This window comes from Agrobacterium genomosp. 13 str. CFBP 6927, from assembly GCA_900012615.1.
GTDB lineage: Bacteria > Pseudomonadota > Alphaproteobacteria > Rhizobiales > Rhizobiaceae > Agrobacterium.
Genome location: LT009756.1, coordinates 1,576,567 through 1,633,397, shown reverse-complemented (window position 1 = coordinate 1,633,397; position 56,831 = coordinate 1,576,567). Strand labels below are relative to the sequence as shown.

51 protein-coding genes, 1 tRNA gene and 1 riboswitch (1 of these 53 running past the window's edge) are annotated in these 56,831 nt (G+C 60.4%); of the genes, 22 read left to right on the top strand and 30 right to left on the bottom strand.

All coding sequences use genetic code 11. From position 1 onward, the window contains the following. Both AGR13A_RS08130 and AGR13A_RS08125 read left to right on the top strand, forming a co-directional pair. Positions 1-343: the 3' portion of a protein-L-isoaspartate(D-aspartate) O-methyltransferase gene (locus AGR13A_RS08130; protein WP_035223105.1), read on the top strand. Its footprint begins 311 nt before the window's first position; 343 of the gene's 654 nt are visible here — the last part of the coding sequence; the start codon falls outside the window, past its left edge; its stop codon occupies positions 341-343. Between the two features lie 346 nt (positions 344-689). Further along, positions 690-2,255 carry a LysM peptidoglycan-binding domain-containing M23 family metallopeptidase gene (locus AGR13A_RS08125; protein WP_167377443.1) on the top strand — a complete coding sequence of 522 codons (1,566 nt, stop codon included), beginning with the start codon at positions 690-692 and terminating at the stop codon, positions 2,253-2,255. Positions 2,256-2,504: 249 nt separating this feature from the next. Here AGR13A_RS08125 and mobB read toward each other — a convergent pair whose 3' ends face one another. The 5 genes from mobB to moaA all read right to left on the bottom strand — a co-directional run bounded on the left by mobB (position 2,505) and on the right by moaA (position 7,021). Beyond that, positions 2,505-3,029: a molybdopterin-guanine dinucleotide biosynthesis protein B gene (gene mobB / locus AGR13A_RS08120; RefSeq protein WP_080834643.1), complete on the bottom strand. Its 525-nt coding sequence runs from the start codon at positions 3,027-3,029 to the stop codon at positions 2,505-2,507. Continuing rightward, a complete protein-coding gene (gene mobA / locus AGR13A_RS08115; RefSeq protein ID WP_080834641.1) occupies positions 3,026-3,652 on the bottom strand; it encodes a molybdenum cofactor guanylyltransferase MobA in 627 nt (208 codons plus the stop codon). Before mobA ends, mobB begins: the two co-directional genes overlap by 4 nt. Then, entirely contained in the window at positions 3,649-4,848 is a 1,200-nt protein-coding gene (locus AGR13A_RS08110) for a multidrug effflux MFS transporter (RefSeq protein ID WP_080834639.1), read from the bottom strand. Before AGR13A_RS08110 ends, mobA begins: the two co-directional genes overlap by 4 nt. A 1-nt stretch (position 4,849) precedes the next feature. Continuing rightward, the gene (locus AGR13A_RS08105) at positions 4,850-5,818 is read right to left on the bottom strand and encodes a DMT family transporter (protein WP_080834638.1); all 969 of its coding nucleotides are present in this window, start codon (positions 5,816-5,818) and stop codon (positions 4,850-4,852) included. A gap of 153 nt (positions 5,819-5,971) precedes the next feature. Next, positions 5,972-7,021: a GTP 3',8-cyclase MoaA gene (gene moaA, locus AGR13A_RS08100; RefSeq protein WP_080834636.1), complete on the bottom strand. Its 1,050-nt coding sequence runs from the start codon at positions 7,019-7,021 to the stop codon at positions 5,972-5,974. 112 nt (positions 7,022-7,133) lie between these two features. On the opposite strand from moaA, the gene AGR13A_RS08095 reads away from it, so the two are divergent. The 3 genes from AGR13A_RS08095 to AGR13A_RS08085 all read left to right on the top strand — a co-directional run bounded on the left by AGR13A_RS08095 (position 7,134) and on the right by AGR13A_RS08085 (position 10,241). Continuing rightward, positions 7,134-7,502, top strand: a complete 369-nt coding sequence (locus tag AGR13A_RS08095) for a gamma-butyrobetaine hydroxylase-like domain-containing protein (protein ID WP_035223114.1) — start codon at positions 7,134-7,136, stop codon at positions 7,500-7,502. A gap of 272 nt (positions 7,503-7,774) precedes the next feature. Further along, on the top strand, positions 7,775-9,586 hold the full coding sequence (locus AGR13A_RS08090) for a monovalent cation:proton antiporter-2 (CPA2) family protein (RefSeq protein ID WP_035223115.1): 1,812 nt from the start codon (positions 7,775-7,777) through the stop codon (positions 9,584-9,586). A gap of 46 nt (positions 9,587-9,632) precedes the next feature. Further along, the gene (locus AGR13A_RS08085) at positions 9,633-10,241 is read left to right on the top strand and encodes a pyridoxamine 5'-phosphate oxidase family protein (RefSeq protein WP_035223116.1); all 609 of its coding nucleotides are present in this window, start codon (positions 9,633-9,635) and stop codon (positions 10,239-10,241) included. Between the two features lie 233 nt (positions 10,242-10,474). On the opposite strand, the gene AGR13A_RS08080 is transcribed toward AGR13A_RS08085, so the two are convergent. The 8 genes from AGR13A_RS08080 to AGR13A_RS08045 all read right to left on the bottom strand — a co-directional run bounded on the left by AGR13A_RS08080 (position 10,475) and on the right by AGR13A_RS08045 (position 18,185). Next, complete coding sequence (locus tag AGR13A_RS08080; protein ID WP_035223117.1) at positions 10,475-11,545, bottom strand: GGDEF domain-containing protein; 1,071 nt, start codon at positions 11,543-11,545, stop codon at positions 10,475-10,477. A gap of 505 nt (positions 11,546-12,050) precedes the next feature. Next, positions 12,051-13,268 (bottom strand): molybdopterin molybdotransferase MoeA, encoded by a 1,218-nt coding sequence (locus tag AGR13A_RS08075; protein WP_080834634.1) that lies wholly within the window; start codon positions 13,266-13,268, stop codon positions 12,051-12,053. Then, positions 13,269-13,775: a cyclic pyranopterin monophosphate synthase MoaC gene (gene moaC / locus AGR13A_RS08070; protein ID WP_080834631.1), complete on the bottom strand. Its 507-nt coding sequence runs from the start codon at positions 13,773-13,775 to the stop codon at positions 13,269-13,271. A 7-nt stretch (positions 13,776-13,782) separates the two neighbouring features. Next, positions 13,783-14,598 (bottom strand): indole-3-glycerol phosphate synthase TrpC, encoded by an 816-nt coding sequence (trpC, locus tag AGR13A_RS08065; protein WP_080834629.1) that lies wholly within the window; start codon positions 14,596-14,598, stop codon positions 13,783-13,785. Between the two features lie 19 nt (positions 14,599-14,617). Then, entirely contained in the window at positions 14,618-15,652 is a 1,035-nt protein-coding gene (gene trpD, locus AGR13A_RS08060; RefSeq protein WP_080834627.1) for an anthranilate phosphoribosyltransferase, read from the bottom strand. Between the two features lie 15 nt (positions 15,653-15,667). Beyond that, on the bottom strand, positions 15,668-17,560 hold the full coding sequence (locus tag AGR13A_RS08055) for a peptidyl-prolyl cis-trans isomerase (RefSeq protein WP_080834625.1): 1,893 nt from the start codon (positions 17,558-17,560) through the stop codon (positions 15,668-15,670). A gap of 270 nt (positions 17,561-17,830) precedes the next feature. Further along, positions 17,831-17,965, bottom strand: coding sequence for a hypothetical protein (locus AGR13A_RS25120; RefSeq protein ID WP_003495703.1), 135 nt, complete (start codon positions 17,963-17,965; stop codon positions 17,831-17,833). Positions 17,966-18,005: 40 nt separating this feature from the next. Beyond that, on the bottom strand, positions 18,006-18,185 hold the full coding sequence (locus AGR13A_RS08045; RefSeq protein WP_003495704.1) for a hypothetical protein: 180 nt from the start codon (positions 18,183-18,185) through the stop codon (positions 18,006-18,008). Positions 18,186-18,602: 417 nt separating this feature from the next. Here AGR13A_RS08045 and coaD point away from each other — a divergent pair, with 417 nt between their 5' ends. The 6 genes from coaD to AGR13A_RS08015 all read left to right on the top strand — a co-directional run bounded on the left by coaD (position 18,603) and on the right by AGR13A_RS08015 (position 23,967). Beyond that, a complete protein-coding gene (gene coaD / locus AGR13A_RS08040; RefSeq protein ID WP_003495706.1) occupies positions 18,603-19,097 on the top strand; it encodes a pantetheine-phosphate adenylyltransferase in 495 nt (164 codons plus the stop codon). Positions 19,098-19,126: 29 nt separating this feature from the next. Further along, entirely contained in the window at positions 19,127-19,696 is a 570-nt protein-coding gene (locus AGR13A_RS08035; RefSeq protein ID WP_035223126.1) for a peptidylprolyl isomerase, read from the top strand. Positions 19,697-19,733: 37 nt separating this feature from the next. Then, entirely contained in the window at positions 19,734-20,243 is a 510-nt protein-coding gene (locus AGR13A_RS08030; protein ID WP_020810245.1) for a peptidylprolyl isomerase, read from the top strand. A 316-nt stretch (positions 20,244-20,559) separates the two neighbouring features. Next, positions 20,560-21,642, top strand: coding sequence for a tRNA preQ1(34) S-adenosylmethionine ribosyltransferase-isomerase QueA (gene queA, locus AGR13A_RS08025; protein ID WP_020810246.1), 1,083 nt, complete (start codon positions 20,560-20,562; stop codon positions 21,640-21,642). Beyond that, positions 21,642-22,772, top strand: a complete 1,131-nt coding sequence (gene tgt / locus AGR13A_RS08020) for a tRNA guanosine(34) transglycosylase Tgt (protein WP_080834623.1) — start codon at positions 21,642-21,644, stop codon at positions 22,770-22,772. Before queA ends, tgt begins: the two co-directional genes overlap by 1 nt. 37 nt (positions 22,773-22,809) lie before the next feature. Continuing rightward, positions 22,810-23,967, top strand: a complete 1,158-nt coding sequence (locus tag AGR13A_RS08015; protein WP_080834621.1) for an aminodeoxychorismate synthase component I — start codon at positions 22,810-22,812, stop codon at positions 23,965-23,967. A gap of 205 nt (positions 23,968-24,172) precedes the next feature. On the opposite strand, the gene AGR13A_RS08005 is transcribed toward AGR13A_RS08015, so the two are convergent. The 5 genes from AGR13A_RS08005 to AGR13A_RS07985 all read right to left on the bottom strand — a co-directional run bounded on the left by AGR13A_RS08005 (position 24,173) and on the right by AGR13A_RS07985 (position 29,482). Next, positions 24,173-25,450 carry a type III PLP-dependent enzyme gene (locus AGR13A_RS08005; protein ID WP_167377442.1) on the bottom strand — a complete coding sequence of 426 codons (1,278 nt, stop codon included), beginning with the start codon at positions 25,448-25,450 and terminating at the stop codon, positions 24,173-24,175. Beyond that, the gene (locus AGR13A_RS08000) at positions 25,434-26,966 is read right to left on the bottom strand and encodes an AMP-binding protein (protein WP_080834620.1); all 1,533 of its coding nucleotides are present in this window, start codon (positions 26,964-26,966) and stop codon (positions 25,434-25,436) included. Before AGR13A_RS08000 ends, AGR13A_RS08005 begins: the two co-directional genes overlap by 17 nt. Beyond that, positions 26,963-27,226: an acyl carrier protein gene (locus tag AGR13A_RS07995; protein ID WP_080834615.1), complete on the bottom strand. Its 264-nt coding sequence runs from the start codon at positions 27,224-27,226 to the stop codon at positions 26,963-26,965. Before AGR13A_RS07995 ends, AGR13A_RS08000 begins: the two co-directional genes overlap by 4 nt. A gap of 85 nt (positions 27,227-27,311) precedes the next feature. Continuing rightward, a complete protein-coding gene (locus tag AGR13A_RS07990) occupies positions 27,312-28,070 on the bottom strand; it encodes a hypothetical protein (protein ID WP_167377530.1) in 759 nt (252 codons plus the stop codon). 284 nt (positions 28,071-28,354) lie between these two features. After that, entirely contained in the window at positions 28,355-29,482 is a 1,128-nt protein-coding gene (locus AGR13A_RS07985) for an S-(hydroxymethyl)glutathione dehydrogenase/class III alcohol dehydrogenase (RefSeq protein WP_003495724.1), read from the bottom strand. A gap of 428 nt (positions 29,483-29,910) precedes the next feature. On the opposite strand from AGR13A_RS07985, the gene AGR13A_RS07980 reads away from it, so the two are divergent. Genes AGR13A_RS07980 through AGR13A_RS07970 form a run of 4 tightly spaced genes read left to right on the top strand, consistent with a single transcriptional unit; the run spans position 29,911 to position 32,291 of the window. Then, positions 29,911-30,930, top strand: a complete 1,020-nt coding sequence (locus tag AGR13A_RS07980) for a TadE/TadG family type IV pilus assembly protein (protein WP_308400184.1) — start codon at positions 29,911-29,913, stop codon at positions 30,928-30,930. A gap of 23 nt (positions 30,931-30,953) precedes the next feature. Next, the gene (locus tag AGR13A_RS25115) at positions 30,954-31,124 is read left to right on the top strand and encodes a hypothetical protein (protein ID WP_308400183.1); all 171 of its coding nucleotides are present in this window, start codon (positions 30,954-30,956) and stop codon (positions 31,122-31,124) included. 1 nt (position 31,125) lies between these two features. After that, entirely contained in the window at positions 31,126-31,692 is a 567-nt protein-coding gene (locus tag AGR13A_RS07975; protein ID WP_080834613.1) for a TadE/TadG family type IV pilus assembly protein, read from the top strand. Continuing rightward, complete coding sequence (locus tag AGR13A_RS07970) at positions 31,689-32,291, top strand: TadE/TadG family type IV pilus assembly protein (RefSeq protein WP_080834611.1); 603 nt, start codon at positions 31,689-31,691, stop codon at positions 32,289-32,291. Before AGR13A_RS07975 ends, AGR13A_RS07970 begins: the two co-directional genes overlap by 4 nt. A 6-nt stretch (positions 32,292-32,297) precedes the next feature. Here the strand turns inward: AGR13A_RS07970 and trmFO are convergent, their stop codons facing one another. From trmFO to AGR13A_RS07955, 3 genes are all read right to left on the bottom strand, one after another. Continuing rightward, the gene (gene trmFO / locus AGR13A_RS07965; RefSeq protein WP_167377441.1) at positions 32,298-33,740 is read right to left on the bottom strand and encodes a methylenetetrahydrofolate--tRNA-(uracil(54)-C(5))-methyltransferase (FADH(2)-oxidizing) TrmFO; all 1,443 of its coding nucleotides are present in this window, start codon (positions 33,738-33,740) and stop codon (positions 32,298-32,300) included. A gap of 554 nt (positions 33,741-34,294) precedes the next feature. Beyond that, the gene (locus AGR13A_RS07960) at positions 34,295-34,438 is read right to left on the bottom strand and encodes a DUF1127 domain-containing protein (protein WP_003495735.1); all 144 of its coding nucleotides are present in this window, start codon (positions 34,436-34,438) and stop codon (positions 34,295-34,297) included. Between the two features lie 474 nt (positions 34,439-34,912). Beyond that, positions 34,913-35,059 carry a DUF1127 domain-containing protein gene (locus AGR13A_RS07955; RefSeq protein WP_013636249.1) on the bottom strand — a complete coding sequence of 49 codons (147 nt, stop codon included), beginning with the start codon at positions 35,057-35,059 and terminating at the stop codon, positions 34,913-34,915. Between the two features lie 635 nt (positions 35,060-35,694). Here AGR13A_RS07955 and AGR13A_RS07950 point away from each other — a divergent pair. Both AGR13A_RS07950 and tig read left to right on the top strand, forming a co-directional pair. Next, a tRNA-Leu gene (locus AGR13A_RS07950) sits at positions 35,695-35,777 on the top strand. 238 nt (positions 35,778-36,015) lie between these two features. Next, positions 36,016-37,494 carry a trigger factor gene (gene tig, locus AGR13A_RS07945; protein WP_080834609.1) on the top strand — a complete coding sequence of 493 codons (1,479 nt, stop codon included), beginning with the start codon at positions 36,016-36,018 and terminating at the stop codon, positions 37,492-37,494. A 138-nt stretch (positions 37,495-37,632) separates the two neighbouring features. Here tig and AGR13A_RS07940 read toward each other — a convergent pair whose 3' ends face one another. Then, positions 37,633-38,622: a carbon-nitrogen hydrolase family protein gene (locus AGR13A_RS07940; protein WP_080834607.1), complete on the bottom strand. Its 990-nt coding sequence runs from the start codon at positions 38,620-38,622 to the stop codon at positions 37,633-37,635. Between the two features lie 438 nt (positions 38,623-39,060). On the opposite strand from AGR13A_RS07940, the gene AGR13A_RS07935 reads away from it, so the two are divergent. Beyond that, positions 39,061-39,711, top strand: coding sequence for a hypothetical protein (locus AGR13A_RS07935; protein WP_080834605.1), 651 nt, complete (start codon positions 39,061-39,063; stop codon positions 39,709-39,711). Positions 39,712-40,094: 383 nt separating this feature from the next. On the opposite strand, the gene sthA is transcribed toward AGR13A_RS07935, so the two are convergent. The 3 genes from sthA to AGR13A_RS07920 form a co-directional block, all read right to left on the bottom strand. Next, positions 40,095-41,498, bottom strand: coding sequence for a Si-specific NAD(P)(+) transhydrogenase (gene sthA, locus AGR13A_RS07930; protein WP_035223441.1), 1,404 nt, complete (start codon positions 41,496-41,498; stop codon positions 40,095-40,097). A gap of 753 nt (positions 41,499-42,251) precedes the next feature. After that, on the bottom strand, positions 42,252-42,785 hold the full coding sequence (locus tag AGR13A_RS07925; protein ID WP_167377440.1) for a DUF1003 domain-containing protein: 534 nt from the start codon (positions 42,783-42,785) through the stop codon (positions 42,252-42,254). A gap of 115 nt (positions 42,786-42,900) precedes the next feature. Then, the gene (locus AGR13A_RS07920; protein ID WP_167377439.1) at positions 42,901-44,841 is read right to left on the bottom strand and encodes an LTA synthase family protein; all 1,941 of its coding nucleotides are present in this window, start codon (positions 44,839-44,841) and stop codon (positions 42,901-42,903) included. A 222-nt stretch (positions 44,842-45,063) separates the two neighbouring features. Here AGR13A_RS07920 and AGR13A_RS07915 point away from each other — a divergent pair, with 222 nt between their 5' ends. After that, positions 45,064-46,743: an NAD+ synthase gene (locus AGR13A_RS07915; protein ID WP_080834604.1), complete on the top strand. Its 1,680-nt coding sequence runs from the start codon at positions 45,064-45,066 to the stop codon at positions 46,741-46,743. Between the two features lie 253 nt (positions 46,744-46,996). On the opposite strand, the gene AGR13A_RS07910 is transcribed toward AGR13A_RS07915, so the two are convergent. After that, entirely contained in the window at positions 46,997-47,374 is a 378-nt protein-coding gene (locus AGR13A_RS07910) for a glyoxalase superfamily protein (protein WP_080816916.1), read from the bottom strand. A 192-nt stretch (positions 47,375-47,566) separates the two neighbouring features. On the opposite strand from AGR13A_RS07910, the gene AGR13A_RS07905 reads away from it, so the two are divergent. Together AGR13A_RS07905 and bluB are read left to right on the top strand one after the other, a co-directional pair. Then, positions 47,567-48,397 carry a TolB family protein gene (locus AGR13A_RS07905; protein ID WP_080834602.1) on the top strand — a complete coding sequence of 277 codons (831 nt, stop codon included), beginning with the start codon at positions 47,567-47,569 and terminating at the stop codon, positions 48,395-48,397. Between the two features lie 187 nt (positions 48,398-48,584). After that, positions 48,585-48,767: riboswitch (cobalamin riboswitch) on the top strand. Positions 48,768-48,864: 97 nt separating this feature from the next. Beyond that, positions 48,865-49,578: a 5,6-dimethylbenzimidazole synthase gene (gene bluB, locus AGR13A_RS07900; RefSeq protein ID WP_167377438.1), complete on the top strand. Its 714-nt coding sequence runs from the start codon at positions 48,865-48,867 to the stop codon at positions 49,576-49,578. An 83-nt stretch (positions 49,579-49,661) separates the two neighbouring features. Here bluB and AGR13A_RS07895 read toward each other — a convergent pair whose 3' ends face one another. From AGR13A_RS07895 to AGR13A_RS07880, 4 genes are all read right to left on the bottom strand, one after another. Further along, complete coding sequence (locus tag AGR13A_RS07895) at positions 49,662-50,621, bottom strand: hypothetical protein (RefSeq protein ID WP_080834599.1); 960 nt, start codon at positions 50,619-50,621, stop codon at positions 49,662-49,664. A gap of 93 nt (positions 50,622-50,714) precedes the next feature. Next, positions 50,715-51,374: a hypothetical protein gene (locus AGR13A_RS07890; RefSeq protein WP_051796248.1), complete on the bottom strand. Its 660-nt coding sequence runs from the start codon at positions 51,372-51,374 to the stop codon at positions 50,715-50,717. A 374-nt stretch (positions 51,375-51,748) separates the two neighbouring features. Beyond that, a complete protein-coding gene (locus AGR13A_RS07885; RefSeq protein WP_167377437.1) occupies positions 51,749-52,855 on the bottom strand; it encodes a DUF2865 domain-containing protein in 1,107 nt (368 codons plus the stop codon). Between the two features lie 136 nt (positions 52,856-52,991). After that, positions 52,992-55,307 carry an NADP-dependent malic enzyme gene (locus AGR13A_RS07880; protein ID WP_080834596.1) on the bottom strand — a complete coding sequence of 772 codons (2,316 nt, stop codon included), beginning with the start codon at positions 55,305-55,307 and terminating at the stop codon, positions 52,992-52,994. A gap of 227 nt (positions 55,308-55,534) precedes the next feature. On the opposite strand from AGR13A_RS07880, the gene AGR13A_RS07875 reads away from it, so the two are divergent. Next, positions 55,535-56,374, top strand: coding sequence for a UDP-2,3-diacylglucosamine diphosphatase (locus AGR13A_RS07875; RefSeq protein WP_167377436.1), 840 nt, complete (start codon positions 55,535-55,537; stop codon positions 56,372-56,374). The last annotated feature ends 457 nt before the right edge of the window (positions 56,375-56,831 follow it).

Below are 56,831 nucleotides of genomic sequence, written 5' to 3'. Positions count from 1 at the left end.
CGTCTTTTCGCTGGAGCGTTACAGGACGCTGGTGCAGCAGGCACAGAACTGTCTGGATGATCTTTCCATCCGCAATGTCGTGATCCGCCAGGCGGATGGCAGCAACGGGCTTGTGGGCGAGGGCACCTTCGACCGCATCGTCTCCACGGCGGCCTTTACCACCATGCCCCGCTTTTTTGCCGAACAGATCGTCTCCGGCGGCATGATGATCGCGCCGATCATCCTTGACGATGATCGCTGTGTGATGACGCGCTTTTCCAAGACCGGCAGCCGCTTCGAAAAGGAAGAGCTGTTCGATGCGCCCTATCTGCCGCTCAGCACCCATATTGCGCGTCATTTGTAACAAAATGAAAATTTTGAAGACGTTCCATTTTTGTCTTCGAAAGTTCTAAATTACCACAACTGTTTGATTTTCATTATTATTATTGTCCAGGCATGGCGCGCATCGTTTTCGTCATGGTTATCGAAGTGTCAAAAAAGCGCCAAGCGGCTTAACGTTTTAACGGCGTGGTAACACTAACGCGCTTTAATCATAAACATCGACGCATGGTTTTCCCCACCTCGGGAAATGGGCCTTGCAAGAAGTGAAGTTTGTGCCGGATCGCATGTCGATGCGGCGGGTTGGCGTCAGTGTAGATCGAGTCATGCGTATGAGACATTCGTCTAAAATCGGAAAATCAGTCGCAAAAATGTTCGCAGCGGCATTGCTGGCAAGCGTCGCAACGGGCTGTAGCTCGGATGCAACGCGGTTCAGCGGCCTCTTTTCCAGTGGACCGGATCAGATGACGACGGCGTCAATTCCAACCCGGCAGGGTGGTGGTGCTTACGGGCAGGCCCCTGTTCCGCAGGGCGACATGAATGGCGGTTACGCCTCTGCCGCGCCGCAGGGCGGTTACGCCAACCAGAACATGGCTGGCAACTCCTATCCGCAGTCCGGCGGTTATGGCGGCAACGTGCAGCCTTCGACGGCCCGCTCGGCTTCCGCCTCTCCGGTTCAGCGCTCCGAACTGTCGGCGCCGACAGCGGTGGCGAGCCGAGATCCGGCGACGCGCAACGAAGCCATGGCCCAGCCTTTCCCATCCGCACAGCGACAGGCTGCGCCGTCTCCCGCAGCGCCAGCGCAGCAGGCCGCCGCTCCCGTCGCCGACAATCTCACCACCGCAACCGTCCGCTCCGACAAGAATGGCTGGCATACGGATGGCGCTTCCTCGGTGACGCTGCGTCCCGGTGAAAGCATCACGACCCTGTCCAACCGCTACGGCGTTCCTGAAAAGGAACTGCTGCGGGTCAATGGTCTGAAGACAGCCTCTTCGGCGCAGGCCGGCCAGTCGATCCTCATTCCGAAATTCGGTCAGGTCCGCAACGCCGCCAAGGATGCGGCCGGCAACATCGCGCTCAACCGCAATGGCGACCAGCCGACACCGCTGCGCAGCCCCGAGGGGAATGTTGCCGTGCTGCCGTCGCAGGCGGTGGCCCGTGACAAGGTTTCCTCCGAGGCCGGCAAGCTCACGCCTCCCGGTGGCAAGCCCTTGCCGCCAAGCGGTGGCTACAAGGTTCAGCCGGGTGACAGCCTGGCGAAAATCGCCCGTGAAAACGGCGTATCGGTCGCCGCACTGAAAGCCGCCAACGGCATTTCCAACGAGAGCATCCGTGTCGGCCAGACGCTGGCCATGCCGGGTGCAGGCACCGACGGTATCAAGACGGCCTCCGTTCCCGCCAAGGAAGCGGCAAAGGCAGTCGAAACCGCATCCGCCAAGCCGGAGCCCTACAAGGCGCCTGCTGCTGCCGCGACCGCACCGTCGGCGCCCGCCGCCACGGCAAGCGTCAGCGATATCGAGAAGAAATCCGACATGGCTTCCGTCGCACCGGAATCCACGGGCATCGGCAAATATCGCTGGCCGGTCCGCGGCGCTGTCATCAACAATTTCGGCGACAATGTCGAAGGCAGCCGCAACGATGGCATCAACATCTCGGTTCCCGAGGGCACGCCGATCAAGGCCGCTGAAAACGGCGTGGTCATCTATGCGGGCAACGGCCTGAAGCAGCTCGGCAACACGGTTCTCGTCCGCCACGACGACGGCAAGGTCACGGTTTACGGCAACGCAGCCAATCTCGACGTGCAACGTGGCCAGAAAGTACAGCGCGGCCAGACGATTGCTACATCCGGCATGACGGGCAGCGCCAAGCGTCCGCAGGTTCACTTCGAAGTTCGCAAGGATGCGACGCCGGTGAACCCCTCCAGTTTCCTTGAATAGGTATTGCGTCTCAAGGATTGATGAAGCCGGGTCTAGAGCCCGGCTTTTTCATTTTTGGGGTGAGGGATCATGGGAGCTTGCGTCGGCTTCATGCCACTTCTCCTCCGTCATGCCGGACTTGATCCGGCATCCAGCCGACGCGCGTCTGCGCGGCGAGAGGAGTCCTTTCAGCTCAAGGACTTGGGCTGGCTGGATACCGGCTCAAGGCCGGTGTGACGGATGTGGGGATGCAGCCGAAGCGCCTAAACGCTATCCTTGGTTTACCCTCACCAACCCCACCGTCCTCTCGATGAAGTCGGCAATCGCGCCGGTATCGTCGAGATCGAAGACGGGAAGGGCAGCGTCCGTCACCTCATGGTCCGCTGCAATGGCGATGATATAAGGATCGCTTCCGGCAAGCGGTTCGCTTTTCGCCGCCTCCAGCCGGCGCGCCTCGATCTTTGGCACCGGCTCGTATTTGTAACCCTCTATCAGCACGAGATCGCAGGGGGCGAGGCGGGAGAGGATTTCCTCGAAGGAGGGTTCCGGTTCGCCGCGCAACTCATGCATGATGGCGAAGCGGGTGCCGGAGACGATGGTGACCTCATGGGCGCCCGCCTGCCGGTGACGCCAGCTATCGGCGCCGACCTTGTCGATATCGAAATCATGATGGGCGTGCTTGATGGTGGAGACGCGGTAGCCCCGGGCCGTCAGCTCGGTGACGATGCGCACCGCAAGGCCGGTCTTGCCCGAGTTTTTCCAGCCGGCAATGCCGAAGACCTTTTGTGCCGTCATTTCGCGAGGCTCTCCAGATGGCTTCGCGCCAGGGCCAGTTCATCCGGCGTGTTGATGTTGAAGAAAGGGTCGAGGCTGCCCTTTGCGGTTTCCAGCGGCGGAAAGGCAATGCCAATGGTGACGTGCCGTGCCAGATAGGCGCGGATCCGCCGGTTCGCATCGTTTTTCAGCCAATCTTCCAGATCATCGGCAAGCGCCACGGGCCAGAGCGCGAAAACCGGATGAAGCTGGCCGCTGGAGGCGGCGATGACGATCGCATTGTCCGATATGTGTTCGCTAAGGCGGGCCACGAGATCATCGGGGAAAAAAGGGCTGTCGGCGGGCACCGTCAGGAAATGGCTTCCTCCGGCTTCGTGCTTTTGGAAATGGCGCATGCCGGCGAGAACGCCGGCCAGCGGTCCGGCATGGCCGCTTACGGTGTCTGGCAGCACGGGCAGGCCGAAGCTTTCGGCCCAGCCATTTGCCGCATTGATGGTGATATCGCAGACCTGTGAGGTGATGCGGCGGATGACATGGGAAAGCAGCGGTGTTTCGCCCAGCATCACCATCGCCTTGTTGGTGCCCATGCGCCGCGACAGGCCGCCGGCGAGCACGAGACCGGGTATTCTGGAAGGGGCCGTCATTGCCGCTGCTCCTGCAGCCTTACGATATAGGTGGTGAGGAGGGCGACAAGGCCGGTCGCCAGCATCACGATAAGGAGCGGCCAGGTTCCGTCCTCCCTGGACAGGACCGAGGAGGCGAGTACCGAAAGCACTGCGCCGCCGCCAATGGTCATGGCGCCGCCGAGACCAGAGGCGGAGCCAGCCAGATGTGGCTGGACGCTGACCATGCCGGCATTGGCACTCGGCAGGGTAACACCGTTTCCGACACCGATGAGGGCGAGCGGCACGAAAAACGCATAGGGGCTTTCCGCCCCCGTGGAGATCAGCACAATCGCCGTGACGATGCCGGCAATGGCGATGACATTGCCCGAAAGCATCATGCGGGTGATGCCGATCTGACTGGCATAACGGCCGGAGACGAAATTGCCGAGCATGTAACCGCTGGCCATGAAGAAGAATTGCAGGCCGAGCATGGCCGGGGCAAGGCCATAAAGCACGCTGCCGACGAAGGGCGCGCCGCCGAGGAAGGAAAAGAACATGCCGGACGAGAAGGTCGAGGTCAGCGCATAACCCCAGAACAGCGGCGAGCGCAGAAGCTCGGGCCAAGCATGGAACTGCTGCGAAAAGCTTGCCGATTTGTTGTGGTTGGTTTCGCCGAGATCAAACCAGGCGAGCGCCAGAATGCCGACGCCGAGGAGGGCGAGCAGCGCGAAGCTCGACTGCCAGCCGGAAATGTCGTTGAGCAGGCCCCCAACCGTCGGGCCGACCATCGGCACCACCGACATGCCCATGGTGACGTACCCGATCATCGAGGCGGCCTGTTCCATCGGCACCATGTCGCGCACGATGGCGCGGGCGAGCACGAAACCGGAAACGACGGCCGCCTGCGCCACGCGCCCGATCATGAAGACGGTAATATTGGGCGCCAGCATGCAGACGAGGGTGGCGACGATCATGATCGCGATGCTGGCGAGCATGACCGGGCGGCGTCCGAAGAGATCGGATAGCGGGCCGATGATGAGCTGCAGGCAGGCGGTGGCGGCGAGATAACCGGATACGGCAAATTGCATGACCGCGTAATCGACCTCGAAATAAAGCGCCATGGCTGCAAGCGAGGGCAGGAACACATTCATGCACAGCGCTGCGACGCCGGCGATGACGACCAGCGTGATGATGTGGGGCGGGGTGGTCCGGTCAAGAAAACGGCCGCTGTTCATGTCACTCTCCCGCCTCTTCCGTAACGGCAGTTTTCGTTACGGAAGCCGGCCGCACCGTGGTTGCGGCCGTGGGCGTTGCGGCGGCGCGCTTGGCCATCTGCGAACGCTTGCGCAGGCTTTCGCGATAGAAGGTGTAGAGACCCGAACTGATGACGATCATGGCGCCGATGATGGTGAAACTGTCGATCTTTTCATCGAAGAAGAACACGCCGATCATGAAACCCCAGAGCAGGCTGGTGTAACGGAACGGCGCGACGAAGGAGATTTCGCCGGTTCGCATTGCCAGAATGATCGCCTGATAGCCGACCAGCACCAGAATGGCGGACCCGGCAAGATGCGACAGGATCATGAAGTTCATCGGCTGCCAGCCGCCGAAAGGCTGGATCAGCAGGCCACCCACCGCCATGTTGACAAAGGCGGTAACGACGGTGATGGCGAGTGAGGGCACATCGGCATACATTTTCCGGGTCAGAAGATCGCGTGCGGCGGTAACGGCCAGCGAGGCGACGACCAGCAGGGCGCCTGACGTGAAGCCTTCCGGTCCCGGCCTGATGATGATGAGCACGCCGATAAAGCCGGTGATGATTGCCGCCCAGCGCCGCCAGCCGACCGGTTCGCGCAGGAAAAGTGCAGCACCCAGCGTCACGATCAGCGGCAGGGACTGCAATATGGCCGAAGCGTTGGAAAATTCGATGAGGCCGAGCGCCGTCAGATAGAGAACGGCCGCTGTCACCTCACAGAGACAGCGCAGGATGATGATGGGCCTGAGCAGGGTTTTCAGGGGCCGGAGCGCGCCGAAATGCCGTGCGGCGATATAGATCAGCACCACCGTCATGATGCCGCGCACGAACATGATCTGGCCGGTGTTGATGTAGGGGGTGACGGATTTCGTCAGCGCGTCGTTGGCCGTGAAGCTTGCCATGGCGAGCGCCATCAAGAGGGCGCCGCGCGTATTATCCGTCAATGCCATTCCATATGATCCCAGACCATGCGCAATCTTGCCCCGATTGCCTCTCAAGGGCTGCCCGCCGGGCGCAACTGCGCATTCCTCCATGCCAAGAGACGTGACACGGCGAGGCCGGTAATTCAACCGCTTATATGGGTGGGGAAAGGAGAAACAGGCTCAGCCGCCGGTCACGCTCATATGGCGGGCGACGGCGGGGCGCTTATGCGTACGGTCGATGATGAAATCATGACCCTTCGGCTTGCGCAGAATGGCCTCGTCTATGGCGCTGGAAAGATAGGCGTCGCTGTCGGAAGCGCGCAGCGCAGTGCGCAGGTCGGCCGCATCATCCTGGCCGAGGCACATATAAAGCGTGCCGGTGCAGGTGAGGCGGACGCGGTTGCAGCTTTCGCAGAAATTATGGGTCATCGGCGTGATGAAACCCAGCCTGCCGCCTGTTTCCCTGACCGTGACATAACGGGCGGGGCCGCCGGTCTGGTAATCGCTGTCGATGAGCGTGAAGCTTTGCTCCAGATCGGCGCGCAGCTTGGAGAGCGGCAGATAACGGTCTGTCCGGTCTTCCTCGATCTCGCCCATCGGCATGGTTTCGATGACGGTCAGATCCATGCCGCGACCATGGGCGAAACGCATGAGCTCGGCAATTTCCGTCTCGTTGAAATCCTTCAAAGCCACGGCGTTGAGCTTGATCTTGATGCCGGCGGCCTGCGCGGCGTCCAGCCCTTCCATCACACGGTCGAGATCGCCCCAGCGGGTGATCTGGCGGAATTTTTCAGCATCCAGCGTGTCGAGCGAGACGTTGATGCGCCTGACGCCGCAATCGGCAAGTTCGGCGGCGAATTTGGCAAGCTGCGAGCCGTTGGTGGTCAGCGTCAGTTCGTCCAGCGCGCCGGTGCGCACATGGCGGCCGAGGTTCCTCACCAGCGACATGATGTTCTTGCGCACCAGCGGTTCGCCGCCGGTAAGCCTGAGCTTGCGCACGCCCCTTGTGATGAAGAGGGAACAGAGCCGGTCGAGTTCCTCCAGTGTCAGAAGGTCCTTCTTCGGCAGGAAAGTCATGTGTTCGGACATGCAATAGGTGCAGCGGAAATCGCAGCGGTCGGTCACCGAAACGCGCAGATAGCTTATCGCCCGACCGAAGGGGTCGACCATCGGTGCGTTGTTTTCCGTCAGGGATTGCGCTCTTTCAAGCGATCCGGGGAAACTGTTCACGTCTCCATCCTCATTGCGCGATGCCCCTGGCACACACGGTGATGTAGTGGCTTGCCTATCGTGAGGCAAGTCCGTAATTCTGACGCATATGACGAGCTTGCGGAAGTGAAAAATGAGTGATGCCTGGCCGACCGAGCTGCTAGTGTCAAAAGACCGGCGGCAACTGACCGTTTCCTTCGACGACGGCAGCGCCTACCGGCTTGACGCCGAGATGCTGCGGGTGCTTTCGCCCTCGGCGGAAGTGCAGGGCCACGGGCCGGGGCAGAAGGTCACCGTTCCCGGCAAGCGCAATGTCGGCATCCGCTCGATGGTCGCGACCGGCAATTATGCGGTTCGCATCGTCTTCGACGACGGCCATGATAGCGGGATCTATACCTGGAGATACCTCAGGGAACTTGGCGAGACCGGTGACGCACTGTTTGCCGATTATGAACGGGAGCTCGCTGAAAAGGGCTTGAGCAGGGAACCGCTATCCCGGTAAAACATGGAGGGAGACGCCCTCGTGAGAATGCAGACAGGGGATTTGAAGAACCGGTGCGTTTGGCGATGTTGTTGCATCCCCACTCCGTCACCCCGGACTTGATCCGGGGTCCAGCGCGATCAAGTCCTTGATCGCGAGAGAGTCTTTCACGGCGCACACGCGCCGTGGCTGGATGCCGGATCAAGTCCGGCATGACGGAAGAAGGGTTCTGGCGCTTTCGGGCAATCTGGCGAGGGAACACCCTCGTCCTATCAATCTAAACGGGGTGGCGTGTGGCTGTCGAAGCGAACGGAAATGATCTGGCCCAGGTGGTCGTGCTTTTGGCGGCGGGCGTTGTGGCTGCGCCGATCTTCAAACGCATCGGCCTTGGCTCGGTGCTGGGTTATCTGGCCGCCGGCCTTGTGATCGGGCCTTACGGTCTCGGTTTCTTTTCCGATTCGCAGGCGATCCTCCACATCGCCGAACTCGGCGTGGTGATGTTCCTGTTCATCATCGGGCTGGAAATGCAGCCGTCTCGGCTTTGGTCGATGCGTCAGGATATTTTCGGGCTCGGTGCGTTGCAGGTGTTGGTCTGCATGGCGGGCCTGACATTGATCGGTGTCGGTCTCGGTTTTCCCGTCATCATGTCCTTCGTCGCCGGTACCGGCTTCGTGCTGACCTCGACGGCGATCGTCATGCAGATGCTGCAGGAACGCAACAGCATGTCGAGCCTGAAAGGTCAGCGCATCATCGCCATCCTGCTGTTTGAGGATTTGGCCATTGTGCCGCTGCTGGCGCTGGTTGCCTTTCTCGGTTCCGGCGGTGAACATGTGACACCCTCGGAGCGCTGGATTTCGGTGGGCATCGCGCTTGCTGCGGTTGGGGCGCTCATTCTCGCCGGGCGTTATCTTCTCAACCCGTTCTTCCGGCTGCTGGCGGCCTCCGGTGCGCGCGAGGTGATGACGGCGGCGGCTCTGCTGGTGGTGCTCGGTTCGGCGCTTCTGATGCAGGTCAGCGGTCTTTCCATGGCCATGGGCGCGTTTCTGGCGGGCGTGCTGCTGTCCGAATCCTCCTTCCGCCATCAGCTTGAGGCGGATATCGAGCCGTTTCGCGGCATTCTGCTCGGCCTGTTCTTTCTTGGCGTCGGCATGGCGATCGATCTTGCCGTCATCGCTTCCAACTGGCAGCTCGTGGTCGTCAGCGTCGCGGGTTACATGCTGCTCAAGGCCTTCCTGATCTACGGTGTGGCACGTGCACTCGGCACCACGCGGCGCGAAAGTCTGGAGCGGGCGGTGCTGATGGCGCAGGGCGGCGAATTCGCCTTCGTGCTCTATTCGGCCGCCGTCAGTGCCGGTATTCTGGATCGCGAAGCCAACGCCATCCTGACTGCGACCATCATCATCTCCATGGTGCTGACGCCGCTGATGGTCATTCTGCATGACCGGCTGGTGCCGGCGGCGGTTCCCAATACCGACGATCTCGATGTGCCTGAAAATGTCGAGGGCAGCATTCTGCTGATCGGCTTCGGGCGGTTCGGGCAGATCGTGAGCCAGCCGCTTCTGGCGCGGGGCTACACGCTGTCGCTCATCGACAAGGATGCCGACTTCGTGCGCGATGCGGCGGAATTCGGCTTCAAGGTCTATTATGGCGATGGCTCGCGGGCGGAAATCCTGCATGCTGCCGGTGCGAGTACGGCGCGCGCCGTGCTTATCTGCGTTGATGACAAGGACGCGGCGGTGCGGATCGCGGAGATCGTCAAACACGAGTTCCCGCTGGTTCCGGTTCTCGCCCGCGCCTATGACCGCGGCCACGCCATCGACCTTCTGAAGGCCGGCGTCGATTACCAGATCCGCGAGACGCTGGAATCGGCGCTGAATTTCAGCGAGGAAGTGCTGGGCGCCATGGGTGAGGAGCGCGAGGATGCGGCCCGTCTGGTCGAGGAATTCCGCGACCGTGACGAGGAACGTTTCGCGATGGAAGTCGTCGGTGGCATCTATGCCGGCCGTTCGCTGATCCGCGGCAATGCCCAGCCGGCCGACCTCGTTGCCGCCCGCACCGCGCGCGAGCGGGCGGAGCGGGAAAAGGCAGAGGCGGCGGAAGATTAAGCCCCGTCTGGCGGGGTGCAGGTTGTTTTACGGGATTGGAGCCGACATGACGATCATTCGCACGGTTGAGGAATTGAAGGCCATCTATGATGGCACGAGCGAAGCGTCGATCGCCAAGGTGACCGGCTCGCTGACGGCCGAATACAGGCTGATGATCGAGGCATCGCCCTTTCTGGCGCTGGCCACGGTGGGGCCGGAAGGCATGGACTGTTCGCCGCGCGGCGATAAGGGCGGTGTGGTGCGGGTGGGTGACGACAAGACGCTGCTTCTGCCCGACTGGCGTGGCAACAACCGCGTCGATTCGCTCCTGAACATCGTGCGCGACCCACGTGTGGCGCTGATGTTCCTGATCCCCGGCTCGAATACCACGATGCGCGTCAACGGCCGTGCCGTGGTTTCGGTCGATGCCGATCTGCTGCAGAGTTTCGAAATGGACGGCAAACATCCCCGCACGGTGATCGTGGTAGAGATCGACGAGGTCTATTTCCAGTGCGCCAGGGCTCTCATGCGCTCCGAACTCTGGAACCCCGCCAATTTCGTCGAACCCGCATCGCTGCCCACACCGGGCGTCCTGCTGAAAGCCGCAAAGGCGGAATTCGATCAGGAAACCTATGACCGGGAATGGGCGGCGCGGGCGGCGAAGACGATGTGGTGAAGGGGAACCTGCTCGGTTAGGTGGCCCAATCAAAATGTCGGGAAAGCGCCGCAGCATCTATTCGCTTGGCGAACCACGCATCCGCACAGCGTCACCCCGGACTAGATCCGGGGTCCAGTGCGATCAAGTCCTTGATTGCGAGAAGGCGTCTTTCACGGCTCAGACGCGCTGAAGCTGGATGCCGGATCAAGTCCGGCATGACGGAGGAGATCGTGGGGTAAATGCCACCCGGCTTATGTCCGGTAAATCAGCCAGTTCTTGCCGGTATAATTCTTCTGCATGCCGTCTTCATAAAAGATCGAGCGGTTCCTGCCGGTTTCCTTGGCGTGGTACAGCGCCGTGTCGGCGTGGCCGTAAAGCTCGCTTGGATTATTGGCCTGCGCGGCGGAGGCAAAGCCGATGGAGATCGTCACCGTGCCATAGTCCGCGCCTGATCTGGAATTGCGGAACGGCGTGCTTTCCAGCGACAGGCGAATGCGCTCGCACATCACCATGACTTCCTCGGGCGTATTGCCATCGAGAATGATGGCGAATTCCTCGCCGCCGCTTCTGGCGACGAAACCGTCCTTGCGCACATTGGCGCGGATGACCGAGGCGACGGTGGCGAGAATCTTGTCGCCGACCGGGTGGCCGAATGTGTCATTGATGCGCTTGAAATGGTCGATATCGAGCAGGACGAGCGTGGTATATTGCAGGCCGATGGAACTGTCATAGACGGAGGCCAGCCTGTCATCGAAAGCGCGCCGGTTGGAAAGGCGGGTCAGCGAGTCGGTATTGGCGATGCGCTTATATTCATCCAGCTCCAGGCGAACCTGATGCATTTCCTCGGCATGGCGGTTGACGTCGTTGAACGCCTTTTCGCCATCGATGATTTTCGAGCCGGTCGCCTCGGCGAGCAATGAAATCGCATTCCTCAGAATATTGGTGCTGGAGGCGTTCTTGTCGTCGATGCGCTGGCGGGTTTCGCCGAGAATCCGGTTGTAGTTTTCGATGGAGGATTGTTCGCGCCTCAGCGTGCCCAGAAGGCCCTCCAGTTCGCGCCGCAGCTTCTCATGCGCGTCGTCGATTGCCCGTCCGGGATTGCCTTCACCGTAGCGCGTGGACAGTTCGTCCAGGTCTTCCTGGGTGACGCGGTTTCCAAGTGCCGCCAGATCCTTCGTCAGGGCCGGGTTCGAGCCGATATAGGCTTCGTAAAACAGGCTGTAATTGCGCGGGATCGGCGAAACACCCATGCTCCGCATGGCATAGGCAATCTGCCCGGCAATGTCGGGTCCCGTGGTTTTGGGCGTGGATGCCGTGTTCATCAAGAAACTCCAGTGAGTCTGCTTATCGACTATGATTATTATTATGAAGCCCGTTTTGGAAAGCTTAATTTATAGGAAACTAATTTTTGTTGCCGGAAATTCCATTTTCGCCGTTTTTTATCTTATTTAATTGATAATTATAAGTAATTCTCATTTTCTGGAAATTCCGGAATTTTTCCCCTCTACTGTTCGTCTTGGTGACAGCATCGCATTTATTCTGTCAATCCCAATAACAGGATTCATGTGATTTATTTTGGCACAACAATATGGGGAAATATTCCCATGGCGGATGCAGAAGGTGTCTTTTGAATTCGTAATGACTCCGCTTATAGGCGGTTTTTTTTGTCATACGTCTCAGGATACAGGAATGTTACAGTTTTATTTGAGGATCTGGTGCCGGACGGAAGGTGACAGGGCCGTTTTGCAGCGGCGCGGCAACCATTCGGCAAGTGTTGCTAAGAGGCTGGCAGCTGTTTGCCGCAAATCCCGACGCGCGGCGCGCGTATCAGGCGCCAAGCCTTATCACCGGGCATTCCGCCCCGGCTTCCGCCTCCACAGCATGGGGCGGGCGCACGATCAGGCCGTCGGAATGGGCCAATATCTTCATCATGGATGAATCCTGCTTTTGATAGGCTTCCGCCACCAATGCGCCGTTTTCGTCCGTGCTAAAACGGGCGCGCAGATAATCCTGACGGTGATCATTTGCCCTTAATGGCGTTGCGGTGCGGGCAGTAGCGGCGCGCTGCAGGGGCGCGCGGCGGGCGATCCTGCGGATCAGGGGCTCGAGAAACAGCAGGCTGCAAACGAGACTTGCGACCGGGTTTCCGGGCAGGCCCAGCACCTGCATGGCGCCGATGGCGCCCACCATCAGCGGCTTTCCCGGGCGCATGGCGATGCGCCAGAAATCGAGCTGCATGCCTTCCGCCTTCAACGCCGCCTGAACGAGATCATGGTCGCCGACCGATGCGCCGCCGAGCGTCACCAGCACGTCGGCCTTTGCCGCCACGGCCCTGCCGATGGCAGCGCGGATCATGGCGTCGTCATCGGCGATGATGCCGAGATCGAGAACCTCCGCACCCGCCTTGCGGGCAAGGGCGGCGACGCCGAAGGTGTTGGAAGCGATGATCTGGGCGGGCAACGGCGTGCTTCCCGGCGGCAGCAATTCGTCGCCGGTGGCGAGGATGGCGACGAGCGGCCTGCGATAGACGGGAAGTGTGGCGTGGTTCATTGCCGCCGCAACCGTGAGGTCGGTAAAACCGAGTTCGCGTCCCGCCTTCAGGACGATTTCACCCTCGGCGAAATCCTGACCGCGCGGGCGAATATGTCGCCCTGCGGTGACTTCGAAGGTGGTGCGGATTTTTCCGCCCTCCAGCACTTCGGCGTCTTCCTGAATGAGAATGGTGTCGGCCCCTGCGGGAACCGGCGCGCCGGTGAAGATGCGGACGGCTTCGCCCTGTCCCACCGTGGCTGTAAAGGCATGGCCGGCGGCTGCCTGGCCGATGACGGTGAGAACCGAGCCGATTTCAGGCGCATCGGCGCTGCGGAGCGCATAGCCGTCCATTGCCGAGGCGTCGAAGGGCGGCTGGGTCAGACGCGCCGCGAGATCGGCCGAGAGAACGCGGCCATCGCACTCGGCAAGCGGCAGCGTCTCGCTTGCCGTTACGGGAACCGCCGCCTCCAGAAGGCGCTTTGTGGCCTCGTCCACGGGCAGCAGCGGTTTCATTCAGCTCTCCTGTCGCTGCAAATCGCCAGCCCTGAAATCACCGGACTTGCCGCCGCGCTTTTCGAGAAGGCGGATATTGACGATTTCCATCGCCTTGTCGGCGGCCTTGGCCATGTCATAGATCGTCAGGCAGGTGATGGAAACGGCGGTCAGCGCTTCCATCTCCACGCCGGTCTTGCCCGATAGTTTCACCATGGCTTCCACCCGCAGGCCGGGCAGGGCGATGTCTTCGGTGATGTCGACCGAAACCTTGGTCAGCATCAGCGGGTGGCAGAGCGGAATGAGATTGGCGGTCTGCTTGGCGGCCATGATGCCTGCCAGGCGGGCAGTGCCGATGACGTCGCCTTTCTTGGCGTTGCCGTCGTGAATAAGGGCGAGTGTTTCCGGTTTCATCTTCACGAAACCCTCGGCGACGGCGACGCGGACGGTCTCAGCCTTGTCGCCGACATCGACCATATGGGCCTCACCGGCAGCGTCTATATGGGTCAGCTTGCCCGCCTCGCTCATGGGGCGATCATTCCGCTGCCAGAACGCCGGTGCTGCCGGTCAGCAGCGCCTTGGTGGCCGCGGTCACATCGTCCTTGCGCATCAGGCTTTCGCCGACGAGGAAGGTGCTGATGCCGCTCTTTTCCAGCCGCTTGCAATCCTCATGGGTGAAGATGCCGCTTTCGCCGACCAGCAGCTTGTCGGCGGGCACGAGACCAGCCAGCTTCTCGCTGGTTTCGAGGCTGACTTCGAAGGTGCGCAGGTTGCGGTTGTTGATGCCGAGAAGCGGCGAGGCGAGCTTCAGCGCCCGTTCGGTTTCTTCCGCATCATGAACCTCGACCAGCACGTCCATGCCGAGCGCGAAAGCCTCGTCTTCCAGGCGTTTTGCCTCGTCGTCGGAGAGTGATGCCATGATGAGGAGAATGCAGTCCGCGCCCCAGGCGCGGGCCTCGTGCACCTGATAGGTGTCGAACATGAAATCCTTGCGCAGCGCCGGCAGGGCGCAGGCATTGCGGGCGGCGGTCAGGAATTCCGGCGCGCCCTGAAAGCTCGGGCTGTCCGTCAACACCGAAAGACAGGCGGCGTCGCCCGCTTCATAGGCGGCCGCCAGCGCCGGCGGATCGAAATCCGGGCGGATCAGGCCCTTGGACGGGCTGGCCTTCTTGATTTCGGCAATCAGGCCGAACTTGCCCTCGGCCTGTTTTGCCCTGAGCGCCCTGTAAAAGCCGCGCGGCGCGGTCTGGCCCTCGGCCATCGCCTTGAGATCGGCAAGGGAAACCTTCGCCTTTGCGGCGGCGATTTCCTCGCGCTTGTAGAGTTCGATCTTTTTCAGAATGTCGCTCATGGTTTCGCTCTCATTCCTTTTAATGGTCGGCCTGCTTGGGGTCTGCCTCGTTGGAGACGGCGACCAGACGCTCCAGCGCTGCGGCTGCCGCGCCGCTATCGAGCGCCTCGCTGACGATCGTCATCGCCTGACCCAGCGTTTCCGCCTTGCCGGCAATGACGAGGGCTGCGGCCGCATTGCACAGCGACACGTCGCGATAGGCATTGCGTTTGCCGGAAAGAACCTCGCGCAGCGCCGCCGCATTGACAATGCCGTCGCCACCCTTCAGATCGTTCATCTGGGCCGGCTGAACGCCGAAATCCTTTGGCGTCAGGTCGAATGTGCGGATCTTGCCGTTTTCCAGCGCCGCCACATGGGTGACGCCCGTGGTGGTCACCTCATCCATGCCGTCGCCATGCACGACCCAGATGCTCTCCGAGCCAAGATCACGCAGCACTTCGGCAAGCGGCACCAGCCAGCGCGGCGAGAAGACGCCGAGCAATTGCCGCTTTGCGCCCGCCGGGTTGGAAAGGGGGCCAAGCAGGTTGAAGATCGTCCTTGTGCCGAGTTCGACGCGGCTCGGGCCGACATGGCGCATGGCGGAATGGTGCAGCTGCGCGAACATGAAGCCGAGACCCGCCTCGCTGATGCAGCGGGCGATAAGGTCGGGGCCGATATCGAGCTTCACGCCGAGCGCGGATAGCGCATCCGCCGTGCCGGATTTGGAACTCAGCGCCCGGTTGCCATGCTTGGCGACCGGCAGGCCCGTGCCGGCGACGATGATTGAGGCCAGCGTCGAGATATTATAGGTGCCGATGCCGTCACCGCCGGTTCCGACGATATCGATGGCATTGGCGGGGGCCGAAACCGGCAGCATGCGGGCGCGCATGGAGGAGACGGCGCCGACGATTTCGTCCACCGTTTCTCCGCGCACGCGCAGCGCCATCAGGAAACCGCCGATCTGCGACGGGGTGGCTTCGCCCGACATCAGAATGTCGAAAGCCGTGCGCGCATCCTCGCGGTTCAGGCTTTCTCCGTTCGCGACCTTGGCGATCAGCGGCTTCAGTTCGGCCATCTTTTCGCCCCCCGGTTAGAAGCCGACCATCGCCTGATCGGCGAGGGCCTGGTTGATGGTCACACCATAATCGTTCTGCAGGCGGTTGACCATCTGGTCCAGCATGTCGTCGCCGGCCGCGCGGGCGATGGCGGCGAATTGCTGGTCGTCATTGGCGAGCGCATCGGCAGGCGCATTGGTGTCAACGGAGGTGACCTTGAAGAGGATGCGGCTGGAGCCGTCTGCATCAGCCGCCGTGCCAACCTTGCCTTCAGCACCGGAGAAGACCGCCGCGATCGTCTGCTGGCCGAAAATAGCGTCTTCGCTGGTGCGGCGCAGGCCGGATTTCTGCTCGACGGCAAGGCTCAGCTCGCCAGCCACGGCTTCAAGGGGCTCACCCTTTTCAACGCGGGCCTTCAGCTCGTCGGCCTTGGCGGCAAGCGCGGTGCGCTGCTGCTCCGCCGTCCAGTCGGCCACGACATCGTCGCGCACTTCGGCAAGCGTGCGGTCGCGGGCGGCAATGATCTGGTCGACGTCGAACCAGATGTAACCTTCACGGCCAAGATTGATCGGCAGGGCTTCCGTGCCGGGCTCGGTCTTGAAAACTTCCTGCGCGAGCTGCGGGGAGGGCAGGCCCTGAACCGCATCGCCCTTTTCATCGAGGCCTGCCGCATCGATGGCGGCGATGGTGACGGGCTTCAGGTTCAGCTGCTTTGCCGCATCGGCAAGCGAAGAGCCGCCGGCGCGCAGATCTTCGTAGCGATCATGCACATTGGTGATTTCTTCCGCGGCGGCGGCGGTGGCGAGGTCCTTGCGGATGTCCTCTTTCGCCTCTTCCAGCGTGCGGGTGGTTTCGGGCTTGATGCCGGTGACGCGCAGGATGACCGGGCCGAAGGAACCTTCGACGACCGCGGAGACGCCGCCATCCTTCTGGATGGCGAAAGCCGCATCGGCAATCGACTGGTCGGGAATGGTGTCCTTGGTGAATTCACCGAGCGTCACATCGGACGGCGTCTTGCCCTGATCCTTCACCACCTGATCATAGGTGGTGTTGCCGAGGCGGATCTGCTCGGCAGCGGCTTCGGCCATCTCCTTGCCCGGGAAGGTCAGCTGCTCCACCGTGCGGCGGCCGGCGGTGCGGAAGCTGTCCTTGTGGCTCTCATAATAATCGGCGATCTGGGCATCCGTTACCGAGGCCTGATCGGCAATGTCCGACGGTTCCAGCTTCACATAGGTGAACTTGCGGAATTCCGGTGCGCGATATTTCGTCTTGTTGGTCTCGAACCAGGGGGTGAGAACGTCATCGCCCGGCGTCTTGACCGGCGGGATGACGGCGTTGGAGAGGATGACGTAATCGACTGCGCGCTGCTCGTTGCGGTATTGCTTCAGCGCATCCACCAGCACCTGCGGTGCGGCAAAACCATCCGAGACGGCTTCGACGATCTGGCTTCTGACGGCAACCTTGCTGCGTTCTTTGATATAGTCGTCTTCGCGGAAGCCGGAATTGCGCAGGCGCTCGCTGAAGAGATTACGGTCGAACTGGCCATTGACCGACTTGAAGGCCGGGTCTTCGGCGATGAGGTTGGCAAGGCGGTCTTCCGAAAGGCCGAGATTCATCTTCGAGGCCAGCTCGTCGAGGGCGGCGCCGGCGGCAAGCTGGCTGAACACCTGACGGTCGATGCCGAAGGCCTTGGCCTGTTCCGTCGTCAGACGGGTGCCGAACTGGCGGCTGAGGTCGGAAATCTGACGCTGATAGGCGAGGCGGAATTCCTCCGGGCTGACCGTCTGGTCGCCCACCGTCATGACGGCATGGGAATTGGCGGTGACGAGTGATGCGGAGACGCCCCAGACGCCAAACGAAACAACAAGCAGGAGAAGCAGCAGCTTGGCTGCCATGGTTCGAGAAGCATTTCTCAGGGAATCGAGCATCGTTATGCAAACCTCACAGGAACGTCATTGCGGTCGCCAGCCGTCCGGCCCGCAACGTATCGGCGTTCCTTAAATCAATCCAAACGGAAATTGAAGGGAATTTGCCTTGGAAAAACGGGGTTTTGAAAACGCTTATGTGATTGGGACGCGGTTTTTCCGCCATCATCTTCGCCTTGCCACCCGGTAAAACGGCAAAACAAAACCGCCTGGAGCGGCCAGGCGGTTGCGAAGAATCATCTTTTTAACGGCGATCATGCCGCAACGGGACGCTCAAAAAGCGCGGTCGCGCCTGATCATGGCTTTGAATTCCTCGTCTTCGCGCCGCATCTCGGCGACGACGGAGATCATCGATGTCACGAACATAATGCTGATCAGGGCAAGAAGCAGCGTCAAAAATGTGAACATGATAGTGTCTCCATCTGGTGCGAGAAATTCTCGCCCTCTATCAGTAATAATTCATGTACTGGTAGCGGGCGGTCAGCTGCGGATAGTCCGGACCCTGCTTTTCCGGCTTCTGTTCATAAATACTAAACGTCGTTGCCACCATGGCGATGACCAGTACTGTCCAGGCGGTGCTGATGACACTGATCTTTGCCGAAGTAGACTGTTTTTCTCTTACAAACATCTGTCCGTTCCTTTGGTTCTTTCTTAACGCGCCATGTGCGATCATGTTCCGCGTCAACCGTAAAAATCGATTAGCATCGCGCCTGTGAAACTTCCTTGAATGGCTTGTTCATCTGGCGTTCAGGAAACTGGCGGCGGGCGTCATTCGAAAAAAAGATACTCGGCAGCGAATGATGCGACGATCGAAAGAACGATCATGAAGGCCAGCATTTTCAATTCTCCGGATGCTTAACGGGTGAGAGGCGTTTCGGTTTCCTGTTGGGCTCCATTTATAAAAAATAGCCCTGAAACCGCACTGAACGGCCTATTCATCCGTGGTTCACGCCGCGCCGACCACGGGCCGGGGTGGTAAAAGTCTTGCGCCGCGACCGTCTCCATGACAAAAGGCGGCACATAACGCCCACCACCTGAGAGCGATATGACGATTGCCTTTTATCCAGGATCCTTCGATCCGATGACCAACGGACATCTGGATGTGCTTATTCAGGCGCTGAACGTCGCGTCCAAAGTCATCGTCGCCGTTGGCATCCATCCCGGAAAAGCGCCGATGTTCAGTTTCGAGGAGCGGGCGGCGCTGATACGTCAGGCCCTTTCCGAGACCCTGCCGGGCGAAGCGGCGCGCATGGAGGTCGTTTCCTTCGATAATCTGGTTGTCGATGCCGCCCGTCAGCACGGCGCACGTCTTCTGCTGCGCGGCCTGCGGGACGGCACCGATCTTGATTATGAAATGCAGATGGCCGGCATGAACCGCCAGATGGCGCCGGACATCCAGACCGTATTCCTGCCCGCCGGCACCTCGTCGCGACCCATTACAGCCACATTGGTCCGGCAGATCGCCGCCATGGGCGGCAATGTCGACGCCTTCGTGCCGAAAGCCGTGCTTGAAGCCCTCAACGCCAAGCTGAAGCGCTGACTTCAGCCTCACATTCTGGAGCCAATCCGATGAAACTCGTTCGATTTGCCTTTGCCGGCGCCCTGTTTGCGGGCGCGCTTGCCGCCAGCACCCTTGCATCTGCCGCCGAACTCCTGACCGTCCAGCTGAAGGACGGCCCTGTTGTCATCGAGCTGATGCCTGAGGTTGCGCCCAAGCACGTGGCGCAGATCGAGGCGCTGGCCAAGAAGGGCGCTTATGACAATGTTGCCTTCCACCGCGTCATCGACGGCTTCATGGCGCAGACCGGCGACGTGCAGTATGGCAACATGGAGAAGGGCTTCAGCGCCCAGCGCGCGGGCACCGGTGGTTCCGATCTGCCGGATATTCCGGCCGAATTCTCCAAGGTTCCCTTCACGCGCGGCGTGGTCGGCATGGCCCGCTCGCAGGATCCGAATTCCGCCAATTCGCAGTTCTTCATCATGTTTGCCGACGGTCCGTTCCTGAACGGCCAGTATACCGTGGTCGGCAAGGTCGTGTCCGGCATGGAAGCCGTGGACAAGATCAAGCGCGGCGCCGGCGGCAACGGCGAAGTTTCCAACCCCGACCGGATGATCAAGGTCACCGTCGGCAAAAAGTAAGGTAAGGGCAATGGAGCCCGAACAGAGGAGAATAGTCATGGCCGAGATCAAGGATCCGGAAAACACCATCATCATGGAAACGACGACCGGCAAGGTCGTGATCCAGCTGCTGCCGGAAGTTGCTCCGGGCCACGTCGCCCGCATCAAGGAACTCGTATCGGAAGGCGCTTACGATGGCGTCGTTTTCCACCGCGTCATCGAAGACTTCATGGCCCAGACGGGCGACGTGAAGTTCGGCAAGAAGGGTGCGGAAAGCTTCAACCCGGCCCGCGCCGGCATGGGCGGCTCCGACAAGCCGGACCTGAAGGCCGAGTTCTCCGCCATTCCGCACGTGCGCGGCACCTGCTCCATGGCCCGTTCTCAGAACCCGAACTCCGCCAACTCGCAGTTCTTCATCTGCTTCACGGATTCGCCGTGGCTCAACAAGCAGTACACCGTCTGGGGCCAGGTCATCGAAGGCATGGAAGCCATCGACAAGGTCAAGCGCGGCGAGCCGGTGAAGGACCCGGATTCGATCGTTTCCATCAAGCTCGCTTCTGCGGCCTGATTTGCGGAAATTGCAGTTCGACCCGTCTCGCAGTCTATGCGAGGCGGGTTTTGACGTTTATTGACGGTACGTGATTTTAAGGATGGACGCGGCAGTTTTGACGCTTGCCATCCGTCGCGCCGTTCTCTTCTTCCCTCATTCCTGTGCTTGTCACAGGAATCCAGCCAGCCCAAGTCCCTGGGCTGAAAGGACTCCTCCCGCCGCGCAGACGCGCGCCGACTGGATTCCTGTGACAAGCACAGGAATGAGGGGCGAGGATGCGTCGGGCCGCAAAACACCGTGCCGTGTCAAATTGGATTTCTGGAAGACCCTTGCAATGCGTGTAGACCTGTTCGATTTCGATCTGCCCGAGGAGAATATTGCCCTGCGCCCGGCGAACCCGCGCGATAGCGCGCGCCTGCTCGTCGTCGATCCGAATGAGAACCGCATGGAAGACCACCGTGTCTTCGACCTGCCGTCCTTCCTGAAGCCCGGCGATGCGCTTGTCTTCAACGACACCCGCGTCATTCCCGCCCAGCTCGAAGGTGTCAGGCTGCGCGAAGGTGCGCCAGAGACGGCGGTTTCGGCCACGCTGCACATGCGCGCCGATCAATCCCGCTGGAAGGCTTTCGCGCGTCCCGGCAAGCGCATCAAGCAGGGCGACCGCATCCGTTTCGGTTATGAGCGCGACAATGCCTGCGGCCTTGCCCATCTGGAAGCCACCGTGGAGGAGAAGGGCGAGGAGGGCGAGATCACGCTGCTGTTCGACGTCTCCGGCCCGGTGCTGGATGAGGCGATTGCCTCCGTCGGCCATATTCCCCTGCCGCCCTATATCGCGGCGAAACGCCCGGAAGATGCGCAGGACCAGACCGACTACCAGACCATCTATGCCCGCGAAAAGGGAGCCGTTGCCGCCCCCACCGCCGGGCTGCATTTCACGCCCGATCTGTTTGCCGCGCTGGACAAGGTGGGCATCGAGCGGCATTTCGTGACGCTTCACGTTGGGGCAGGCACCTTCCTTCCGGTCAAGTCCGACGATACCGACGATCACAAGATGCATTTCGAGATCGGCCATGTGTCGCAGGAAACCGCCGACCGGCTGAATGCCGTCAAGGCGCGCGGCGGACGGATCGTTTGCGTCGGCACGACATCGCTGCGCCTGATCGAAAGTGCGGCCGATGAGAATGGTGTTATCCACCCATGGTCCGATGCCACCGGCATCTTCATCACGCCGGGATACCGCTTTCGCGCGGTCGATATTCTGATGACCAATTTCCACCTGCCGAAATCGACGCTGTTCATGCTCGTTTCGGCTTTCTGCGGTCTCGAAACGATGCGTGACGCTTATAAGCACGCCATCGAAACCGGATACCGCTTCTATTCCTATGGCGATTCCAGCCTGTTGTTCCGGAAAAACTGATGCACGACAAATTCACCTTCACCCTGAAAGCCACGAGCGGCGGCGCGCGCCTCGGCGAAGTCGCCATGCCGCGCGGCGTCATCCGCACGCCTGCCTTCATGCCGGTCGGCACGGTCGGCACCGTCAAGGCCATGTATCTCGATCAGGTGCGCGAGCTTGGGGCCGATATCATTCTCGGCAATACCTATCACCTGATGCTGCGGCCCGGTCCGGAGCGTGTTGCCCGCCTTGGCGGCCTTCATGAGCTGATCCGCTGGCCGCACCCGATCCTCACCGATAGCGGCGGTTTTCAGGTGATGTCGCTTTCCGGCCTGCGCAAGCTGGATGAGCAGGGCGTGACCTTCAAGAGCCATGTGGACGGTTCGCTGCACCACATGTCGCCGGAACGCTCCATCGAAATCCAGGGCATGCTCGATTCTGATATCCAGATGCAGCTCGATGAATGCATCGCACTGCCGGCCGAGCGCAAGGAAATCGAGCGCGCCATGGAAATGTCGCTGCGCTGGGCCGAGCGCTGCCGCGTGGCCTTTGGCGATCAGCCCGGCAAGGCCATGTTCGGCATCGTGCAGGGCGGCGACCAGCCGGACCTGCGCGTCCGTTCCGCCGAAGGGCTGAAGCAGCTTGATCTGAAGGGTTATGCGGTCGGCGGCCTTGCCGTCGGCGAGCCGCAGGATGTGATGCTCGGCATGCTCGATATCACCCTGCCGGTGCTGCCCACCGAAAAGCCGCGTTACCTGATGGGCGTCGGCACGCCCGACGACATCCTGAAGTCGGTGGCGCGCGGCATCGACATGTTCGACTGCGTGATGCCGACCCGCTCCGGCCGTCACGGGCTTGCCTTTACCCGTCGCGGCAAGGTCAATATCCGCAATGCCCGCCATGCCGAGGATATGCGCCCGCTGGACGAGCAGTCCAACTGCCCAGCCTCGCGCGATTATTCCCGCGCCTATCTGCACCATCTCACCCGCGCCAACGAGGCGCTGGGCGGCATGCTGCTCTCCTGGCACAATCTTGCCTATTATCAGGAGCTGATGCAGGGTATCCGCAAGTCTATCGAGGAAGGCCGTTTCGCCGATTTTTATGCGGAAACCATCGAAATGTGGGCGCGGGGCGATATAGACCCCATCTGACTCTTCCCGACTTTTTCTCCTGTTTCGGACGCTTTCCTTGGCACACGCGCCTTACGTTCTTTTCCGGGATGACACGACCGGCACGGTGACAGCCTTCACCGAGCCGGAAGAGATCATCGTCGCGGATGAACCGGCGTCGTTTTTTGCTGCGCTGAAGCGCATGGAAGAGCTGCGCCGCGCCGGGAAATACCTCGCCGGCTATATGTCCTACGAGGCGGGTTTCCTGTTCGAGCCGAAGCTTGCGCCTTTCGCGGACGAGCCTCGCAACGTGCCGTTTCTCAATTTCGGCGTCTTTTCCGGCCCGCAGCCGGATGAGGGTCGGTTCGCGCGCCCGGCAAATCTGCCGGATGCGGATGCGTTTCTGTCCGATCCCGTGCCGGCATGGACCCTTCAAGACTATTGCCAGCGTTTCGCGCGGCTGCACGGGCATCTGCGTCGCGGCGACTGTTACCAGGGCAATCTGACCATGCCCGTTCATGCCCGCTGGAGCGGCGATCCGCTGACGGCCTTCTGGTCGCTGATCGAACGGCAGCCGGTGAAATATGGCGCGCTGGTCGATCTCGGCGGCCCGGTCATCCTGTCGCGCTCGCCGGAACTGTTCTTCTCGGTGGATGGGGAGGGTTTCATCGAAACCCATCCGATGAAGGGAACGACGCCGCGCGGGGCCGATGCGGAAGAAGACCGGGCCATCATCGCGGCGATGCTGGCGGACGAAAAGACGCTCGCCGAAAACCGCATGATCGTCGATCTGCTGCGCAACGATATTTCCCGCATCACCGAAGTCGGCAGCCTTGATGTGCCGCGGCTGTTCGATATCGAGACCTATCCGACCGTGCACCAGATGGTCAGCCATGTGCGGGCGAGACTTCTGCCTGACGTGACGGTGGAAGATATCTTCGCCGCCCTGTTTCCCTGCGGCTCCGTTACCGGCGCGCCGAAAATGTGGGCGATGAAAATCCTGCGCGAGCTGGAAGAGACGCCACGCGACGCCTATTGCGGCGCGATCGGCTTCATGTCTCCATATGGTGAGATGCGGTTCTCCGTGGCGATCCGCACGCTCAGCCTGTTTGATGATGGCCGCGCCGTCTTCAATGTCGGCGGCGGCATCGTTTTCGATTCCGTGGCCGAGGCGGAATATGACGAGTGTCTGCTGAAATCGAAATTCGCGGTGGGGGACAGGTTGCTTCGGGGTTAGTCGCCTCCCTCATTCCTGTGCTTGTCACAGGAATCCAGCCAGCCCAAGTCCTTGGGCTGAAAAGACTCCTCCCGCCGCACAGACGTGCGTCGACTGGATTCCTGTGACAAGCACAGGAATGAGGGAGGTTGGAGGAAGCTCCGGGGTAAGCAGCCAAATGTGTGCCCTTAGGAAAGCCGGCTACGGTTTTCGCTACCAAACGTCCTCAGCGCCCGATCACCTCAAACACCCCATTCTCCACCAGCACCTCCTTCGCCGCGGCATGGCTCAGAAAACCCGCAGGACTGGCGCTGGCGCCATAGGCTCCCGATTGCAGGATGGCGACGAGGTCTCCGGCTCTCAGCTTCGGCAGGGCGGCATTGCGCGCCAGCGTATCGAGGGGTGTGCAGAGCGGGCCGACGATGGTTGCCGTTTCCTCATGATCCGCCTGCATCATGGCGGGTGCCACGATGGGATAGTTGCGCTTGACGATCTGGCCGAGATTGCCGGATGCGGCCAGATGATGGTGCATGCCGCCATCCGTGACCACGAAGGTGGTGCCGCGCGAGGTCTTCACCGCATTGACTTCCGCCACATAGATGCCGCCGGGACCTGCCAGGAAACGGCCGGGTTCGACAATGACATGGGCGTCAGCAATCAGCGGATGCGCCCGCATGAGCGCCTTGAGGTTGGGAATGGCGGCGCTTACCGTTGCGAGATCGAGCGGCGTTTCCCCGGCGAAATAAGGGATGCCGAGGCCGCCGCCGAGATCGATGGTCTGAAGCGGCCTGCCGAGCATGTCCGCCATACGCGCCGCAAGGGAGATGGAATGTCTCCACTGGGAGACAAGCGTGTCCGCGTCGAGGATCTGCGTGCCGCCGTAAATATGGATGCCGACGAGATTGATATGCCTGCTGTCGCTGAACAGGGGCAGGACGTTTTCCAGCTCTTCCTCATCGAAACCGAAGGCGGTGGCCTTGCCGCCCATGCGCATGGCGCCCGCCTGCGCGTCCGGCACCGGATTGATGCGGATCGAGGCTTTGACCGGCCTGCCGATGGCTTCGATGCGGGAGATTTCCTCGGCGCTCTCGATATGGATTTCGCCGATGCCGCCCTCGATCACTTCAAGTAATTCGGCCTGGCGTTTGCCGGGCCCGGCGAAGATGATCTTTTCCGGCGGCACACCCGCCTTGATGGCGGCGCGATATTCACCGACGGAGGCGATTTCCGCACCGGCGCCTTCTTCGCGGAAGAGCGACACAATGGCGGGCAGGGGATTGGCCTTCACCGAATAATATATATCGGCAAAACCACTCAGCGCGGTTTCGAGATCGCGATAAGCGCGGCGCATGGCGCTCGCGTCATAGAGGAAACACGGCGTTCCGGTCTCGGCGACGATATCGCGCACTGCAAGGCCGCCGATGACGAGATCGTTTTCACTGACTGCAAATTGCGCGGCGGCAAGGGCAGGGCCGTGGCTCTGGGGTCTATCCGTGGGCGCCATTGTCCGTCCGTTCGCGCACCAGCGCGCGGTAATCCACCTTACCATTGGCCGTGACCGGAAGCCGGTCGACCAGTTCGATGGCGCGCGGAATCATGAAGGGAGCGAGCGTCTCGGCGGCTTTCCTGAGCGCCGCCGAGACGTCGATGTTCTCATTTGCAGCGGTTGCGACGGCATGCACCTTTTCACCCGCAAAGGGGTCCGGCAGGCCGATGACGGCGACCTGCTGGAAAAGGCCGGTCGACATCAGGCTCTCCTCCACCTCGGTCGGGCTGATGCGATAGCCTGACGATTTGATCATCGCATCGTTGCGGGCAACGAAGCTGAAAAAGCCATCCTCGTCCTCCACCGCCAGATCGCCGGAGTAACAGACGATCTCGCCGCCCAGCGCCGCCGGAATGAAGGGGTGGGGGCGCAGCACCTTTCCCGTGTCTTCCGGCCGGTTCCAGTAGCCCAGCGAAACGGTTGGGCCGCGATGGACGAGAATGCCGGGCTCTCCCGGTTTTGCCCTTTGTCCCTTGTCGGTGACGATGAAGATTTCACATTCCGGAATGGCCTTGCCGATGGAGGTCGGGCGATTGTCGATCTCCTCCGGCGGCAGAAAAGTGGAGCGGAAGGCTTCCGTGAGGCCGTACATCAGATAGATTTTTGTATCCGGCAGCCGGTCGCGCAGCGCCTTGACGGTTTCCTGCGGAACACGGCCGCCGGAATTGGTGATGTAGCGCAGCTGCGGCAGCGGCGTTTTCGCCAGCAGGGGCGCTGCCCTGGTCAGGATCGCCCAGACGGTCGGAACGCCTGCAAGGCCGGTAATGGCGTGGTCGCGCAGATCGCGGACGATATCGTCGCCCAGTCTGAAGGTGGAGATGATCGTCGTCGCGCCCTGTTCCACCGCCGTCAGCAGCTGGTTCAGGCCGTAATCGAAGCTGAAGGGCAGGAGGGAAAGAATACGGTCTGTGGCCGTAATCCCCAGATAGGTGCGCACGATGCGCGCTCCGGCCAGAAGATTGCGATGCGACAGCATGACGCCCTTGGGCGATCCGGTGGAGCCTGATGTGTAGAGGATCGCGGCCAGGTCCTCGCCAATTGCAGCCGAGGCTTTCGCCGGCGCGGACGGGCGTCTGTCGATATCTTCCGCCAGCAACACTTTGACATCTGCCAGGTCTTCCAGTGCAGCACTCAGCTCATCGGTCATCGCAGCAGTGCTGATGATGATTTTCGCGCCGCAATCCCTGACGATATGGCGGATCTGCTGTGCCTTCAAAAGTGCGTTGACCGGCACGAAGACGCAGGACGCCATGCTCACGCCGAAGATCGACCAGCACTCCTCGATGCCGCGCGGCAGGAAGATGACGATGCGGTCACCACGCTCCGCTCCGGCCTCCCGCAGGGCTGCCGCGCAACGCGCAGCCGCATCGGAAAATTCGCGGTAGCTCAGCGATTGTTCCTTGTAGACGAGTGCCTCATCGCCGCTTTCCGCCCGCGCAGTGAGCAGGTGGTGCAGCAGGACGTGGGGTGTCATCTGCGCCGTTCCTGCATGACGAAGCTTATAAGATCGGCCGGTGTGCCGAGGTTTTCCGGCGTGAAATGCTCGTCATTGAGGATTATGCCGAAGCCTTCGCCGAGAAAGATCATCAGCTCGAGGAAGCCGAGCGAATCAATCGCGCCACCTTCGAGCAATGGCGTATCATCTGCGAAAGGCGCATGGGCCGGGAAACGCTGCGAGAGGTAGGAATAAACGGTCTCTGCTACATCCGCTTCCCTGAGTTGCGCTGAAACCATGCTTGTTCTCCGCTCGTTCGCGCTATCGGGATATGTTGGCCGAAGCGCCTTTTCTTCTTTGCAGGCAGGGTTCAACGCGGTCTTTTTAGGAGCGTCCCAATACCCAGGGTGGCAATAACACCAATTCTGAATATGTTTCGTTAATAAACCGTGGGTTCCATGCGCCTTTTACTTGTATCGGCGCGGATTTGAGTACGGCGAAGCCGCCGGCGTCCCGTTCCTCATCGGAGGCTGCCATGGTCATGGCGAGCCGGCCCCTGCGAAGAAGGTGGCGGGCAATTGCCGATATGTGCCTTTGCGCAAGCTGCCTGTCCTCGCAATAGATGAGGCGGGCCGAAGGCAGCCTTTTGGTCGTTGTTTTCAGGAATACCAGCGGATGATGAATTTGGTCCGCCTCCAGCACCGCCACGATGCAGCCGAAACGCGCATGATCCTCCAGGGTGTCGCGCATTGCCGCCGATAGCGCGCCGGGCGGCACGTCGGCAAGCGGGTGCAGCCGCGCCCTTGCCGGACCGATTGCCTTAGGCAGCAGGGGATAAAAGAGCGTGTAATCCGTTACCGTCGAAAATCCCAGCCTCTCGTTCAGCTTGCAGGCTTCGGGAGACGGGGTGAAGTCGGTGAAGGTTTCTTCTTCGGAGGACGAGGCCATTTGCAGCATTCGCGGTGCAAACCACCGGCTGGACGGCTCGACATACCAGCTCGAGAGGTTGACGATGATCTGGCCGGTATCGGGCAGGCGGCTCCTGATCGTCAGGAGAACGCCGACGGCATCATCGCCCTTCATCAGCAATTGCCCGATCGCGCCGAGGTCCCGCCGCTCATGATGTGCGCTGATAAATGACAGGCCGCGAGACCAGAAGGCCTCGCCTTTTTCCGGGAAACCCTTCGTCAGAAGCGCAACGGCGGCGACGCGGTTTCCGTTGTCGATGGGTATTATTTTCAGAGGTCGCTCCCGCAGTCTGGCGTCGTGCCGGCTTCCGGGGGTATTTTCAACCCCACCGGGCAATATTGGCTTACGACGATAGATTTACTGTCCCGTTAATCGCGGCGGCAGCAAGGCGCGCGGGGGTGATCACATTTGCATGAACGGCAGACGCGCGGGGCACGTCTGCCGTGGTGTTTAGCCGATCAATAGACAACGACGCCGCGGATGCTTTCGCCCTTGTGCATCAGGTCGAAGCCCTTGTTGATGTCTTCGAGCGGCATCGTATGGGTGATCATCGGATCGATCTGGATCTTGCCTTCCATGTACCAGTCGACGATCTTCGGCACATCGGTGCGGCCGCGTGCGCCGCCGAAGGCCGTGCCCATCCAGTTGCGGCCGGTGACCAGCTGGAACGGACGCGTCGAGATTTCCTGGCCGGCGCCGGCAACGCCGATGATGACCGATTTGCCCCAGCCGCGATGCGAGGCTTCCAGCGCCTGGCGCATAACCTTTGTATTGCCCGTGCAGTCGAACGTATAGTCCGCGCCGCCGATCAGGTCGCCATTGCGCTTCGTCATGTTGACGAGATAGGGCACGATGTCGTCGCCCACTTCTTTCGGGTTGACGAAATGGGTCATGCCGAACTTCTCGCCCCAGGCCTTGCGGTCGGGGTTGATGTCCACGCCTATGATCATGTCCGCACCGGCAAGGCGCAGGCCCTGCAGCACGTTGAGGCCGATGCCGCCGAGACCGAAGACGATGGCGGTGGAGCCGATCTCGACCTTGGCGGTGTTGATGACCGCGCCGATACCGGTCGTTACGCCGCAGCCAATGTAGCAGACCTTGTCGAAGGGAGCGTCCGGGTTGATCTTGGCCAGCGCGATCTCGGGCAGGACGGTGTAGTTCGAGAAGGTCGAGCAGCCCATATAATGGTGGATCTTGTCCTTGCCGATCGAGAATCGGCTCGTGCCATCGGGCATCACGCCCTGGCCCTGGGTGGCGCGGATGGAGGTGCAGAGATTGGTCTTGCGCGAGGTGCAGGAATAACACTCGCGGCATTCCGGCGTGTAGAGCGGAATGACATGGTCACCCTTCTTGACCGAGGTGACGCCGGGGCCGACATCAACGACAATACCGGCGCCCTCATGGCCGAGAATGGCCGGGAACAGGCCTTCCGGATCAGCGCCCGACAGGGTGAAATCGTCGGTATGGCAGATGCCGGTCGCCTTGACCTCGATCAGCACTTCGCCGGCGCGCGGACCTTCCAGCTGCACGGTCATGACCTCAAGCGGTTTTCCTGCCTGAATGGCAACTGCGGCGCGAACGTCCATTTTCGATCTCCTGGTATTGTCTTGTGATTGAACAGGGCTGTTTTGCCCGAGCTTGGCTGGAGGGACAAGGGGCGGGCCCAAGTTTGTGTTTTCGGAAGAGGCTGTGAATGCAAACTCCGCACTGCCGTTATGCGGTCATAAGATCTTATTGGCGAACTCTAATTTACTAATAAATTAACTAAGCATATGAATTTGCTTCATATTTTTAGGTTCCGGTTGAGCTTTGATTTACGGTTTGCGTGTTAATTGACCCCTGTATTTTCAGTGGTCAAGCGAAGTTGCTCGAAAAGCAGCACCGCCGGCGACCAACGAGCAATTTTCGAGCGACCGGCGTCAGCCGGACATTTTTAGCGTCGCAGAAAGCCAGGCCTGTCGCTTTTCACAGCGCGCCTTTCCCGTGGCGATGAGCGACATGAGACGGTGTTTTGATGACGAGCAGGCGGATAAAAAAAGCGGCATGGAAATGGAGCCTGTTTTCATCGCTCCTCAGGGATCGCGCGGGTACCTTCGCAGTCATGACCGCGCTGCTGCTGCCGGTCTTTATCATTTTGCTGGGACTGCTTTTTGAGGGTGGCAGGGCGCTGGCCTATTACAACCAATCCAAGCGGGTCATGGCGATGGCGTGTGAAAGAGCCACCAAGCCGACTCGCACCTTTACATTGTCCGACGAAGTCCGGCGCGACAATGTGGCCGCAGCCTTCGATGCCATGATTCGATCCACCAAGCAGAAGGTCCTCTCGCGCGAGGTGAAGGTGGACTGGACCAAGACGAAGATCAAGGCCGAGTTCAGTTACGGTTTGATTTTCTCGGAGATGTTCAATCTCGATAAGCTGAAATATCGCCTTGATGAGTCTTGCGAAGGTATCCCGCCCTATCCCGAGGACGATGCGGTTATTATTGACAATATGTTCGAGAGCAACGCTCTCGGCGTCGAGCGGGTTCTGAAAAACGGCGTTACCAAGGAAACCCCTGGCGGTTGCTGGGGTGTCTATCCCTATTCGGAAATCGGATGGGATGGCGGAACCGGCCCCGGCGTCGAGTTGCAGGACTGGAGCAGCCCCTGCTGCCGCCGCAACCACAATTGGGAGGGTTATCCGGCGGGAATGCAGAGCAAGAAACTCAACGAGGCCCCTACCGCCAACGACAAAGCCTGCACTTTGAAGGAGGTCGATAAGGCAAAGACCACCGACAAGATCGAAATCGACAAGAAGGCAGGCGCGGAGCTCTCATTGCCAACCCGTTATGTCATGGAGCTCGACAGCGACTGGGGGCCGCCCAAGCCCGGCAAGAAAAAAATATCGAAGCCAATAGCTCGATCTACAAGGATGTCGAGCTTCATCCCGGAATGTATAAGATCATGGTTTGGTATAATGGGCGCCGGGCCGTCGAGGACGTGGAAAAAACAAACGGAATCGAGATATCGCTCCAACAGCTCCTTCCTGAACTGAAACCCCGGCAGAGGGTGTGGGAGTTGACCCAGGATAAAAAAAGTATTGCCTGGACGCCGAGGGAGTACAGTTTCAGGGTCAAAGCCTACTCCATCTATCGGGTGACGATCGAGGCTACCGGCCTGAGCGACAGCTTCGGTGGCATCATCACCGGTTTCCAGCTCATCTACGTGGATCGAATGGAAGAGGGCTGAGATGAAATCTTTCCTTCTTTCGCGCCAGGATCAGAGCTGCGGCGTCGGGCTGAGATACCGGTTCGCGCATCGCTTATGCTCCCGGCTGCTCGGCGACCGAAAGGCAGCAACGGCGGTTGAGACGGCTCTGCTGTTGCCGCTGTTTTTTGCGCTGATTTTCGGCACGTTCGAAATCGGCCTGCTGATGCTCTACTACCTCTATCTCGCGTCCGCATCGAATGCGGGCATCGAGTATCTCCGCAAGGCGGCGGCCGATGGTAAACCGGCAACCGAGATTGCGTTGCGCAAGGCTATCTCCTCTCACTTCATTGGCGGGACGGATAAGACCACTCTCAAGATTGCTCTTTTGCCGATCCCCGACGACGATATTGCCGAAGCCAAAGTGCCCATACCGATCGTCAACGATTTCCGCCCGCCCGCCGATACTGCCGGGCAATATATTCTGGCTGTCGGCTACAACTGGAATTTCTTTATGCCGACGACCCGTTTTCTCGTGCCGAGCGCGGATGGTGTTTATCAATTGCGCAATATTTCCCTGGCGATCACTGCCGTGAAGGTGAGCGAATGAAAAAGACGACATGGTTGTCGCGTCTTGGCAGTTTGGGCCGTTGCCGTTCTGGCGCTGCGGCGGTGGAGATGGGAATTCTCGCTCCGCTGCTTGTGCTTCTGCTCGCGGTGGTCATCGAGGTAGGGCGGGGCTGGCTGAGCTATGACCGGTTCATGACGGTCGTCGATAATTCAGCGCGCTGGGCGGCGAGGTTCCCGGAGTTCGAGGAACGGGTGCGCACGGGTATTCCGACTTTCGTCGTCCTTTCCGGCAGCGGCATTCTCCAGGCGGACAAACTTGACCTGACGCTGAGAAGCGTCAAGCTGATCGACAAGGTCGCGAGGCTGCAGTTTCCCGCCCATAATTTTAAGGGATCGGCCGAAGACGTGCCGTGGGAGAAAACCGTCCTTGCAAACGGCTTTGGTCCTCAGGAGGCTGTCATCGTCGTCTCCGGTCGCTACAGCTACCGGCCGCTGATCTCGGTCCTGGCCGATATCACGCTCAAATTCGAATATGTTGCGGCCGTCAACCCGTTCTTTTCCCAGCGATATCCTTACCAGAGCGGCAAATCTGATTTCGCAAAATGGAACCTCAAGCGCTCGCCATTCAAAGCAAACTGATCGGGCTCAGACAGCCTCTGTCGCGACCTGGCTTTCGCCGAGCCACGCCGCACAATCCTTCAACGCCCGCGCTGCAATCAGCTGGCGTTTCATGATCGTCTTGTCCTTGCCGCGAAAACGCTTCACGCCTTCCGGCTTGACGATAGAACCCGGCTCCAGTTCCGGGAAGAGGCCGAAATTGATGTTCATCGGCTGGAAGGAGCGCTTGCCCGGCTCATCATCGGAAGAGAGGTGGCCGCCGGTGATGTGGTTGAGGAGCGAGCCGAGTGCGGTGGTGGCCGGCGGCAGGCTCGGAGCTTCACCCTTCCGTTCGGCGGCGGCGAAGCGGCCGGCGAGGAGGCCGACGGAGGCGCTTTCCACATAACCCTCGCAGCCGGTGATCTGGCCGGCGAAACGCAGGTCCGGCCGCGATTTCAGCTTCAGCGACGGATCGAGCAGGATCGGGGAATCGATATAGGTGTTGCGGTGCAGGCCGCCGAGGCGCGCGAATTCCGCATTTTCGAGGCCCGGTATCATGCGGAACACATCCGCCTGCACGCCGTATTTCAGCTTGGTCTGGAAACCAACCATGTTGTAGAGCGTGCCGAGCGCATTGTCCTGGCGCAGCTGCACGACGGCATAGGCCTTCACGGTGGGGGTATGGGCATTGGTCAAGCCCATGGGTTTCATCGGGCCATGGCGCAGGGTCTCGCGGCCGCGCTCGGCCATGATCTCGATCGGCAGGCAGCCGTCGAAATAGGGCGTGCCTTCCCATTCCTTGAAACCGACCGTGTCGCCCGCAATCAGCGCATCGATGAAGGCGTTATATTGTTCCTCGTTCAGCGGGCAGTTGATGTAATCCTTGCCCGTGCCGCCGGGGCCGACCTTGTCGTAACGCGACTGGTACCAGCAGATATCCATATTGATGCTGTCGCGGTGGACGATGGGAGCGATGGCGTCGAAAAAGGCCAGCGCGTCCTCGCCGGTCTCGGCCTGAACCGCCGCTGCCAGATCCGGCGAGGTGAGCGGGCCGGTGGCGATGATGGTGCTGCCCCATTCCTTCGGCGGCAGGCCGTTCACTTCCTCGCGGATGATCGTCACCAGAGGGTGACTTTCAAGCTCTTTCGTCACAGCCTCGGAGAACCCGTCGCGATCGACGGCAAGCGCGCCGCCGGCCGGCACCTGATGTCTGTCGGCGCAGGCCATGATCAGCGAACCGGCAAGCCGCATTTCGGCATGGATGACACCGACCGCATTGGCGGTCGCATCGTCGGAGCGGAAGGAGTTGGAACAGACCAGTTCCGCCAGCGTATCGCCCTTATGCGCATCCGTGCCGCGCACGCCACGCATTTCATGCAGGATGACGGGCACGCCGCTCTGCGCGATCTGCCATGCGGCTTCCGAGCCGGCCAGCCCGCCGCCCACGACGTGAATGGGAGAAGTGGTCTTGTCTTGCATGCTGGCGTCCATGGGCCTCCGCGGGGCAAAGGCTCCCATCCGGCGGCTGTCTTTCGAGTGATTGTTTTGCACGGGTCCCGAAGGACGCGGCATTGTTTGTGGATGCACTAGCATGCATGGCGGGGGCAGCCAAATGTTTTTGAGGGATGGAGGCTATGGGGGGCGGGCTGCCAAGCTCCCGGCGGGGTCGAGGAGCAGGCGCGCATTTTGGAGCGAGCGGCTGCCTCTTGTTTCTTCTCCCCGCCGGGGAGAAGTCCGCGGCAGCGGGATGAGGGGGTGAGGGTGGAGATATTCGGAGAGCTAGCCCCCTCATCCGACCCTTCGGGCCACCTTCTCCGGGGAGAAGAAACAAGCGGCGGCGCAGTGCGCGTCAGATTGCACTGCATGTCGCGGGAAGCGCTTTTGCAGGCGGCACGCAGGGAAGGGACGAACCTTTGATATGTTGCAGCGATGCCGAGTTCCAGCCAACCCCCGGAATCAAAAACGGCGCCAGAGGCGCCGCTTTCTTTACCTGTCGCTCAATCGTCGCGCCCTGGAGGTCGGGCAGCGGGACGATCGTTTACGCCTTAGCGGAACGAACGGGCTGCTACGTTACGGATGTCGTAACGGGTCAGACCGATGTCGCTCAGAGCCTGGTTGGAGAGGCTGCCAAGTTCGTTGATCGTGCGGCGGTAGGAGATCCAGTTCTTTGCGATGCGGATAGGGTTCATGGTCGTTTCCTCAATCTTTCTTTGTGAATTCGTCTGCCGGCTCAGCGGTTTGTCTGTGCTCTCGGCTGTTGAGGTTTATATATAGACATTGAGCCATGTTGTGCAGTGCAGAATTTAGGCTACTGCCATGCATTTGTGCACTATGTCGGCTAAATTTGCGGCTTTGCTTATCGTCTGAGCAAAATATGTGCGGAAATGCCCGTCTTTCGGGCGGTTTTTGAAGGTTGGGCGGCCTCTGAGGGCATTTGGGCGGCCATTTTCGATTTTTGCGGTGCTGGCATGCCTTCGGGCGCTTCGCATTGTTCCAGGCGATCGGTTGAGCGATGCATTTTTAACCGGTTTGCTCGCGGCATTTGAAGGCGGAGACGGGGGGCTGCTCAAGGATCGCCCAAAACAAAAAAAGGCCAGAGGCGGAAGCCTCAGGCCTTTTGGAAGGGTAGTCTCGCATCCGCCGCATTCAAGCGGCGAGGCGGATTAGATGCCGACGGCGGTACGGGCGACGCGGCGGATGTCCTGACGGCCAATGCCGAGGTCGCTCAGTTCGCGGTCAGTCATGCGGCCGAGTTCGGTTACGGTCTGACGATACTTGCGCCAGTTGGTGAGCGAGCGTGTAATGTTCATTTTCATCTTCCTCTTCGTGCTGTTCAGTCTCTACGGCCAGTCTTGGGAGGCTTTGGTCCGGGGCTGAACTCGATCTCTGTATGACCACGAATATAATCGGTTTAATCAAAAGAAAAACAGACAAAGCAAGATGCCACCTATGCGTGGAATGCAATGCAAGCCGGTAAAACGGGCCGATTGCGGCGATTCATGCATAATTTGTGACCAATTTGTGTGCTTTTGGTGGTGGCGGGATGAGCGGCATTGCGAATCCGCGAGGGTTGACCGGGCAAGGGGAGGACGCGGCAGTCGTGAATTGCAGATTAGAAAAGGGCGCGCGCAATGTGCGGTGCGGGACGTGCTATATATAATGTCAACGTAGCCGCATAAATATCTCCGCTTTCCGCGCCGGCCTCCCTGCGGGTTTGCCGGGCGGGAAAGGCGGGGCGCGGGCTGTGCGGCTTTTCTTTCTCTGCAAGGAATAGTCTCTGTTCCGCTGTTGTGCCTTCTCCCCTGGCGCGGGCTGCAAATAGTCAAAGAGGGCGGGGCCTCTTCCCGCCGGCGCAGGCGGCAAGAAAAGTCCGGAGGAAACGAGGGGCGGGGGGAACGGCGTGCTTGACCCTTTCTGAACATTGTGACATACCGCCGCCCAACGTGCGGGTATGGCGGAATTGGTAGACGCATTGGTTTTAGGTACCAACGCTTCGGCGTGGGAGTTCGAGTCTCTCTACCCGCACCACAAGCAAGGCATGGCTGTGCCACGCTTGCGCCAGAGTGCATCTTTATAAGATGCGGGAGCTTCGGGGTTCGTTTTCCCCCTTGGTCTTTCTCTCGGGCGCGGGCGCAATGGTGTCCGGCAGGCGCTTGTGTCAAGAAATAAGGGAAGCCACGGCCGGGGAACGACGTTTCCGGCGCAGTGCTCGAAAGTAAACCAACGGCTGTCTGAGCACCGCCGCCATGATGTGAAGGTTAGGAAAATGCAGGTTATCGAAACGCTCGCTGAAGGGCTGAAGCGCGAACTCAAGGTCGTTATTCCGGCCGCCGACATGAAGGCTCGTCTGGACGAGCGCCTGGTTGACGCCAAGGACAAGGTTCGCATCAACGGTTTCCGTCCCGGCAAGGTGCCGGTTGGCCACCTGAAGAAGATGTACGGCAAGTCCATCATGGCCGACCTCGTCAACGAGCTGGTTCGTGAAAAGCCGACCGAAATCCTTTCCAGCCGCGGCGAGAAGTCTGCTACCCAGCCGGCCATCTCCATGACCGAAGACGAGCAGGAAGCCGAAAAGATCCTGTCGGCCGAATCCGATTTCGAATTCACCGTTGCCTATGAAATCATTCCGGCCATCGAACTGAAGGCCAATGACGGCATCAAGGTTACCCGCGAAGTTGTTGAAGTCTCCGAAGACGAAATCAACGAGCAGATTCTGAAGATCGCTGAAAGCGCCCGCACCTTTGAGGCCAAGAAGGGCAAGGCTGCCGATGGCGACCGCGTCACCATGAACTATCTCGGCAAGGTTGACGGCGTTGCCTTCGACGGCGGCGCTGCTGAAGATGCTGAACTGGTTCTCGGTTCGGGCCGCTTCATCCCCGGCTTCGAAGACCAGCTGGTCGGCGTCAAGGCTGGCGATGAAAAGACCATCACCGTGACCTTCCCGGCTGACTACCCGGCTGCAAACCTTGCCGGCAAGGAAGCCAACTTCGACATCACCGTCAAGGAAGTTGCCGCTGCTGCTGCCGTTGAAATCAACGACGAACTGGCTGAAAAGCTCGGTCTTGAATCGGCTGAAAAGCTGAAGGAAATCGTCAAGGGTCAGATCGAAAGCCAGTACGGCAACATCACCCGCCAGAAGGTCAAGCGTCAGATCCTCGACCAGCTGGACGAAATGTACAAGTTCGACACGCCGGCCGGCCTGGTTGACGCCGAGTTCGACAACATCTGGCGCCAGATCAACACCGATCTCGCCCAGTCCGGCAAGACCTTCGCTGACGAAGACACGACCGAAGAAGAAGCCCGCGAAGAATATCGCAAGCTTGCTGAACGCCGCGTCCGTCTCGGCCTCGTTCTCTCCGAAATCGGCGAAAAGGCCGGCGTTGAAGTGACCGAAGAAGAAATGCAGCGCGCGCTGTTCCAGCAGCTGCAGCAGTTCCCGGGCCAGCAGAAGGAAATCCTCGATTTCTTCCGCAACACCCCCGGCGCTTCCGCTTCGCTGCGCGCTCCGATCTTCGAAGAAAAGGTCATCGACAAGCTGCTCTCCGAAATCTCGGTAACGGACAAGACCGTTTCCAAGGAAGAGCTGCTGGCTGACGACGCCGAAGAAGCAACGGAAACCAAGAAGAAGGCCCCGGCCAAGAAAAAGGCTGCTGCCAAGGCTGACGACGCCGCCGAAGGCGAAGAAGCCGCTCCGAAGAAGAAGGCTCCGGCCAAGAAGAAGGCCGCCGAAGGCGACGCCGAATAATCTTCTTCAGTGCAAGCTGATTGAACAAAGGGCCGTGGCGAAAGCTGCGGCCTTTTTGTTTGGTTGGGGATACGAACCGTTCCGCTCTGAGTGATGTGGCCAGTGGCACAAACCAGCGCCACTGGCCGGTATTGAGTGTTAGAACTGGTTCCGGCTATCGCTTCTCGGATCGTTATTCACCTGATGAGGCGTGTAAAGATCGGCGCGCGCTTTTCGCCGCCAAGGTCGCGCGGGACTTTGCCGATCGATGATGAGGTCCGCTAGCGCGATGGCCGGTAAACCATTCATCGGGCATTGCGCCACCCATTGACCATCCGGTGCTGCGATTCCGGAAGGCGCGCCGGGGCTCTGGGCGGCAAGGGTGGAATAGCTGACCCAATAGGTATTGCTCACCGCGTGCCCCAATATCTCGGCGGCAAATGCCGTAGCATTGGAAGGGGCGTCGCCCGCGGTGGAAAATAGCATGCAATCGACATTCAGCTTCTCATATTCCATGAATATTTCCGGATAGTGCGCTTCCATGCCAAGCGCGCAACCGAAACGGAAGCCATCGACTTCAAACATCACCGGGACATTTCCCGGCGAATACATGAACGAGATTTTGGTGTTCGACAACAAACGTTCGTCGTAGCGCGTTACAAGCTTTCCACGATCGGAGATGACATACAGGCTGTTATATGGCCGGTGCGGTGGCGTGAGTTGATGGACGGCACCCAAAACCGTCCATAGTTTCAGCTTGCGCGCCAGTTTTCTGATCGCCTCCAGTTCTTCGCGCAGAGTTTCCCATTCAAAGCGTGTCCAGTCGGATGGTCCGATTTGCCCCGGACCAGTCTCTGACATGAGCCGTTTATGAGGCCAGCACGTTGCCCCTTCAGGGAAATGTATGAGGCGAGCGCCAGCCTTTTGGGCATCGTCCATGAGACGGCGGATTTCCTGTCCGCAGGTTTTTAGGGCGGAGACGTCACGAGGATCGTTGAACAGGGATGTCTGCGCGACCGCCACGCGTATTGAGTTGCTCACAGGAGCGTCCGATATTCTGCGAATATGCTGGAGAGCAGCTGTATAAGATTCGCCGGTTTTGGCTGCGCGCGCTCTTACACGCCGTTTTAGATTGCTATTTTGCGTCATTGTCAGGCCTTTCACGTCCCGGACGCAGTTCCCCAGCAACCCGCCCGAAACGATCGGACCAAGACAAGTGCCTGAGACAATAGTCCCTTTGCCTCCATTGAAGACACTGCTGGGGAAGGTCGTGGAGGTTAGGCGCAGGCCACGCGGTAACAAATATCCGTTGGAAAAAGCCGATTCGTCAAGCAGTCGGCGCACCCCTCATGGGAAGCTTCCCGATCACAATGCGGTGCAGCATGATTTTTTGCTGCATCTGCTCTTGTTCATCTCCCGTTCATCTGGCACCCTGCGCAGCATGATTTGCCCCGGCCGTTGCATGCGGTCGTTCGGGCATTATGTGCCGCTCTCGTGCGGCCTTATCGCTGCCAAACCATTGGCCTTAAGCTTTTACCGTGCCCGCCGGGTTCTCCCGGTGCGCCCTTAATTTGCCAGGGGACAAGTATGTCACTCCGCACGGGTTCCGCCCTCTTCATCGCCCTTTATGCCCTCACGGGAGCTACCGCCCATGCGGATGAGGCCGGGCTGATCTGGAAGCCGGTCAAGAATTCCGACCGCTCCTATACGGCGCGTATCGGTGCTAAACTGCCGGTCGATACGCCGATCCGCGCCGGGCTTGAAATGGGCATGAATGCCTCGAAGACGGGGCAGGTGGTGGATACGCCGGTGCGGGTATGGGGCAATGTCACGCTGCTGGCCGAACAGTTGCCCGGCGTTTCGCTGGCCCGTGATGTCGGCGTCATCTTCAACGCGCTGACGGGATCGAGCAGCCTTTCCATGACGTCGCAGCAGAAGCGCATCGTCACGCCGGAACTGGATATCGAGGCAAACCGCAATTTCACCGTGCGTTATGACGGCACGGCGCAGCAATGGAACGGGCTGGATGTATCGCAGTCGCTGCGTCTGTCCCGCTCGGAGACCGGCACGGCTTTCGTGCTGACGGGGGCGAGCCGCAACAGCTTCAACGAGTTCAGCAGCGGCGTGGCGGTGGAGCAGAAGATCGGCGACAATCTGACGGTGCGGGGAACGCTGGATCAGGGCTATGCGGATCATTTCCGGCCGGGGGTTAGTGCGCGGTATAGTATTCGGTGGTGAGTGCGGTTCCGCCCGCAGTGGGGTGTCTGAAAACTCGGCGTCATCCTCGGGCTTGACCCGAGGATCCATGGTTGCGCCGGATTGGGGATCCTCGGGTCAAGCCCGAGGATGACGACGGAGAGATTTTAGCATGCCGTCGGCGGCCTATGTTTCTAAGGTTAAGTCTCGGGGCGAAAAACTCCCTTTGTCATGCTGGTCCCCGGAACTAGCCCGAGGATGATCCGGCATCCAGCCACGGCGCGTCTGCGCCGTGAGGCGAGTCTTTTCAGCCCAAGGACTTGGGCTGGCTGGACCCCGGATCAAGTCCGGGGTGACGAGGAGAGGGGGCTACGACCTTACCACAAGCGCGCGTATGGCGTTGTGCCGTCCCACTGAATACTCTCTCAATCCTTCTTGATCTCGCCCATGCGGTTCCACGCATCCAGCCCGGCAATCTTGTAGGCTTCGGCAAGCGTGGGGTAATTGAACGTATTCTCCACGAAATATTCCACAGTGCCCTTCAGGTTCAGCACCGCCTGGCCGATATGCACCAGTTCGGTCGCACCTTCGCCGACGATGTGGACGCCGAGCAGGCGGCGGGTTTTGAGCGAGAAGATCATCTTCAACAGCCCGCTGTCGAGGCCCATGATGTGGCCACGCGAGGTTTCGCGGAAATGGGCGATGCCGCATTCATAGGGAATGCCGCGTTCGATGACTTCTTCTTCCGTCAGGCCGCAGGTGGAGATTTCCGGTACGGCATAGATGCCGTAGGGGAAGAATTGCGGCGGTTCGCCGGCCGGTGCGCCGACGGCGTGGCGGGCGGCGATGCGGCCCTGTTCCATTGACGTGGATGCAAGGCTCGGGAAACCGATGATGTCGCCGGCGGCATAGATGTTCGGCACCGAGGTCTGGAAGGTCTCGGGATCGACCTTCAGGCGGCCACGGCTGTCGGCCTCCAGTCCGCAGGCTGAAAGATTGAGCGTATCGGTGGCACCGACACGGCCGGCGGCAAACAGCACCGTCTCGGCTTTCAGGACACGGCCATTGCTGAGCGATACCAGGCATTTGCCGCTTTCATCACGCTCCACCTTTTCCGCCTTCTGGCCGAAGATCAGCTTCATGTTGCGGTCGCGCAGCTGGTAGGTGAAGTCCTCGACGATTTCCTTGTCGATGAATTCCAGCATGGTTTCGCGCGGCTCCACCACCGTCACCTGCGTGTCGAGTGCGCTGAAGATGGTGGCATATTCGATGCCGATGACACCGGCGCCGACCACGACCATGGAGCGCGGCAACTCCTTGATCTCGAGAATTTCATCCGAATCGAGCACGGCCTGGCCGTCGAAGGGAATATGCGGCGGCCGGTAGGGTCGGGTGCCGATGGTCAGCAGGATGGAGGTGCCGGTGACATTCATGATTTCACCGTCGTTCTTCACCACCTTCATGGTGTTGGCATCAACGAAACTTGCCGTGCCGCGAATATGCTGCACGCGGTTGCGGGCGAACTGGTGTTCCAGCACCTCGACCTCGTGGTCCAGCGTGATGAGCAGGCGGCGGCGCAGATCGTCCGCGTCGATCTCCTGCTTGACGCGGTAGGAGCGGCCGTAAAAGCCGCGCTCGCGCCAGCCGGTGAGGTTGAGCGCGGTTTCGCGCAGGGTCTTGGAAGGGATGGTGCCGGTATGCACGGAAACACCGCCGACACGGCTGCCCTTCTCGATGACCAGAACCTTCTTTTCGAGCTTGGCGGCCTGAATGGCGGCCCGTCTTCCCGCCGGACCGCTGCCGACAACAATCAGATCGAACTGGTGCATGAAAAACCCCGGAATAGAATGCATTGCAATGACCGGATGTCGCATCCGGCGTGGCGTCGCCGCGAAATGGTCGTGATGCCATTTTGACGATGGGAAGTGATTCCCCTGTCAGCCTTGCCCGCAAGAGTGCAATGCAACAAACGCCTGCGTCAATCTGTAGCGCAAGATTCTGACGGATTCGTAACTGGGGGTGAATTTTCGGAAGGTTGTGTGATTGATGGTGTAGCGGGGGTGCGTGGAGCTTTACCCCCCTCTGCCCTGCTGGGCATCTCCCCCCTCAAGGGGGGAGATCGATCTGCGGCAAGGCTTCGCCCATCTCTACGCTTGAGAATGAAGCGACGAAAGGGCCTCTTGCCGATCTCCCCTCTTGAGGGGGAGATGCCCAGCAGGGCAGAGGGGGTAAAGCTACACGCGCCTCCGTCCACTATGCCCTAAAACCCCAACACCTTCATCCCGCACGGCGCTGCCGAACGGGGATGGTCAGGGTGCGTCGGGCGATTGCCCGGCTGCGCTTTGGTTGAGGTTGGTGTGGGTCGGATGCGTTGCGCAGCCGGGTCTTTCACCATGCCGTATTTCGCAAGCGGCGGTGCACCGCCTGTTGCGAAATGGTCCTGTCACCACGAACGTTGCCAGCGTTCCACCACCAGGACCGTCCCTCGGTTTCCACCACGTCTGGCGTCCACCCGGCAGGACTGCATGCAGCATAACAGCGCGCGGCCGTCCGGGGAAAAGCGGGGATGAATTTGCCGGGTGTCAGCCGTCTTTCCGGGTGACGTGGTGGTGGAGTGCGGCGAGGTCCTGCCTCAGCGCCGCCAGTTCGGCGAGCACCTTCACGTCGATTTTTTCATGCAGCGACAGCACTTCCAGTTCGGCCTTCAAGTTCACCTCATAGTCCTTGGCGGCCTCGAAACGGTCACGGGCGGCCTGGCGGTTCTGCGACATCATGATGATCGGCGCCTGAATGGCGGCCAGCATGGAAAGCAGCAGGTTGAGGAAGATGAAGGGGTAGGGGTCGAAAGCCCGAGTTGCCAGCACGATGGTGTTGATGACCGCCCAGAATACCAGGAATAAGCAGAAACTGAGGATGAACCCCCAGGAGCCGCCGACCTTGGCGATATTGTCGGCCAGCCTGTCACCGATACTTGCGCCGGCCGAAAATTCCGCATTGATGTCGCTCGAAACCAGCTTTTTCTGGTGCGACAGTTCCAGAATGCGGCGCTCCACCTCGCCGATCTCGCGCGAGGAGCGTTTGAAATGCGAAACGATATAGTCGGAGATATCAGTCACGGCGTTTCTCCGTTGCAATGGTGCGATGCGGGCTGCATCGAGATAAACCCGCATGGTGGTGAAATTCAAACGATTTCCACCACCATGCGGTTCACGCGTCCCGCGCCGAAAACCGTCAGACGGCGGGCGTGCCCTCATTCACCCAGTTAAAACCGGGGAAGAAGCGCTCGCGGCCATATTGCTCGCCGAACATCATGTCGAATTGCAGCAGGCGGTAGTCGCGCACCACGTCGGGAATGGAATTGGGCGCGATCGACCAGTCGGGCAGGGCCTTGCCGTCAGTCGCCACCAGCATATGCCGGTCGATGACGGAAAAGGCCTGCTGAACCTCGCCAAGCGTTCCCGTGTAGAAGGGATCGGAAAAGCCGGCGGTCTTCAGCACATGATAGGGCAGAAGCGCCGGGCTGATGGTGCCGATATTCTTGCGCACGCCCTTCTTCGAGGACCAGACGACGAGCGGTGTCTCATGTTCCTTCTTCATCACCTCCAGCGGCGCGCGGCGGCTGGCCACCATGCCGGGCATGTAGCCACTTTCCACGAAGGTCTGGCCGAGCGGCGGCAGGTGATCGCCAAAGAGGACGATGATGGTTTCACGGTCGCGCTTCTTGGCCCAGCGCATCAGTTTCAGAAGAGCCTCGTCGGCCTCCACCACCCCTTGCGAATAGGTCGCGAGCGCCTGTGATGCCGAAGGAGAAAGATCGCCTTCCACGCCGACGGTATCGGCGGCATAACGACCCGCCTCGTAGGGACCGTGTCCCTGCAGGGTGACGGCGAAGAGGAAGAGCGGGTTGCGGGCCTGCTCGGCCGTCGCCATGATCTCGTCCATCAGCGCGTCGTCGGAGGCGAAGTTGCCGCGTTTTTCCATGGCCGGCAGCGTCTCTTCGGAACGGAATTCCTCGAAGCCGAAATTCTGATAGACCTGCTTGCGGTTCCAGAACCATTCCTGAAACGGATGCATGGCGATGGCCGAATAACCCTCGCCACGAAAGAAGCTGGCAAGCGAGGGCACCGGGCGGCGGATATATTGCTGGTAGGGAATGCTGCCATAGGGCAGGAAAGCGTTGGAAAAGCCGGTCAGCGCCTCGAATTCCACATTCGCCGTCATGCCACCGAACTCAGGGGAAAAGACATTGCCGGACTGTTTGGCGCGAATGGTCGGCATGGGATCGGCCGAGAGCTTCACGTTTTCAAGCCGGGTCGGATCCCAGAGCGATTCGCTCATCAGCATGATGACATCGGGGTAATCGCCCTTGTTGGCGGTAAAGGCGGCGGGCTGCGCCGTCAGGTCGGCAATGCTGTTTTCACCGTAACCCTGCGGGGCGGACACATTCGCCATCGGAATGTTGAAGGCAAAAGCCATCAGGAAGCCGTTGTGGCGGTAGTTTTCCTGCTGGTCCCACATCATGGGAATGATGTTGAGGCGATCGCGTACCCAGGAGTAATGCGAATAGTCCATCAGCGAGGCGAGGCTGGCCAAAAGCGGCAGCGCCAATGCCAGACCTGCGGCGCGTTCACGCCAGTTCAGGCCCGGAGAATAACGCCGCGCCAGAAGCCAGAGGGCGGCCAGCGCCGCAACCGTGGCGAAAAGGCCAAGCCCGACCAGCACCGCCGTCAGCGGCTGGGCCTTCAGCATGGTGGGCAGAAGCTCGAGGATCTGCCGGCCAAACAGCAGGTCGGAAGGATAAAGCGGATCGGAGAGATAGGTCTGTTTCTGTGCGGAAATCAGTCCCGTCAGCACGCAAAGCGGCGTAACCGCAATGAGCGACAGATAACGACGGCCAAGAATGGCATCCAGCGCCACCAGCAAAAGCAGAACGGCGGCAATGGTGGTCATGCCCGGGCGGGCGGACGAGGTCAGGAACGCACCGACATCATGGAGCGAACCGCGGGCGATCCACTCCAGCGCCACGACCAGCACGATGGATGCGACCATCAGGTTGGCAAGCGTATAGGCCGTGCCCGAAAGCTTCGAAAGGCTCCTTGTCCATGCAGGCGAAAAGACGACAAAAGCCTTTTCGGAAGCCGTTGTTTTTGGCACCGAATCTCTCAAACTCATACTCCGGTATTGCAGGCGGCACGACCGATCCGGGGAGGTGAATCGGGTGTCGCAAAAGTGTCATGTAACTGTCACATAAGCGCGATGAACGCGACATGAACTTTGCGCAACCTGGCGGGTGCGGCGATAACCTTAGCGTGAACGCGCGCCTGTGATGCGTAACGGGTGCCGCCATGCAATTGCCGCGTTGCGGAGCGGGCAAGGGCGCGGTATTGAAAAGCCATGAGCGACAGACACGATATCCAGAACCATCTCCGGATTGCCGTCGGGCAGTTCAATCCCACCGTTGGCGACGTGGCGGGCAATCTCGTCAAGGCGCGCGAGGCAAGGGCCGATGCGGCGACACAGGGCGCCGATCTTCTGCTTTTGACCGAGCTGTTCATATCCGGCTATCCGCCGGAAGATCTGGTGCTGAAACCGGCTTTCCTGAAAGCATGCCTGAAAGCCGTGGAAGAGCTGGCGGCGGAAACCGCCGATGGCGGGCCGGGCATCGTCATCGGTTTTCCACGCCAGGGCGAGACGGGCCGGCACAATTCCGTGGCGCTTCTGGATGGCGGCAAGATCATCGCGCTGCGCGACAAGATTGACCTGCCGAATTATGGCGAGTTCGACGAAAAACGCGTTTTCTCCGAGGGCTCGATTTCCGGTCCCTATAATTTCCGTGGGGTCAGGATCGGCATTCCGATCTGCGAGGAAATCTGGAACGAGATGGGCGTGTGCGAAACGCTGGCCGAAAGCGGGGCGGAAATCCTGCTGGTGCCGAACGGTTCGCCCTATTATCGCGGCAAGCTGGATGTGCGCCACCAGGTGGCGCTGCGGCAGGTTATCGAAAGCGGCCTGCCGCTCGTCTTCGCCAACCAGCTGGGCGGGCAGGATGAGCTGGTGTTCGATGGCGCGAGCTTCGGCTTTAATGCCGACAAGACACTTGCCTTCCAGATGAGCCAGTTCGAGGCAACGCTTGCCGTCACCGACTGGAAACGTACGGAAGAGGGGTGGCGCTGCGAGAGCGGACCCTTCTCGAAAATTCCCGAAGGCGAGGAGGCCGACTATCGCGCCTGCATGCTGGGCTTTCGCGATTACGTCAACAAGAACGGCTTCAAGAGCGTGGTTCTCGGCCTTTCCGGCGGCATCGATTCGGCGATCTGTGCCGCCCTTGCCGTCGATGCGCTGGGCGAGGAGCGGGTGCGCTGCATCATGCTGCCTTACCGTTACACCTCGGAAGAATCGCTGAAGGACGCGGCCGATTGTGCGAAAGCGCTGGGCTGCCGTTACGATATCGTGCCGATCGTCGAGCCGGTGGAGGGTTTCCTCTCGGCACTGTCAGATCTTTTCGAAGGCACGGAAGAGGGCATTACCGAGGAAAACCTGCAGAGCCGCACGCGCGGCACCATCTTGATGGCCGTCTCGAACAAGTTCGGCTCGATGGTGGTGACAACGGGCAACAAGTCGGAAATGTCGGTGGGTTATGCGACGCTTTATGGCGACATGAATGGCGGTTTCAACCCCATCAAGGACCTCTACAAGATGCAGGTCTATGCCATTTCCAGCTGGCGCAACGCCCATGTGCCGCCGGGAGCGCTCGGCCCTTCCGGCGTGGTGATCCCGGCCAATATCATTTCCAAAGCACCGTCGGCCGAATTGCGCCCCAACCAGACCGACCAGGATTCGCTGCCGCCCTATCCGGTGCTGGACGATATTCTGGAATGCCTTGTCGAGAAGGAAATGTCGGTCGAGGAGATTCTCGCGCGTGGCCATGATGTGGCGACGGTGCACCGGGTGGAGCATCTGCTCTATCTTGCCGAATACAAGCGCCGGCAATCGGCGCCGGGCGTGAAGATCACCAAGAAGAACTTTGGGCGTGACCGGCGTTACCCGATTACCAACCGGTTCCGGGATCGGTGATTGACGGAAGGCGCGGGTGGCGGATGTTTTGCCCGGCGTTGCCGCTCGTTTCTTCTCCCCGCCGGGGAGAAGGTGGCCCGAAGGGTCGGATGAGGGGGCAAGCTCTCGGTCTATCGCTGACGTCGCCCCCTCATCCCGCTGCCGCGGACTTCTCCCCGGCGGGGAGAAGAAACAAGGGGCATGCGCTCGTTCCACAACAAACCTTCGTGTTTAAACAAGCGGCGCGGAGAAAACCCCGCGCCGTTCGCTCATCTCAAATAACCTGCCCCACATCGATGCGGTTGCCATCGGGGTCTTCAAACACAAAGGCGCGCAGGCCGTAATCCTTGTCCTGCAGGCCCTTGATGATGCGCAAGCCCTGGCTCTTGCAGAGCGCATGCAGTGCATCGACATCGCTCACCATCATATGCGCCACATTGAAGGGCGCTGCCTTGTGGCTGGGCTGCAATGTCAGGTGCAGCTCGGCATTGCCCTGTTTGAGGATCATGAAACCGACAGGGTTGCCGTTTTCGAAGGTTTTTTCGAAGCCCAACACACCGACATAAAAATCATGGGCCTTTTCGATGTTTTTGACAGGAAGCATTGCGGCGATCCGCCCGAAGCGGATGCCGTGATCGGCGATGGTATTCATCGCGGAACCTCGGATCTGGGAGAAACGGCAAGGGTCACGGACGGTGCCGGAGCGCTGGCGTTTTTTCCGGTTTGAATTTGCAGGACGGTGCCTGCCGCCCTAGGATCATAATCGAGGCGATGGCGGATGCAAACGGAATGTCTGCATTGCCGGGCGCTTTGAGCGAGAACACGGACACGCCCGGGAGGCAGAATGCGCAGCTCCATCGAAATCTTCAACATCCGCACCCGGCAGATGCGGGTGGTGTGGCAGACGCCTGATCTCTTCGAAGCGCCGAACTGGTCGCCGGATGGAAAATACCTGCTGCTGAACAGCGAAGGGCTGCTTTACCGCCTGTCCCTTGCCGGTGATGCGTCGCCGGAGAAGGTCGATACTGGCTTTGCCACGCTCTGCAACAATGATCATGGTATTTCGCCGGATGGATCGCTCTACGCCATTTCCGACAAGGTGGAATTTGGCAAGAGCGCCATCTATCTCATGCCCTCGGCGGGCGGCGCGCCACGGCTGATGACGAAGAACCTTCCTTCCTACTGGCACGGATGGGCTCCGGACGGGAAGAGTTTTGCCTATTGCGGCATTCGCGATCAGGTCTTCGATATCTATTCGATGGATATAGACAGCGGCGTCGAGACGCGACTGACCCATGGCGAGGGCCGCAATGACGGGCCGGATTATTCGCCTGACGGCGAGTGGGTCTATTTCAATTCCAGCCGCACCGGGCTGATGCAGATCTGGCGCGTGCGGGTGGATGGTTCAGCCGTCGAGCGGATCACCGACAGTTCCTATGGCGACTGGTTTCCGCATCCGTCTCCGAAAGGGGACAAGGTGGTGTTCGTCTCCTATGACGGCGATGTCTTCGACCATCCGCGCGACCTCGACGTGCGGGTGCGGCTGATGGATATGGATGGCGGCAATGCCGAGACGCTGTTCGAGCTTTTTGGCGGGCAAGGCACGATGAACTCACCCAACTGGTCACCGGATGGGGATGAGTTCGCTTATGTCAGGTATTTCCCTGTCGCGTGATCTATTCTTCTTCCGTCATGCCGGACTTGATCCGGCATCCAGCCGATGCGCGTCTGCGCGTCGAAAGGCCTCTTTTCAGCCCAAAGACCAGGGCTGTCTGGATGTTGCTCAAGACCGCTATGACGGTGTGCCATGGTCACATTGCCGCACGGTCCTGCAAGACACTTGCCTTCGCAAGCCTTCTTGCTCATAGCTTTCTACGTCAGGTGCCCGCCGGTTGCGGCGGGAGAATCGGGAATCCGGTGAAAGACCGGAACGTGCCCAGCGCTGTGAGGCGGATGCCCTTTTCACAAGCCACTGAAGCAGTTCGGGAAGGCGAAAAGGGCGGATGAAGCCGAGTCAGAAGACCGGCCTGACGGGATAGACTGAACCGCGTGGACGGCGGCAGGTTGTTGAAGAGGCGTGTCGTGCAGGCGAAAACCGGTATGGTTTCAGCATTGTCGCGCCCGCATTGTTGGGGATAAACGATGCCGATTGATCCGTCCGCCACCGGTCCATTGAAAGCCGATCTGTTCGATCACGCGCTTTCACCCGCCCGGCCTTTTTCCAGCGAGGAACGCGAGGCGATCTACCGCGCCATTGAAAGCCGCCGTGACGTGCGTGACCAGTTCCTGCCCGATCCATTGCCGGAGGAGGTGGTGCAGCGCCTGCTGCGGGCCGCGCATTCCGCTCCCTCCGTCGGCTTCATGCAGCCGTGGAATTTCACGCTCGTTACCGATGGCGCCGTGAGGCAGGCTGCCTTTGTGGCCTTCAGTCGCGCCAATGAGGAGGCGGCGGCGATGTTTACGGGCGAGCAGCAGACGCTCTACCGTAGTCTCAAGCTTGAAGGCATCCGCAAGGCGCCGCTCAGCATCTGCGTCACCTGCGATCCGACGCGTGGTGGCAAGGTGGTGCTGGGCCGCACCCATAATCCGCGCACGGATGTCTATTCCACCGTCTGCGCCATCCAGAATCTCTGGCTTGCGGCGCGCGCGGAAGGTATCGGCGTCGGCTGGGTCAGCATTTTCCATGATAGCGACATTCGCACCATTCTGGGCATTCCCGACCATATCGAAATCGTGGCCTGGCTGTGTCTCGGCCGCGTCGATGCGCTTTACACCGAGCCGGAACTGGCGGTGAAGGGCTGGCGGCAGCGTGTGCCGCTGGAGGAGCTGGTGTTCCGCAACCGGTGGGGTGGGTGAGCGGCTTCGCTTTGGGGGGGGCACCCTTCCCGAATGAGCGCTCGGAAAGGGTAGTTTTCCGTCTGTCAGACGTTTCCCATGCGTCAGACGATGGTGCAGTTGAAAAGATTGAGGATGGGGTGGATGGGGCTGGCGAGGCTGATCGTGCCCTGGGCGCTTGCGCCCCAGAACAGCCCGACGACGTTGTTGCCCGCCGTGTCGATCACGGCGCTGCCGCTATCGCCCGGCTGGCTGAAAACCTCGCCGGCGCGGCGGGGTGATATGCCGATCTGGTTGCGCATGTTCGGCTGCTGCACATCGTAAAAGCCGGAAACGACGCCATTGGTGATGTTCGTTGTCACCCCCGATTTCGTGACATTCATGTTGAGCGCCGCAACGGCCGCCCCCACCGGCGAGGGAAGGTTGTAGATCGCGCCAATGGTGGCGAGCCGGCCGTTTGTGGGGCTGGCAACGGCCGCGTCGACGCCATAGCTGGTTCCCTGATAGACGATGTTGCCCCTTTGCAAGGCGACGATATTGGCGGCAAGGTCGCCGAGCCAGGTGCGTGCCGGCTGCGAGACGTCATCGCCGATCTGTCCATTGTCCCGGCAGATGACATGCGCATTGCTCATGATCAGCGGCGCTCCGCTGGCGGCCCTGACGACGAGCCCGATGGTGCCGACGGTATCCGTCCACGACCAGTAATCCGGGCTGCCGCTGATGCCGCCGACCATCGGCTCCACGATCTTCTCGCGCGGATTGTCGGAGAGGCGTCTTGGATGATCCTTCAATTCCATTCCCGGAACAGGCGGCGTTCTCAAGGCCTCATGCGGGCGTATGAAAGAGCCTTCCCGCACCTGCACCAGCGCGCCGCCGAGTGTCGTCATCAGGCTTGCCTGCAGCGATGCTTCGGGCGCATGCTGGTAGAGGATCAGGCCCAGCTCCTGGGTCAGTTCGCCGGCGTCGTCTTCAAGCAGCCCGACACCGATTGCCGTGACGCCGGGTATGCCTGTCAATTGGTGGTAGTGCCGCTCCTTGAGCGCGGTGAGTTCCTCGAAAGTCATTCGCTTGCCTCAATGGGTAAAAGGGTGAAAACGGATGTCGACCGGGCGGCGCTGGCGAGGGGTGGAGGCCAGCGCCGCACGGGATTGCTAACATCAGTTCAGCGGAATGATCTTGCCGCTGGAAGGCGCGCCGCCTCCTGCGGGCGGCGGGCCGCCGGCTGCTGCCTGATCGGCCAGCATGCGGTATTGGGAGGTGCCTTTTTCAGTGCTGATCGTGCCGGATACGGTGTAGAGATAGACGTCACCGGAGACGGCGTAGTCGTTGTTCTGATTGTTCACGTAGAACTCGATCTCGACAGTCGACATGTTTTTTGCGCGTTCCAGGAAGGCGTCCATCAGCATGGTGATCTGCTGTTCGGTCAGGCCCTTGGAGCGCATTTCCTGTCTGGTCTTTTCATAGGATGCCGAGGCGCCGCCGCCGCCGAAGAACCATGTCCAGACCGACAGGTTGGCGCTGGCGGTGGTCTTTTCGTATTCGTTGATCTCCTCGCGATAGGACGCTTCCAGCATTCCCAGCGCAAGTGCGTTGAGGTCCTTCACATCCTGGCTGGACAGGGCCGAGATCTGCAGCTGGGCCTTGATCTTTCCGGTGGTGTGGGCCGGAACGGTGTAGGAAATGCCGGTCAGCTGCCCCATGCCGGAAACGGAGATGGAATAGGACTCCTTGGCCTCGCCTGTCGGCAAAGTCGCGATGACCGGTACGAAAGGATCGAGCAATTTTACGCCGGTGGCGGTGATTTGAATGGATGTCATGGCTTACTCCTGATGGTTGTGGGCTTCAAAAGGCAATGAAACTCTGATCGTCCACTCTGGCTGAGATGGACGACGTCTTCGTCTGGAGATGCATGAAGGGCGCGCGGGGCCGAAGCCGCGCGAGCGGTCTGTATTTTACCTGGAGTGCTGATCCACTTTAAGTGGATTTCTCGATAGTATGCACCTTTTAGGGGAAGTCAATCGCGTTTGTACGTAACGGTTGTGTGGAAATATTTGCCGGCAAACGAGGTGAAGACTATATGTCGCTCAATGCCCGATCGTGGATCAAAGCGGGTCAGATGACGGACGCAGCGCGCAGGGATGCGGCGCAATCCGATTGTGGTTGCCAGCCGGCTTAAAACATCGCGTCGTATTTATTGCTGCGGCTGTATGCCCTTCAATGCCGGGTTTTTGAGGTCGATCCGGCCTGTCTGATCGGGCAGGAATTTCGGGCCGATGACGCGGACCTTGCTGTCGTTCGGGTCGTAGTCGCGTTCGGGAACCGGTTGCTCCGGCGGCTTTGCGGCCTGCTGCTGCTCAGCGGGTTTCGGAACCTTGTCGCCTTGCGGTGATGGGATGGTGGTGATGCCGGAATAGGGTTTTTCGGCTTCCGGCCGGGCTGCCTCTTCCTGCTTTTGCATTTCTTCGTGATAGGCGGCCATGTTGCAGGCGCAGCCCGGCGCCTTTGCCGAGGCATTCCTGTAGGCGAACGCGGTCGGCAGGTCCTTGTAGGGCTTTCCGGTTTCGGCAGACACCATGTCGGCCGTTTCCTGATCCGTCATGGAGTGGAAATAAAGCTCCGTCTCAGTTCCCGGACACATTTTCTGGCATTGCTCCGCCTGGGCGCGGAAATCGAGCGGCGAGGCGTTGGACGCAATGGGGAAAAACGAGCCGTCGCAGGTGCGCACGCAGAGTGTTCTAAGCCCGCCCTCGGCGGAGGCGTTGGGGTAGGGCGAAAGCCCGGCCTGTCCCGGCTGATTGCCCTGCTGGCGGAAGGCGTCGGGATAACGCGTCACATCGGGCGAGGGCGGCGGCAATTGCGTTTCCATTTGCGGCACGGTGCTGCAGCCATTGGCATCGAGGGCGGCGAGAATACGCTGGCGCCTGACGTCGCCGCCATTGTCACGCGCGGCAGCCATGGCATCGTCGCGGTCGCGGATGATGGCATCGCGTTCGGCTTCGGCATCCACCAGCGCATCGCCGATCTCGGCGCAGAGCCCGGCATTGGGGCTGCCATAGACGATGACGCTGCCGGATGAGCAGCCATAGCCGCGCAGGTCGTTCCTGATCTTGCGGATCACGATGTTCTGACGGGCGAGCGCATTGGCATAACGCCGCACCTCGGCCGTATTGCCGATGACGCGGGGCGGCTCACGCAATTGCGCGTATAGCGTATCACAGACCTGATCCGCGAAAGCGGCGGCCGGTGCGACGAAAACAAGGGGAAGCAGGAGGCCGATGATGCGGCTGCGGCGGGTCAATTGTTCGATCCGTTCGATGTCCCCGGTCGGTGGCAGGGGCGTTATACTTCACGAAATCCGTGTTTCAGGAAGATAACATAGGCTGTTGCCGCAATGCGGCAACAGCCTGTTCAAAATTGCGTTAATGCGGCCTCTATCACACCGAAGGATGCGAGGCCTGCACCACGGCGAAGGCCGCCATGTTGACCACGCCGCGCGAGGTGACGGTGGGCGACAGGATATGGGCGGGCAGGGCCGTGCCGAGCAGGATCGGGCCGACATGCAGGCCCTCCGTCAAGGTGCGGGTGACACCGAGGGTGATGTTGGCGGCATCGAGGTTCGGGAAGACCAGCAGGTTCGCTTCACCGGTCAGCACGCTGTTTGGCATGGCGCGCTTGCGCAGCGCTTCCGACAGCGCCGATCCACCCTGCATTTCGCCATCGACTTCCAGTTCCGGTGCGGCTTCCTGCACGATCTTCAGGGCGCGGCGCATCTTGCGGGCGCTTTCGGAATCGCGCGAGCCGAAATTGGAATGGCTGGCGAGGGCGATCTTCGGCGTGATGCCGAAGCGACGGATTTCCTTGGCCGCGAGAATGGCCATTTCCGCCACTTCCTCGGAGGTCGGGTCGTAATTCACGAAAGTATCGGTGAGGAACAGCGCACCCTGCTGGGTGATGAGCAGGCTGAGGCCGGCGAAGGAACGCACGCCTTCCTGCTTGCCGATGATCTGGTTCACGTCGCGCAGGTGGCGGTCATAACGGCCTTCGAGGCCGCAGATCAGCGCATCCGCCTCATCACGCTTCACCGCAAGCGCACCGATGACGGTGGAGTTGGTACGCACGATGGTGCGGGCCGCCTCCGGGTTGATGCCGGCGCGACCGACGAGGGCGAAATAGTCATCAACGTAATCGCGGTAGCGCGGATCGTCTTCCGGATTGACCACGGCGAAATCCGCATGCGGGCGGATGCGCAGGCCGAAGCGCTTCAGGCGCGTTTCGATGATCTGCGGACGGCCGATGAGGATCGGAATGCCGGTGCCTTCTTCCAGGAGCACCTGGGCGGCGCGCAGCACACGCTCGTCTTCGCCTTCGGCAAAGATGATGCGCTTCTTTTCGGCAGCCTTGGCGGCATTGAAGACCGGCTTCATGATGAAGCCGGAGCGCCAGACGAAACGGTTCAGCTGGTCGAGATAGGCTTCGAAATCGGTGATCGGCCGGGCGGCGACGCCGCTTGCGGCAGCGGCGCGGGCAACCGCCGGGGCGATGCGCAGGATAAGGCGCGGATCGAAGGGCGAAGGGATGAGGTAGTTCGGGCCGAAGATCGGGGTTTCACCGCTATAGGCTTTTGCCGCGACTTCGGAGACTTCCTCACGTGCGAGTTCGGCGATGGCCTGAACGGCGGCCATCTTCATTTCCTCGTTGATCGTGGTTGCGCCGCAATCCAGCGCGCCGCGGAAGATATAGGGGAAGCAGAGAACGTTGTTGACTTGGTTCGGGAAATCCGAACGGCCGGTGCAGATCATCGCATCCGGTCGGGCCGCACGCGCCGCTTCCGGCATGATTTCCGGATTGGGGTTGGCAAGCGCGAGGATCAGCGGGTTTTCCGCCATGCGCTCCAGCAGTTCCGGCTTCAGCACGCCAGCGGCGGAAAGGCCAAGGAAGACGTCGGCGCCGTCGATGGTTTCGGCCAGGACGCGCTTGTCGGTCTTCTGGGCGTAAACTTCCTTCCACTCGTCCATCAGCGTGTTGCGGCCGTCATAAACGAGGCCTTCAATGTCGTGGACCCAGATGTTTTCTTTCTTCGCGCCCATGGCGACGAGCAGGTTGAGGCAGGCAAGGGCTGCCGCACCTGCACCCGAGGCGACGATTTTGACGCCCGAGAGCGATTTTCCGGCGAGTTCCAGCGCATTGGTGACGGCGGCGGCGACGATGATCGCGGTGCCGTGCTGGTCATCGTGGAAGACCGGGATGTTCATCTTTTCGCGCAGCTGGCGTTCCACCTCGAAACATTCCGGCGCCTTGATGTCCTCAAGGTTGATGCCGCCGAAGGTGGGCTCCAGCGCTGCGATGGTGGAGACCATGTCGTTGATGCCGGGAGCATCGATCTCGATGTCGAAAACATCGATGCCGGCGAATTTCTTGAAGAGGACGGCCTTGCCCTCCATGACAGGCTTGGAGGCAAGCGGGCCGATGTTGCCAAGGCCGAGAACCGCCGTGCCGTTGGAAATGACGGCGACGAGGTTGGCGCGGGCGGTATAGTCCGCCGCCATCTCGGGATTCTCATGGATGGCGAGGCAGGGTGCGGCGACGCCAGGCGAATAGGCCAGCGCCAGATCGCGCTGGTTGCCGAGCGGCTTGGTGGCCTGGATTTCCAGCTTGCCGGGGCGCGGATAGCGGTGGAAAAAGAGCGCCTGTTCCTCGATGTCGGCCTTTGCCGTGTTGGCGGGCGTGTTGTTCTTATCGTGAGAGGTCATTTTCCACCGTCATGTCTAATTGCGTCTGGTGGCCCTGAATACAACAAACTTCCCCGCGGTACAGCCGTTATTTGCCCCCCGCCCATGCAAATGCGCGCATGGCCTATTCGCGTTTTCGTGAAGCCATTCGTCATATTCCATACAAAAACCCGTCTCTGTCATGTTGCTGAAACACGAGTCTGGTTCTGAGAGGTAAGAAAGCCGCAGGGACGCAACCGAACAGGGGGATGAAATCCGTGGCCGGTCAAATCGAAACCAGACAGTTCAGAACGCTTTTCATTTCGGATGTCCATCTTGGGTCCAAGGCGGCCAAGACGGATTATCTGCTCGACTTCCTGAAATATCACGAGGCCGAGACGATCATTCTCGTCGGCGACATCGTCGACGGCTGGCGCCTGCGCCGCAGCTGGTACTGGCCGCAGGGCTGCAACGACGTGGTGCAGAAGCTGCTGCGCAAGGCCCGCAAGGGAACGCGCATCGTTTATATTCCCGGCAATCATGACGAATTCCTGCGGGAATTTCCGGGCATGCATTTCGGCGGCATCGAAGTGGCCGAGCGCATGATCCATGAGGCCGCCGACGGCAAGAAATATCTGGTCATCCATGGCGACGAGTTCGATGTGGTGGTGCGCAATGCCCGCCTGCTCGCCTATCTCGGCGACTGGGCCTATGACGCGGCGATCGCCATCAACATCGCTATTGCCGCCGTGCGCCGCCGCATCGGCCTGCCTTACTGGTCGTTTTCGGCCTGGGCCAAGCTGCAGGTCAAACACGCCGTCAACTTCATCGGCGAATTCCAGCGCGTGGTGGCTGACGAGGCACGGCGCAACAATGTCGATGGCGTCATCTGTGGACACATTCACCATGCTGTCATGGAAGACATGGACGGCATCCGCTACATCAACACTGGGGACTGGGTGGAAAGCTGCACGGCGATCGCGGAAAATGCCGATGGCAGCTTCGAGCTGATCACCTGGATGCAGACGAGCGACGTTACCGCTGAACATGCTTCGGATGAAATGGAACCGGTGAATATTCCGGGGCTGATTGGGAAGCACGCGGCATAATTGAAGCAAGCCAGCTTTCGCGACGATGCGTTTCGTTGGGGGATGCGCCGGCGGGTTGGCTAATGGCATAAAGGTGATGGGGTGACTTCGCTATTGGTGCCGGCATACATTGGGATAGCTTGCTTTTGTCATCCTCGGGCTTGACCCGAGGACCTACAAACCCGTGCAATGGATCCTCGGGTCAAGCCCGAGGATGACGGTGAAGAGGTTTAGATTACCGTTTGTTTTTCGTGAAAGCGAGCGCGGATGGAATTACGGCGCGCAGTCGTGTCATTCGTAGCCCGCGCGAGAGCGGCGCCCCAATTTCCAGCAGGCCGGATAAATCAGCGACCCTTTAGAGGCATGCCCCAGTTCCTTCATGCGAGGCGAGCGCGTGCCCCTTGTGTCTTCTCCCCGCCGGGGAGAAGTCCGCGGCAGCGGGATGAGGGGGCGAGATCTCCGTATACCGCTAGCGTTG

Bases quoted from the DNA above. Each gene is read 5' to 3' on its own strand.
- AGR13A_RS08125 (WP_167377443.1), top strand. From the start codon at position 690: ATGTTCGCAGCGGCATTGCTGGCAAGCGTCGCAACGGGCTGTAGCTCG.
- mobB (WP_080834643.1), bottom strand. From the start codon at position 3,029: ATGACGGCACAAAAGGTCTTCGGCATTGCCGGCTGGAAAAACTCGGGC.
- mobA (WP_080834641.1), bottom strand. From the start codon at position 3,652: ATGACGGCCCCTTCCAGAATACCCGGTCTCGTGCTCGCCGGCGGCCTG.
- AGR13A_RS08110 (WP_080834639.1), bottom strand. From the start codon at position 4,848: ATGAACAGCGGCCGTTTTCTTGACCGGACCACCCCGCCCCACATCATC.
- AGR13A_RS08105 (WP_080834638.1), bottom strand. From the start codon at position 5,818: ATGGCATTGACGGATAATACGCGCGGCGCCCTCTTGATGGCGCTCGCC.
- AGR13A_RS08095 (WP_035223114.1), top strand. From the start codon at position 7,134: ATGAGTGATGCCTGGCCGACCGAGCTGCTAGTGTCAAAAGACCGGCGG.
- AGR13A_RS08085 (WP_035223116.1), top strand. From the start codon at position 9,633: ATGACGATCATTCGCACGGTTGAGGAATTGAAGGCCATCTATGATGGC.
- AGR13A_RS08080 (WP_035223117.1), bottom strand. From the start codon at position 11,545: ATGAACACGGCATCCACGCCCAAAACCACGGGACCCGACATTGCCGGG.
- AGR13A_RS08075 (WP_080834634.1), bottom strand. From the start codon at position 13,268: ATGAAACCGCTGCTGCCCGTGGACGAGGCCACAAAGCGCCTTCTGGAG.
- moaC (WP_080834631.1), bottom strand. From the start codon at position 13,775: ATGAGCGAGGCGGGCAAGCTGACCCATATAGACGCTGCCGGTGAGGCC.
- trpC (WP_080834629.1), bottom strand. From the start codon at position 14,598: ATGAGCGACATTCTGAAAAAGATCGAACTCTACAAGCGCGAGGAAATC.
- trpD (WP_080834627.1), bottom strand. From the start codon at position 15,652: ATGGCCGAACTGAAGCCGCTGATCGCCAAGGTCGCGAACGGAGAAAGC.
- AGR13A_RS08055 (WP_080834625.1), bottom strand. From the start codon at position 17,560: ATGCTCGATTCCCTGAGAAATGCTTCTCGAACCATGGCAGCCAAGCTG.
- AGR13A_RS25120 (WP_003495703.1), bottom strand. From the start codon at position 17,965: ATGTTCACATTTTTGACGCTGCTTCTTGCCCTGATCAGCATTATGTTC.
- AGR13A_RS08045 (WP_003495704.1), bottom strand. From the start codon at position 18,185: ATGTTTGTAAGAGAAAAACAGTCTACTTCGGCAAAGATCAGTGTCATC.
- coaD (WP_003495706.1), top strand. From the start codon at position 18,603: ATGACGATTGCCTTTTATCCAGGATCCTTCGATCCGATGACCAACGGA.
- AGR13A_RS08035 (WP_035223126.1), top strand. From the start codon at position 19,127: ATGAAACTCGTTCGATTTGCCTTTGCCGGCGCCCTGTTTGCGGGCGCG.
- AGR13A_RS08030 (WP_020810245.1), top strand. From the start codon at position 19,734: ATGGCCGAGATCAAGGATCCGGAAAACACCATCATCATGGAAACGACG.
- queA (WP_020810246.1), top strand. From the start codon at position 20,560: ATGCGTGTAGACCTGTTCGATTTCGATCTGCCCGAGGAGAATATTGCC.
- tgt (WP_080834623.1), top strand. From the start codon at position 21,642: ATGCACGACAAATTCACCTTCACCCTGAAAGCCACGAGCGGCGGCGCG.
- AGR13A_RS08005 (WP_167377442.1), bottom strand. From the start codon at position 25,450: ATGGCGCCCACGGATAGACCCCAGAGCCACGGCCCTGCCCTTGCCGCC.
- AGR13A_RS08000 (WP_080834620.1), bottom strand. From the start codon at position 26,966: ATGACACCCCACGTCCTGCTGCACCACCTGCTCACTGCGCGGGCGGAA.
- AGR13A_RS07995 (WP_080834615.1), bottom strand. From the start codon at position 27,226: ATGGTTTCAGCGCAACTCAGGGAAGCGGATGTAGCAGAGACCGTTTAT.
- AGR13A_RS07985 (WP_003495724.1), bottom strand. From the start codon at position 29,482: ATGGACGTTCGCGCCGCAGTTGCCATTCAGGCAGGAAAACCGCTTGAG.
- AGR13A_RS07980 (WP_308400184.1), top strand. From the start codon at position 29,911: ATGACGAGCAGGCGGATAAAAAAAGCGGCATGGAAATGGAGCCTGTTT.
- AGR13A_RS07975 (WP_080834613.1), top strand. From the start codon at position 31,126: ATGAAATCTTTCCTTCTTTCGCGCCAGGATCAGAGCTGCGGCGTCGGG.
- AGR13A_RS07970 (WP_080834611.1), top strand. From the start codon at position 31,689: ATGAAAAAGACGACATGGTTGTCGCGTCTTGGCAGTTTGGGCCGTTGC.
- trmFO (WP_167377441.1), bottom strand. From the start codon at position 33,740: ATGGACGCCAGCATGCAAGACAAGACCACTTCTCCCATTCACGTCGTG.
- AGR13A_RS07960 (WP_003495735.1), bottom strand. From the start codon at position 34,438: ATGAACCCTATCCGCATCGCAAAGAACTGGATCTCCTACCGCCGCACG.
- AGR13A_RS07955 (WP_013636249.1), bottom strand. From the start codon at position 35,059: ATGAACATTACACGCTCGCTCACCAACTGGCGCAAGTATCGTCAGACC.
- tig (WP_080834609.1), top strand. From the start codon at position 36,016: ATGCAGGTTATCGAAACGCTCGCTGAAGGGCTGAAGCGCGAACTCAAG.
- AGR13A_RS07940 (WP_080834607.1), bottom strand. From the start codon at position 38,622: ATGACGCAAAATAGCAATCTAAAACGGCGTGTAAGAGCGCGCGCAGCC.
- AGR13A_RS07935 (WP_080834605.1), top strand. From the start codon at position 39,061: ATGTCACTCCGCACGGGTTCCGCCCTCTTCATCGCCCTTTATGCCCTC.
- sthA (WP_035223441.1), bottom strand. From the start codon at position 41,498: ATGCACCAGTTCGATCTGATTGTTGTCGGCAGCGGTCCGGCGGGAAGA.
- AGR13A_RS07920 (WP_167377439.1), bottom strand. From the start codon at position 44,841: ATGAGTTTGAGAGATTCGGTGCCAAAAACAACGGCTTCCGAAAAGGCT.
- AGR13A_RS07915 (WP_080834604.1), top strand. From the start codon at position 45,064: ATGAGCGACAGACACGATATCCAGAACCATCTCCGGATTGCCGTCGGG.
- AGR13A_RS07910 (WP_080816916.1), bottom strand. From the start codon at position 47,374: ATGAATACCATCGCCGATCACGGCATCCGCTTCGGGCGGATCGCCGCA.
- AGR13A_RS07905 (WP_080834602.1), top strand. From the start codon at position 47,567: ATGCGCAGCTCCATCGAAATCTTCAACATCCGCACCCGGCAGATGCGG.
- bluB (WP_167377438.1), top strand. From the start codon at position 48,865: ATGCCGATTGATCCGTCCGCCACCGGTCCATTGAAAGCCGATCTGTTC.
- AGR13A_RS07895 (WP_080834599.1), bottom strand. From the start codon at position 50,621: ATGACTTTCGAGGAACTCACCGCGCTCAAGGAGCGGCACTACCACCAA.
- AGR13A_RS07890 (WP_051796248.1), bottom strand. From the start codon at position 51,374: ATGACATCCATTCAAATCACCGCCACCGGCGTAAAATTGCTCGATCCT.
- AGR13A_RS07880 (WP_080834596.1), bottom strand. From the start codon at position 55,307: ATGACCTCTCACGATAAGAACAACACGCCCGCCAACACGGCAAAGGCC.
- AGR13A_RS07875 (WP_167377436.1), top strand. From the start codon at position 55,535: ATGAAATCCGTGGCCGGTCAAATCGAAACCAGACAGTTCAGAACGCTT.